Raw genomic sequence first — 57,671 nt, 5'->3', positions numbered from 1 at the left:
CTGGGGATGGTCAATCGCGTCAGGCGGTAGGAGAACGGCCCTGGATAAACAGCTGGACCTTGCGCGACAACTGATCCAGGTGCCGGTCGCGCTGCTTCTCCGCGTCGACCATGGCGCGCTTGCCGTGCTTTTGCAGCAGGTAGGTATGGATCTGACGTACTTCCAGCGAGCTATAGATCGGCGCTACATCCAGCACGCCCATCAGCCCGTCGGTGCCGTAGTCGCGGGTGTTCATCAACACTTGCGTACCCCGCGCCCCGCGCACTCGGAACCCCATGGCCTCGAAGACCGGGACCTTCTCCACCGCACAGGCCAGCTCAGCATGGGGATAGCGCGCCAGCACCTCGCCCAGCATGCCCCGCGCCACACCCTGGCGACGAAAGCCAGCCTGCACCGCCATGAAGGCTATGCCACACGCCTCTGGATCGTCCTTCACCGGCAGGTACAGGCAAAAACCAATAACGGTCTCTGCCTGCATCGCCACGACCAACTCGACGGCAATGCCCTTTGTGCCATTCAACGCCTCAAGGTACAGATGCACCTCAAAGCCGATGGCGTACTGGTAGATGTTGTACAGCAGGTTGCTTGGCGCCAACGCCACGCTGCTGATGTCGGTGAGGTTGTCCACCACCATCTGCAGGATCTGGCTGTTGACCGATTCGGCGCACGGTGTGGTGTAGCGGGTAAGGCTGAACATGCAAATTCCTGGAGTTTCGCGTCAAGGCAGCGGCGATTGTACCCGTTGCGGCCCCCTCATGGCCCGCATACCTCGCGCAGGCAACCGCGCAGCCAGCGATGGCCCAGGTCGGCATCCTGGCGTGGGTGCCAAAGCATTGCCACAGTGAACGTCGGTAACGTGACCGGCAGTTCAAAGCAGTGCAGCCCTCGGGCCGGTACGGTGATGTAGCGCTCAGGCACGCTGGCGATCAGGTCAGTCTCGCGGGCCAGGGCGATGGCAGTGTTGAAGCCGGCGACCACGATACCGACCTGCCGTACAAGACCCAGGGCCTGCAGTGCAGCGTCGATCTGACCACGATCCTGCCCACGCCGTGACACATAGACATGTTGCCCCTGGGCAAAACGCGCGGCGCTGATCTTGCCGCGGCTCAAGGCATGGCCATCGCGCACCACGCCCACCAGGCGGTCACGAAACAGCGCCTGGGTCAGCACCTCAGGGCTGGCATCGGCATCGACCACACCGGTTTCCAGGTCGACACCTCCTTCACGTAACGGCGCGCTGTCTTTATCGCTTTTATTGACGAAACGCAAACGCACACCTGGGGCCTCACGTGCGATGCGCGCCAACAGCGCCGGGCCGAAGCTTTCGACAAACTCCTCACTGGTGCGCAGGGTGAAGGTGCGCACCAACCCACCCAGATCCAGGCTGTGAGCCGGACGCAGCACGGCGTAGGCATCCTGCACCAGTTGGCTGACCTGCTCGCGCAATTGCAACGCCCGTGGCGTCGGCACCAAGCCGCGCCCGGCGCGTACCAGCAACGGATCACCAGTGGCCGCACGCAAACGCGCCAAGGCCCGGCTCATGGCCGAAGGGCTCAGGCGCAGGCGCTTGGCGGCACGGGCGACGCTGCCTTCGGCCAGCAAAATATCCAGGGTGATCAGCAAATTGAAGTCGGTCATGCGGGCTCCGATGAGTATGGGTATTGCCGAAGGCGCTCACCCTCGCGACGCTCTAAATGGGGGAGCGGCTTGCCCTAAAGCCGGTCAGTTAAGCGCAGATCCCCTGTGGGAGGGGGCTTGCTCCCGATGGCGGCCTGACAGCCGAGCAGAATGTTGGATCAGACCGAGTACATATCCGTTATTTGGGCAACGGCCACTATTGGTTGGTTCCGCTTTTACAGCGGGTCACTTTGAAAAGCGCAAAGTAACCAAACGCTCTTGCCCCACCACTCGGCACCTCGCCCAGGCTCGGTGTGCCCGTAATCCGCCAGCGTGGTTTAACGGGGCGCCTAAGATCAAGATCAAAAGCCAGATCAAGAGCGACTCGCTGCGCATCGTGGTTACCGGCGGTCGCTACATCAAAGATGTGTAGATACTAATGGCCATCGGGGGCAAGCCCCCTCCCACAGGTCCGGTGGCGTACCAGTAGTTGTGGAACACCATGCCCCGATGAGGCGTTCTGTGCAGCTATAACCTGCAACCTGGGCACCAGCATCGCCAATGTCGGCCTGCCAAGCCTGGCGCACGCATTCGCGGCATCGTTTCACGCGGTGCAATGGGTGGTGCTTGCCTATCTGTTGGCCATTACTGCAGTGATCGTCAGCGCCGGGCGCCTGGGCGACTACCTGGGGCGTCGACGCCTATTGCTGGCCGGGTTGTTGCTGTTTGCCCTGGCATGCGCAGGCTGTGCCGCCTCGCCCTCCTCGGTGTGCCATTGGCTGGGTCGGCGGCCGCCCTCGCCTATCGCTATTTGCCGGTGGATGCTTGCCGCCCTGACGCGTCACTCCGGGATACATTCTGGTCGCCCTTGCGCGATGTGGGGTTGCGCGCCGGGCTGGCAATGAGCGCCCTGGTGTCGGCGGTGATCATGGCCACGTTTGTGGTGGGCCCGTTCTATCTCTCCCGTGGCTTGGGCCTGGATCCCGCCTGGATGGGCCTGGCGATGGCGGTTGGCCCGGCGGTCGCGGCCATTACCGGCATACCGGCGGGCTACCTCACCGACCGCCTCGGCACTCGGCGCCTGACCCTGGTGGGCATAGGCACGATGCTGTGCGCTGCCCTGTGGTTGTCGCAGGTCTCGGGGCTCATCGCCTACATCGCTGCACTGACGGTGCTTACGGCGGGCTACAGCCTGTTCCAGGCGGCCAACAATACCGCGGTCATGAGCGACATGCCGGCGACACGCCGGGGCACCGTTGCTGGTCTGTTGAATCTGTCGCGCAACCTGGGCCTGATTTTCGGCGCATCGGTCCTGGGCGCGGTCTTCGCCCGCAGCAGCCCGGATGTCACCCAGGCTACGCCACAGACCGTGACCGCCGGCCTGCATGCCACCTTCGCCACAGCAGCGGGGTTGATCCTGCTCGCCGGTGTGATTGCCTGGAATCGCGCGCGCACACGGGCCGGCTCGGAGCAGACAAATATTGACAAGTTAAAATCGTAACGACTATTGTCTGACAACCTGATTACCAAGGTTTCATCATGCTTGAGCTCCAGCGCCCCGATTCGCTCGTCGTACGGGTTGTCAGCGCGATTCGCGCAGAAATCGAATCCGGCCAGTTGGCCCCGGAGTCGCGCCTGCCTACCGAACAGCAACTGGCTGAGCAGCTCAACGTCAGCCGCTCCGTGGTGCGCGAAGCCATTGCCCAGCTCAAGGCCGACGGCGTCCTCACCGCCCGCCGCGGCCTGGGCTCATTTATTTCGCAGACGCCCGCTGGCACGGTGTTCCGTTTCCCGCAGCCGAACGGGCGCCGGCCTGACCTGGCTCAGATGTTCGAAATGCGCCTGTGGATCGAAACCCAGGCCGCCTCGATTGCGGCCCAGCGACGTGACGCTGCCGACCTGCAACGCATGAAAAGCGCCTTGCAGGCCATGCAGGACAACCGTGACGATTTCGAGGCGGCGGCCCTGGCCGATGTGGAATTCCACCGCGCCATCGCCGACGCCAGCAAGAATGACTACTTCGTGGCCTTCCATGACTTCCTCAGGAGCCAGTTGGCCAGTGCCCGCAAGACCGCGTGGGAAAACTCCGCGTCGCGCTTCGCTACCGGCTCGGCCGATGCGACCCAGGAACACCAGCAGCTCTACCAAGCCATTGCCGACGGCGACGCTCAACGCGCAGCCGCCAGCGCCGAGGCGCATTTGCGTGCAGCAGCACGCCGCCTGCAACTGGAATTGCCGACCACGAATTGATCCACTGTGTTTATAGCGTGTCCTGGGACACGCCATTTTTTTAACAAAAACATTAGTCTGACAACCTGATAAGCAGACTGAAATGTGTGACTTGGGAACTCCTGCAATGATTCACGATTTTTGCATCATCGGTGGCGGCATCGTTGGCCTGGCCACCGCCATGGAATTGCTCAAGCGCCAGCCAGGCGCGTCACTGGTGATCCTGGAAAAAGAGCCAGTGCTGGCCAAGCACCAGACCGGTCACAACAGCGGCGTGATCCATGCAGGCATCTACTACGCACCCGGCAGCCTCAAGGCCGACCTGTGCAAGCGCGGTGCCGAAGCCACCAAGCAGTTCTGCCGTGATCACGGGATCAAGTTCGAGGTGTGCGGCAAGCTGCTGGTGGCGTCCAACCCGCTGGAAATGCAACGGATGGAGGCGTTACACGCCCGTGCCCAGCTCAACGGCATGCAGGTCGAGCGCCTGGATGCCGAGCAATTGCGCCAGCGTGAACCGAACATTGTCGGCCTTGGCGGGTTGTTTCTCGACGCCACCGGGATCGTCGACTACCGCCAGGTGTGCGAGACCATGGCCCAGGTGATCCGTCGCGGCGGCGGGCAGATCTGCCTGGAGCGCACAGTGACCGCCATTCACGAAGACACCGATAAAGTCACCGTCAATACCCATGGTGAAACCTGGCAAGCCCGCCACCTGGTGGTGTGCGCCGGCTTGCAATCGGACCGCCTGGCCCGCCTGGCCGGGATCAGCATTGATCATCAGATCATCCCGTTTCGCGGCGAGTACTTCCGCCTGCCGGCATCGAAGAACAACATCGTCAACCACCTGATCTACCCGATTCCCGATCCGGAGCTGCCGTTCCTCGGCGTCCACCTGACCCGCATGATCGACGGCAGCGTCACCGTCGGCCCGAATGCCGTACTCGGGCTGGGGCGCGAGAACTACCGCAAGTTCTCGGTGAACTGGCGCGACGTGGCGCAGTACGCCAGTTTTCCGGGTTTCTGGAAAACCCTTTGGCAAAACCTCGGCTCCGGTACCACCGAGATGAAGAACTCGCTGTTCAAGTCCGGTTACCTGGAGCAGTGCCGCAAATACTGCCCGTCCCTGACCCTCGACGACCTGCTGCCCTACGAGGCCGGTATCCGCGCCCAGGCAGTCATGCGCGATGGCAGCCTGGTGCACGATTTCCTGTTCGCCCAGACCTCGCGAATGCTCCACGTGTGCAACGCGCCCTCGCCGGCCGCCACGTCAGCCATGCCCATCGGCGCGATGATCGCCGACCGCCTGTTTCATCCCGAGTAATACCCGCTCTGCCCGCTCACCCAACAATAACTACAAAGACCCAGAAGGAAGTCCAGCATGACGGCAACCGCCTCCATCCCCGGCACCGAAACGCCTGTGCAAACCCGAAAGCGCCTGCGCAAAGTCGCGGCCGCCACCATTTTTGGCTCGATGCTGGAGTGGTACGACTTTTACCTGTACGCAACCATGGCGGCCATTGTGTTCTCGAAGATCTTCTTCGATAACAGCGACCCCAAGACGGCCACGCTGATGGCCTTTTCCACCTTCGCCATCGGCTTTATCGCCCGCCCGTTCGGCGGCATCCTGTTTGGCTACCTGGGCGACAAGTTCGGACGCAAGCAGGTGCTGGTGCTGACCTTCTGCCTGATGGGCGTGTGCACCACGCTGATCGGACTGATCCCCAGCTACGCCTCCATCGGCATCTGGGCCCCGATCCTGCTGGTGTTCATCCGCATCATCCAGGGCCTGGGCGCCGGTGCCGAGTTGTCAGGCGCCGCAGTGACATCCTACGAACACGCAGCCCAGGGCAAGCGTGGCAGCCAAGGCGCCTGGCCGGCACTGGGCCTGAACCTGGGCCTGCTGCTGTCCTCGCTGACCATTTACCTGCTGACCATCAACGGCAACGAGTTCCTGCTGGCCGGCGGCTGGCGCATTCCGTTTGTCTGCAGCATCGTACTGGTGGGCGTGGGCCTGTGGGTGCGTAACAGCATTCCGGAAACCCCGCAGTTCCAGGAACTGAGTAAAGAGGCCGTCAAGGCCAAGCCGTCCCCGCTCAAGGCGCTGTTCAAGAACGATCTCAAGGGCCTCGCGGTGGTGTTCTTTGTTGCCATTGGCTACAACGCCCTGAGCTACATTTTCAAGACCTTCTCCCTGGCCTACCTGACTCAATTCAAAGGTGTGGATGTGCATGTCACCTCCCTGTCGGTGACCATCGCCAGCCTGGTTGCCATCGTCGCGGTGCCCTGCTTCGGCTGGCTGTGCGACAAGTGGAGCAGCAAGACCGTGCTGATGCTGGGCGGCCTGTGCTCGTTGCTGTTCGCCTACCCGTTCCTGGCGCTGCTCAACAGTGGCGAAAGCCTGATGATCTACCTCGCCATCGGCGTAGGCACCGGCATCCTCGCGCCGATGATGTTCGCTCCCCAGGGCTCGTTCCTGAGCCGGCAGTTCCCGACCCAGACGCGCTCATCGGGCTTCGGCACCGGGCGTGAAATCGGCACGGCCATTGCCGGTGGCCTGGCACCGCTGGGCGCGCTGTCGATGGTGGCGGCCTCGGCCACCCATTCCACCGATGGGGTGGTGATCATCCTTGCGGTTTCTGCGCTGTTGGTGGTGGTGTTTGCCCTGTGCGATCAGGGCGCAAAACACTCGACATTCAAGAACTGAAGAAAAAAAGTTCGGACCAACGGGTGCATGGATGCACCTGGATCGCGCATCATGGGCACTTTCAAGCTCAAGGGTAACGTCCATGCGCGTTCTGTCATTGATGATGGGTCTTACGACGCTGGCCGCCAGTACGGTGTTCTGCGCCAGCGCGATGGCGAATGAAGAAAGTCAGTTGATACAACAGATCAATCAGTACCGCAGCCAGCTGCAACGCTGCGGTGACCAAGGCTCCCAGGAGTTGCCGCCACTGACCAGCGACACACGCCTGGTGCTGCCGGCCTCCAACGTCGGCGACTTGCAGCAGTCCCTGGCGCGGGCCGCGTACCCGATGGTCAACGTGCAGGCCATCAGCCTGTCCGGGCCCAAGGACGCCGACGCCGCCATGAAAGCAGTACGCGAAAGCTTCTGCCGGGTAGTGCTGGACCCGCAATTTGTCGACATCGGCGTGAGCAACAGCGGCCAGGACTGGCGCATCGTATTGGCCCGCCCGTTGGTGACCAGTGGCCTGGGCGACTGGCAGACCGAGGGCAGGCAACTGCTCAACCTGGTCAACGCCGCTCGCGCAGAACCGCGCACTTGCGGCACCCAGGCGTTCACCGCCGCCGCCCCGCTGTCGTGGAGCGATGCACTCGCCAGCGCTGCCAACAGCCACACACGTAACATGGCCAACGGCAATTTCTTCGACCACCTGGACCACGACGGCCGTACCCCTGGCGACCGCGCCGAACTGGCCGGGTATATCGCCAAGAACATCGGCGAGAACATTGCCGCCGGCCTCGATACCCCACGCAAGGTCGTCGACGGTTGGCTCGCCAGCCCTGGTCATTGCGCCAACCTCATGAACCCGCAATTTCGCGATTTGGGTGCCGCCTACGCGATGGATCCCAAGAGCGACGCGGGCATCTACTGGACCGGAGTATTCGCCGCCCAATAAGCCTTGGGGGAGCGCCTGGAAAGCGCTGAATTTATTCATCCATATGCAGATATGTTCAAATTGCTATCACCTGCATGGTCGCGCTGAACTGGTTGCGATCATGCAGGTCTGTTGCTTGCGACCTGACGTTTCAGGCAATAGTTGAGCCGTGGCAAATAAGGTGTTGACCCAATGATGAATTGGCTGCAAGACGGCAGCGACATGGCCGACCGGGTCCGCCAGCATGATTGGGCCAGTACGCCCCTGGGGCCGCTGGAGCAGTGGCCCGACGTATTGAAGACCACCGCCGCGCTGTGCTTGGCCTCCCGGTTTCCCCAGGCCATTGTTTGGGGGCCTGAGTTGATTACGCTCTATAACGATGCGTTCGCGCCGATCCTGGGTAACAAGCCTGAGGCATTGGGCCGCCCGTTCAACGAGGTGTGGCATGAGGTGTGGAGCGATATCAGCCCCATCGCCAGCGCTGCATTCGATGGGCATGCCACCTACATCGAAAACTTCCCACTGTTGATCCAACGCAATGACGCACCGGAACAAGCCTACTTCACCTTCTGCTACAGCCCCATCCGTGACTCCCGGGGCAAGGTGGTCGGCATGCTCGACACGGTGACCGAGACCACCGCCACTGTGTTTCTCGCCCGGCGCCTGGAAGTACTGGATGCCATCGGCAGCACTGTAGCCAACGCCACCGACGCCGAAACAATCATGACCGCTACCACCCGGTTATTGGCGCAACACCTGCAGGTGTCCATTTGCGCTTACGCCGACATGGATGCCGATGAAGACGGCTTCACCATCCGCGGCGACTGGGCGTCGAACGGTTCGCCAAGCATCATCGGCCATTACAGCCTGGCGCAGTTCGGCGAACGCGCCGTGAGCTGCCTGCGGGCCGGCGCGCCGCTGGTGATTTGCAATAACCTGGTCGAACTGCCGGCCGATGAGTCGGCGACCTTCCAGGCCCTGGGCGTAACGGCCACCATCTGCATGCCGCTGGTCAAGGATGGGCGCCTCACCGCGTTGATGGCCATACATGACAAGCAGCCCCGCTACTGGTCTTCCTACGACCTGGCGTTGTTGGGCGAAGTCACGGAGCGCTCCTGGGCGCACATTGAGCGCGTGCGCGCCGATGCCGCCGTACGCGAGGGGCTGGCGGCGTACACCGAACTCAACGCCACCCTGGAGCAGCGGGTGGAAGAACGTACCCTCGCCCTGGCCCAGGCCGAGGCTGCACTGCGCCAATCACAAAAGCTTGAAGCAATCGGCCAGCTTACTGGCGGCGTGGCCCATGATTTCAACAACCTGCTGACCATCATTCGCTCGTCCGTGGACTTCCTGCGCCAGCCGGGGTTGGCGCAGGAACGTCGCCAGCGCTACATGAGCGCCGTTTCCGATACAGTGGAGCGGGCCAGCAAGCTGACCAGTCAACTGCTCGCCTTTGCCCGTCGCCAGCCGTTGAACCCGCAGGTATTCGATGTCGGCCAGCGGGTGCAGAACATCGGTGAAATGCTTGAAAGCGTCACCGGCGCACGTATCCACGTGAAGGTGCAATTGCCTGATCAGCCTTGCTACGCACGCATCGACCCGAGCCAGTTCGAGACTGCATTGATCAACATCGCCCTCAACGCTCGCGATGCCATGGAAGGCCAGGGCACACTGACGTTGAAAGTCACCGGGCAACAGCCCCTGCCGCGCATCCGCGGGGATGCCGGGTCGCACCTGCCCTACGTGACGATTTCCCTGGCAGACACCGGCCCCGGCATTCCCAGTGACACCTTCGAACGCATTTTCGAGCCGTTCTATACCACCAAGGCGGTGGGCAAAGGGACAGGCCTGGGTCTATCCCAGGTGTTTGGCTTTGCCAAGCAATCAGGCGGCAATATCGACGTATCCAGCGCCCCAGACCAAGGCACGGTGTTTACCCTGTACCTGCCACAGGTGGACAGCCAGGACCCACCGCCACCGCCCACGCCCGAGCAATTGGTGCCACTGCCGAACAACATCCAGTGCCATGTGCTGATCGTGGAAGACAACCTGGAAGTGGGACGCTTCGCCAAACAGATCCTCCAGGACCTGGGCTACCAGACCACTTGGGCCACCGACGCTCGCCAGGCACTGGCCCTCGCAGGCCCCGACGTCGGGGCGTTCGATGCGATTTTTTCGGATGTGGTGATGCCCGGGATGACCGGCGTGGCGATGGCCAAGTTACTGCGAGAGCGCCGTGCCGACCTGCCGGTGGTGCTCACCTCGGGCTACAGCGAAGAACTGGCCGACAGCGGCTACGAAGGTTTCGAATTCCTCGCCAAGCCCTACTCTGCCGAACAGGTCGCACGCGCCCTCGCCAGGGCCATGTCCAAGGATTGAACCTACTGCGCGATCACGACCTGATTGCGACCCAGGGATTTGGCGCGGTACAGCGCCTGGTCGGCATCGTTCATCAGGCCGGGCAGATCGTGCTCGTTGCCCTCGGTCGACGCCACCCCGAGGCTCGCGGTCAGGCCCTGCACCGGTTCAGCGCTCAAGCCGGCAATCGCTTCGATCAATTGCTCACCGATAGTCCGCGCAGTCTCCAGGGACGTGTTGGGCAGCAGCACAGCGAACTCTTCACCGCCCAGGCGTCCGGACACGTCGGCCTGACGAAACGAAGCACTGATCACACCGCCGACCTGGCGCAACACCTGGTCACCGGCCTGGTGGCCGTAGGTATCGTTGATGTATTTGAAATGGTCCATGTCCAGCATCAGCGCACACAGCGGCTGCAGGTTCTGTTGACACTGCGTGTATAACAACTGGGCATGCTCGAAGAAAGCACGACGATTCTTCAGGCCGGTGAGTTCATCGGTCTGTGCGGCATGGGTTGAAATGTTGTGGGCCTGTTCCATTTGCCGGGTCAGGCGAAAAGCTTTTTCCAGGGCATCAGACAGCTTGCGCGTGGCACTGACCACAAAAGTCGAGAACACCAGCACCGCAATCGCCACGCCCACCTGCATCGATGAAGGCTGGAACAACAGCCACAGCGTACACGGCAGCAGTACCAGGGCCATGGCCCCCAGCGTCATGTAGCGATACGCCGAGTAACAGGACACCGCGCTGACCGACATGCCCACGGTAAACAGCATGACCAGTACCTGGGAAACGCGGTCGTCGTTGGGCATGACCGCTAACGCACCGCCACCCCAGATGCCAGCCGATAACATCAGTGTGACCCAGTAACGCCGCTCCCAGCGAGCGGGCGTGCGCTCGCTGTCAGGGCACCCAAACCAGCCCATGAACATCTTCAGCCGCAGCAGCGACGCCCCCGCCAGCAACACCAGCCACACCAGCATGACCCGGTGCTCAAAGCGATCCCAGCACAGCCAGCAGAGCATGGCCGCGCCCAGGTAGCTGCCGAACACCGCGGAGAACGACTGGCGAAACAGCTGATGCAAACGATCAGTTCGCACCTGCTCCTCGATCACGTCGTCCTGGTCCTGCGCACGACTGGAGCTGTTCATGCAAACCGCCTGTTTGGACTGCTACGACAAAGGCGCCATTGTGGCACCCTGCCAGTAGCCTGGACAACTGCATCCAGCAACGTAGAGCCCTTATAGCCCTTGCGGACGCAGAATCAGTACGCCCAACGGCGGCAGGTTCAACGACAATGACGCTGGTTGCCCATGGCGTGGCTCATCCTGGGCAAGCACCTCTCCACCGTTGCCAAAGTTTGACCCGGCGTAGGTATCCGCATCACTGTTGATCACCTCGCTCCAGCGCCCGCCGAAAGGCACACCCACCGCATAGCCTTCACGCGGTACCGGGGTGAAGTTGGCGACCACCAGCACCGGCTTACCGTCCTTGCTCCAGCGCAGCCAGGCGTAGACGCTGTTGATCGCGTCATCGCCAATCAACCATTGGAAGCCCTGGGGTGCATCATCCTGCTCGTGCAGCGCCGGCTCCTCGCGATACAGACGGTTCAAGTCACCCACCAGTTTCTGCACGCCGCGGTGCTCGGGGTATTGCAACAAGTACCAATCCAGTTGCTGGTCATGGTTCCACTCGCGCCATTGACCAAACTCACAGCCCATGAACAAGAGCTTCTTGCCCGGGTGCATCCACATGAAACTCAGGTAGGCGCGCAGGTTGGCGAACTTCTGCCAGCGGTCGCCAGGCATCTTGTCGATCAGCGAGTGCTTGCCGTGCACCACCTCGTCGTGGGAGATCGGCAGGATAAAACGCTCGGACCAGGCGTAGACCAGGCCAAAACTCAGTTCGTTGTGGTGATGGGCGCGGTACACCGGGTCTTGCTGAATGTAATGCAGCGAATCATGCATCCACCCCATGTTCCACTTGTAGTTGAACCCCAGGCCACCCTGTTGGGTCGGCTGGCTCACCCCGGGCCAGGCGGTGGACTCCTCGGCAATCACCAAGGCCCCCGGCGCTTCCAGGGCGACCACGTCGTTCAAGTGCCGCAGGAAGTCGATGGCTTCCAGGTTTTCCCGGCCGCCATGGCGATTGGGTACCCACTCTCCAGCCTTGCGCGAGTAGTCGCGGTACAGCATCGACGCCACCGCATCCACTCGCAGACCGTCGACATGGAAATGCTTGAGCCAGTGCAACGCCGACGCCAACATGAAGCCGTGGACCTCGGTGCGGCCCAGGTTGTAGATCAACGTGTCCCAATCCTGGTGGAAACCTTCCAGCGGGTTGGCATACTCGTACAGCGCCGTGCCGTCGAATTGCGCCAGGCCGTGGGTGTCGGTGGGAAAATGCGCCGGCACCCAGTCAAGGATCACGCCGATATCCGCCTGATGGCAGGCATTGACGAACCAGGCGAAGTCTTCCGGCGAGCCAAAACGCGCACTGGGCGCGAACTGCGACAGGGCTTGATAGCCCCAGGAACCGCCAAAGGGATGCTCCATGATCGGCATCAGCTCGATATGAGTGAAGCCCAGTTGCTGCACATAGGGAATCAGGCGCTCGGCCAGTTCACGCCAGCCGTACTGGCGGGCGACTTCGCCGGCCTCGTCCAGTTCGCACTGCCAGGAGCCCACATGCAGCTCATAGATCGACAACGGCGCAGTGGATTTCTGCTTGTCGCCACGGGCCTGCATCCAGTCATGGTCCTGCCAGTCCACTTGCAAGGGCGCGGCGACTTTAGAGGCGGTATCGGGCGGCAATTGGGTGGCCAGGGCCATCGGGTCGGCTTTGAGCGGCAGGATCCCATGAGCTCCGAGGATTTCATATTTGTAGGCGGCACCCGGTTGCAGGCGAGGGATAAAAATCTCCCAGACGCCAGACGGATGGCGCAGGCGCATCGGATGACGGCGACCGTCCCAGATATTGAAGTCGCCCACCACCGAGACCCGCCGTGCATTCGGTGCCCATACCGCAAAGCGCACGCCCGCGACGCCATCGACGCTGGTCACCTGGGCGCCGAGGCAACTGCCAAGGTCGCGATGATTGCCTTCGGCAAACAGGTAGAGGTCCATTTCCCCCAGCAACAATTGGCTGAAGCTGTAGGGGTCTTCAGTGATCTGCTCGCCGCCGGCCCACTGGATTTTCAACAGGTAAGGTTGACGCGTACCGAACTGCCCGACAAACAAACCCGGTACCTGGTTGGCCTCCAGGCTGCCAAGGGTCTCGCTGCCATCGCGGCTGAGCACTTGGACGCTCAACGCCTCCGGCAGAAAGACGCGGATAAACTGCCCCCCCTGCTCGTCGTCATGGGGCCCCAGGATCGAGAATGGATCGGGGTGCTCGGCGCGCACCAGCGCTTCGACGTCCTTGGACGCCGGCAATGCCGTCAGCTTGGGCTGCAGCGGTTCTTTATGTGTAAAACTCATGAGGTCTCCCCACCGCGTACAGGTTTCGATTTAGGTGTTAGCCCGCTGAGCAAACCGTGCAGCCCTTGCAGGGGCACCGGCAACCAGGTCGGGCGATTTTCCGCTTCGTAGGCCACTTCGTACGCAGCCTTCTCCAAGCTGAACAACGTCAGCGCTGCGTCCTGGCCCTTGGCATCCTGCCAATCATGCGCCAGTGTAGCCGTCGCCGCCTGGTAAGCCTGGGTAAATGCCTGGCGGGCTTCATTCAGGTAGCGATCGGTCACGCGTTTACGCGCGTTGTCCGCTTCCGGCGAGTGATCCACTCCTTGCACATTCAGGGCCATGGCCGCCGCGTAATCGAAGGAGCGCAACACACCACTCACATCTTTATAGGGGCTGTGTTTGCCACGCCGTTCATGCAGTGGTCGCGCCGGTTCGCCTTCAAAGTCGATCAGGTAGGCATCGCCCTTGACCACCAATACCTGGCCCAGATGCAAGTCTCCATGCACCCGGATACGCAACCCGCCTAGCGTGGCCTTCGCCAGCGCCTGGACATGCCCGGCGATGGCTTTTTTCTGCGCCAGTAATTCACTGACCAACGCCTGATCAGCGGGGTTCAACTGGCTTTGATGAAGTTTGAGCAGTTGCAGGGCGCGGTCGATCTGGGCGCCGACATCCTTGACCCAGGCCTGGGTATCCTTGGCCGTGGTGAGTTCGGGCTTGAAAGCCTTGTCGGCGGTCGGCGCGCCCAGCACCAGGTGCATTTCCCCCAGGCGCTGGCCAAGCAGCCCGGCGAAATCCGCCAGTTCCCCCAAGGCGTTGTAGTGCTGCTCCTGTTCGGAGATGGCCTCGGCCAGTTCGTCGCGGATCGCCCGCTCCAGGTTGTTCTGGGTCCAGCTCCAGGCATCGCCCTGATTGCTGAGGTAGCCTTGGGCAATCATCAGCAGGTTGTCCTGGCCTTGCCCATCGCGGCGACTCATCGAACCCAGCAATGGCGAAATATTCGGGTAGCCGGCGGCGGTCAGGTAGGCACTCATTTCCAGCTCCGGGTGCACCCCGGCGCTGACTTTGCGGATCAACTTGAGCACCAGGCTCTCGCCCACTACCACCGAGCTGTTGGACTGCTCGGCGGACAAGTAGCGCACCGGCGATTCGCTGCCCAGTTGCAGCCCGGCCAAGTGTTGGGTCGACTCGAAACGCAGATCGCCCTCAACGGAACTGAGCACGGTACCGGCCTGCATGGCCTGGATCACCTCACGGATAAACTGCTCAAGGCTGAACGCATCAGTCACCAACCCTACCTGGCGGGTACGCCGCACGCGAGCCAGGGCCAATTGCTGGGGCAAGGCACTGGTGAACTGGTCTTCGCCCAGAAAGCCCAACGGCAATTGATAACGGTTGACCTGGCCGCCACTGGTTACCTCGATTTCACTGAGCAGCACCGGGTGCTGCGGGTCGCCGAAGCGAACACCGTAAGCGATGTGCACGCTGTCAATGGCCGTGTCTTTGCCGGCAAACCAGCGACGCTTGGGCAGCCAGGCTGGCAATGAGGTTTGCTCAAGACTGGTGCGGCAAGGTTCTTCTAACAATTCTTCCATGCGTTTTTTCAGTACCAAGGTGGTGAAGTCAGGCATGCTTTGCGCCGGTTCCACATGCCAGCTGGGCATTTGGTTCTCTGCCGCCAACACAAACCAGTAGAAGCCATAGGGCGCCAGGGTCAACAGGAAATTCAGCTGGCCGATGGGTGGGAACGCATTACCGCCAAGCATTTCCACCGGCACCATGCCGGCAAACGCAGACAGGTCCAGCTCCGCAGCCTGGGCGCTGCGCGACACGTTGGCCACGCACAGGATGATCTCGCTGCGGCCATCTTCGCCGGTGTACTCACGGGTATAGGCAAGAATGCGGCGATTGGTTGGCGAAAGCATTTTCAGGCTGCCACGGCCAAACGCCTTGGACTGCTTGCGCACGGCGAGCATGCGTCGGGTCCAGTTGAGCAGCGAGTGCGGGTCCTGGGCCTGGGTTTCGACGTTGACCGACTGATAACCGTATTGCGCGTCCATGATCGGCGGCAACACCAGGCTGGCCGGGTCGGCGCGGGAAAAACCACCGTTGCGGTCGATGGACCATTGCATCGGTGTACGCACGCCGTCGCGGTCGCCCAAGTAGATGTTGTCACCCATGCCAATTTCATCGCCGTAATACAAGGTTGGCGTGCCCGGCATCGACAGCAACAGGCTATTGAGCAACTCCACACGGCGGCGATCGCGCTCCATCAGCGGCGCCAGGCGCCGGCGGATGCCCAGGTTGATACGCGCGCGGCGGTCGGCGGCGTAGTAGTTCCACAGGTAGTCGCGCTCCCTGTCGGTGACCATTTCCAGGGTCAGTTCATCGTGGTTGCGCAGGAAGATCGCCCATTGGCAATTGGCGGGAATCTCCGGGGTCTGACGCAAAATATCAGTGATGGGGAAGCGATCTTCCTGGGCCAATGCCATGTACATGCGCGGCATCAGCGGAAAGTGGAAGGCCATGTGGCATTCATCGCCGTCATCGCCCTTGCGGTCGCCAAAGTACAGCTGGGTGTCTTCCGGCCATTGGTTGGCCTCGGCCAGCAGCATGCGGTCAGGGTAATGGGCGTCGATTTCGGCACGGATCTGCTTGAGAACATCGTGGGTTTCCGCGAGGTTTTCGTTATTGGTGCCGTCGCGTTCGATCAGGTAGGGGATCGCATCCAGGCGCAAGCCGTCGATGCCCAGGTCGAGCCAATAGCGCATCACCGACAGCACCGCTTTCATCACTTGCGGGTTATCGAAGTTGAGGTCGGGCTGGTGCGAATAAAAGCGATGCCAGAAGTACTGGCCCGCCACTGGGTCCCAGGTCCAGTTGGACTTTTCGGTGTCGAGGAAAATAATGCGCGTGCCGTCGTACTTCTGGTCATCGTCCGACCACACGTAGAAATCCCGTGCCGCCGAGCCCGGCTTGGCCTTGCGCGCACGCTGGAACCAGGGGTGCTGGTCGGAGGTGTGGTTGATCACCAGCTCGGTGATCACCCGCAGCCCACGCTTGTGGGCTTCGGCAATGAAGCGCTTGGCGTCGGCCATGGTCCCGTAGTCGCTGTGTACGCCACGGTACTCGGCAATATCGTAGCCGTCATCACGGCGTGGCGAAGGGTAGAACGGCAACAGCCAGATGGTGTTCACACCGAGGTCGGCAATGTAGTCGAGCTTGGCAATCAGCCCGGGAAAGTCACCGATGCCGTCGTTGTTGGAGTCGAAATAGGATTTGACGTGAACCTGATAGATCACCGCATCTTTGTACCAGAGCGGGTCTTTGATAAAGGTGGCTGCCTTGGGTTTCTTCGCCATTGGAAACTCCTGAAATTCTGCAGACGCAAATGCAATCAATGTGGGAGGGGGCTTGCCCCCTCCCACACTCTGATCTCCACTTGCCTAGGAAACAGTGATACGCCAGATCCCAAATGGCATCTGCGGTTCTAGCCGTGTCCATTGGGTCTTGCCGTACCAGGTCCAGCGATGCCCGTTCATAAGGTCCTCACCCTGGGTCTGGGCGTCGTCGGGCAGGCCCATCTCCCATAGCGGCAACTCGAAATGAGCTTCCTGGGCATTGAAGGGGTCGAGGTTGACCGCCACCAGGATAAAGTTGCTGCCGTCTTCGCTGCGCTTGCCGAAATACAGGATGTTGTCGTTCCAGGCGTTGTAGAGCTTCAGCCCCAGATGGGTCTGCAACGCCGGGTTCTGCCGACGGATACGGTTGAGCTGGGCGATCTCGGCAATGATGTTGCCGGGCGCGGTAAAGTCCCGAGGGCGGATTTCGTACTTCTCCGAATCCAGGTACTCCTCTTTACCCGGCACTGGCGCGGCTTCACACAGCTCAAAGCCTGAATACATACCCCACAGGCCCGAGCCCATGGTCGCCAGGGCGGCACGGATCAAGAAGCCGGGGCGCCCGGACTGGTGCAAGAAGCCTGGGTTGATATCCGGTGTATTGACGAAGAAATTCGGCCGGTAGCATTCGCGCCACGGCGATTGGTTCAGTTGCGTCAGGTATTCGCTCAACTCGGCCTTGGTGTTGCGCCAGGTAAAGTAGGTATAGCTCTGGGAGTAACCGACCTTGCCCAGGCGCGCCATCATGGCCGGGGTGGTGAAAGCCTCCGCCAGGAAGATCACCTCAGGATATTTGGCCCTGACGTCGCTGATCAGCCACTGCCAGAATGGCAGCGGCTTGGTGTGGGGGTTGTCGACGCGAAAGGTCTTGACGCCCTCTTCCACCCAGCCCACCACAATGTCGCGCAGCTCGGTCCACAGGCCGGGGATCGCATCCGCCGCATAGAAATCGACGTTAACGATGTCCTGATATTTTTTTGGCGGGTTTTCCGCATACTTGATCGTGCCGTCCGGGCGCCAGTTGAACCAGCCTGGGTGCTGCTTGAGCCACGGATGGTCCTGGGAACACTGGATGGCGAAGTCCAGGGCGATTTCCAGACCGTGGTCGGCGGCGGCCTTGACCAGCCGGCGGAAATCATCGCGGCTACCCAACTGCGGGTGGATCGCCTCGTGACCGCCCTCTTCACTGCCGATGGCATAGGGGCTGCCGGGATCATCGGGGCCGGCCGTCAGAGAATTGTTCTTGCCCTTGCGATGACTGCGGCCGATGGGATGGATCGGTGGGAAGTACAGCACGTCAAAGCCCATGTCATGAATCATCGACAAGCGCGAGTGCACATCGTTGAAGGTGCCGTGGCGCGCCGGATCGTCGGTGATCGAGCGGGGAAAAAGTTCGTACCAACTGGCAAACTGCGCCGCTTCGCGTTCCACATCAATCGGGTACACCGGGCTGACGCTCAGGTAGGCGCGGTGATCGGCCTGGGTCATCAAGTGTGCACTGTTTTCATGCAGAAACAGCGCCACCTGCTCGGTTTCCAACAGGCCCGACAGTTCGTGGTGCAACAGCATCAAGCGGTCGCGCAGTTCGTTGTCACTGCGTTCGGCGGCCTGCAGCACCAGGCTGCGGCCTTCCTGCAGCTCGAGGCTGACCGGCACCCCGGCCTCATGTTTCTTGCGCAGTTCGTAACAAAAGCTGGCGAAGGTATCGATCCAGGCTTCAATGCAGTATTGATGCGGGCCCTGCTGGGCGACGCTGAACGCCCCTTCCCAGCCATTGTTGCCCACATCGTTCATGACCACGCTGTGCCAGCTTTCATCCTCCCGCGCTCGCCAGCGGATCAGCACCGCCAGTTTGTCGTGGCCATCGGCGAACACTTTGCTGGAGACATTGATCCGCTGGCCAACCACCGCCTTGACGGCGAACTCGCCATTGTCGATCACCGGCATGGTGCTTTCGATAGCGATCCTGGGTAACAAAAGCGCCTGGGACAGCGGCAATACGGAATCTTCTGGAGCCAGTGTTTCAGCAGTCATCGAGCATCTTCCCCTTACGCCCCGTGGACGCCCTTTGCTTGATCCGAATTCAGAAACGGCAACGCTCTCCCTGAGCAGGGCCGTATAAGGTCCGAGCATGGGCGCTGTTCAAAAGTTCAGGTGGATATACCGCCACTGGGCGGGAATCATTTCCCGCAGGCAAGGGTCCACCGATAGAGCAAAGCACAAACGAGGCCATACCCATGAATATCCCGATACCCCCTGAACCCGAAGATCCAAATATCGACGAGCCCCCGCTGCCGCCCACAGAACCCCGACCCGTTCCTGAACAAGAACCCCCTGAAAACGAGCCACCGCCCGTCCAGGAACCCCCCGCAACGATGCCGCCCGTTATCGTCTGATTGACAGGCCGGCAAGCGCTTGCTTGCGAACCAAACATCGCGAGCAAGCGCCGCTGATTTTTCCCACTCGTATTACAGACGGCGCCGAACTCCCCCCTCCCAAGGTCAAGATAGATTCACTACTCGTGCGCTGACCCGCCTTGTTGCTGGCCGCAGACTATTCCGTCCGTAACGCGAGTACCTTCTATGTCCATTTCGCTACTGCCACCAACGTCCACTATCCAGGGCATACAACAACCGTCCGCCAACGATTATCGACAGAAACTGAACGATTTATTAAGGGCCGGCCCCAGCGGAATCATGCGCAGGAAAGAGCCTGACAGGCATCCATCGGACCTCCCCAGGGCACCGCAAGCTTTTACCCCGCCCAACCCTAGCCCCTCGACAAGCCTAAAACCGCAGGCGCCCGGTACCGATGCGCCCGAGGAGCAAGCCTCAACTGCGCCCAGCACTGCACCTAATACAGACGTGGAGCCGCAGGCGCCCGGTGCAGACGCCCCCCGGCTCGCCCAACTTCGTGCGCTCGCCAGCCGGGAGAGTATTACCCAGATGCTGCGCGAGCCAAACTCGCAGGAGACCGCCCAGAAGTTGGCCGAGATCCGTAGCCTGTTAAGCAAGGAAAATGTCAAGTCGATGCTGCAAGGCCCCGATGCAGACGAAGCGCGCAAGCTGATTACCGAAGTGAAGGAGCGTCTAGGTCAGTCAAGCCTGCAGAAGATCCATGACCAATCCTCGCACATCGAGCGACCGGGCTTGAGCCCTCAAGAGATCCGCGACCGCACTGCCAGTTCTGACCCCGAGGAGAGTTTCAGCCAATCCATGCAAGTCTTTGATGAGCTACGCGTTGAGGAATCCTATGCCAAACAGCGAGTGCGCCAGAGTACGCCACTCGCCTCGGCCCTCTTCGAGATCGGCAAGGAAGTGGACCTAGGCGAGCCGACCCCGCAACCGGACAATTCATCGGCTGAGGCAGACAGCCTCAAACCCGACAACAACAACAGCAACAGCAACAGCAACAGCAACAGCAACGACTCCAGGATTGACATTGGTCAGACCTTCACCTTCCACAGTACCCGCGACTCGAACTTCGATGCGCCTAAGGAGGTGATGGATTTTGACCACAACAGAGACAAGCTCGATGTAACGGCCATTCGAAACCAACTCGGCAACAAGCCGTTGAAATTGGTAGAAAATTTCTCAGGCGCCAGTGGCGAAGTGCAGGTTCACTACAACCCGGCCAATAACACGAGCGTGGTAATGATTTCCGGCAACCCGGGAGAGCCGCCCTTCGTGGTAAAAGTCTTCGGCGAGGTCAGGTACAGCAACCTCACCACCTGACCCTGTCACTCATTCTTGTCCAGCAGCTTGACGACCCGTGGCATCACACTGAATACCATCAGTGCCAGCAGCGTACTGAGTACCGCCGTCGATTCCCGCCCCATCCCCGCCGCCACCCCAATGGCGGCGGTCATCCATAACCCGGCCGCCGTGGTCAGGCCCTTCACGTGCTGGCCCTCCTCGTCTTCCTTGCCCTTGAGGATGGTACCGGCGCCAAGGAAGCCAATCCCAGCAATCACCCCCTGCACCACGCGGCTCATGGCGTCCGCCTGGCTGCCGGACACTTGCGGCACCAGCACAAACAACGCGGCGCCCAAGGCCACCAGCATATGGGTGCGCACCCCTGCCGCCTTGCCCTTTTGTTCACGTTCAAACCCCAGGATGCCGCCTAAAAGCGCGGCGATCAGCAGGCGCACAGTGATTTGCGTCAACTGCCGAGCGTCGCCGATGTCGGCAAATTCAGCCTGCAGGGTTTGCCACACTTGATGCCACCAGGCGTCCATGGATCTGTCCTTTCTTATTGTGAATGAAAGATAGACAGTGCAGACCGCCAGTCAGTTGCCTGGAACCCGGCAGCGTTACCGTCGCCTAACGGGACATAGCCCATGAACAGGAGATCGCCATGTCTGTACGCATCGAAAATCATTTGTGCTACTTCACGCTCGACGAGACCGGCCAGGAACAGAGCCTGCCGGCTACTCGGGTAAATATTCTTACCGACAATGAAAAAGCCATGTCTTATGTGGAATTGGCCGGCCAGCAGATCTACATCACCGAAGCCGAGGCCGACGCCCTCACCGTAGAAGGCGCCAAGGATGGTCGTAACCACGTAAAGGCCGATAAACCGGGTTCGGTGATTTGATTGATCTGTATCAATAGACATCTAAGCACCCCTGCACCCCAGTGAGCCTGGGGTGCAGCAGATCGGCAAAGACGGTTGAATCAAACCCATCTGATCCGCTTTTTATCACCATGCCTGAGCCTGTTATGCGAACAGACTGTCGCCCATAGTTCCCCGGCCTGATGGAGGCTGATGAGCGAACGACCATGAGCGAACGAATCCCAACCGTGGAAACCTTTGAGCCCAACCACCCAAAGAAGGTGAAGGCCAAATCCAGCGACAACCTGATCCATACCCGCAGCTTCACCGGCGTATTCCGCACCTTGCGCGTCGGCGGCGCCGGCCTGCTGTTCCTGGCCTTCTTCGGCACCGTATGGCTGAACTGGGGTGGCCGCCAAGCCGTGCTATGGGACCTGGCCGAGAGTAAGTTCCACATCTTCGGCGCTACTTTCTGGCCTCAGGATTTCATCCTGCTCTCGGCGCTGCTGATCATCTGCGCCTTTGGCCTGTTTGCCATCACGGTGTTTGCCGGCCGCGTATGGTGCGGCTACACCTGCCCGCAAAGCTCGTTCACTTGGCTGTTCATGTGGTGTGAAAAGGTCACCGAGGGCGAGCGCAACCAACGCATCAAGTTGCAAGCCGCACCGTGGAGCTTGAATAAACTGGCGCGGCGCTCGGCCAAACATACGTTGTGGCTGAGTATCAGCGTGCTGACGGGGCTGACGTTTGTTGGCTACTTCACACCGATCCGCCCGCTCGCCACCGAATTGCTGACCTGGCAGATGGGCGGCGTAAGCCTGTTCTGGGTGCTGTTTTTTACCGGTGCCACTTACATCAATGCCGGCTGGCTGCGAGAAGCGGTGTGCATGCACATGTGCCCCTATGCACGGTTCCAGAGTGTGATGTTTGATAAAGACACCCTGACCATTTCCTACGACGCCGCCCGTGGCGAACGCCGTGGCCCGCGTAAACGCGAGGTGCAGCCCGCGGACGTCGGCCTCGGCGATTGCATCGATTGCCAACTGTGCGTGCAGGTATGCCCCACCGGCATCGATATTCGCGACGGCCTGCAAATGGAATGCATCGGCTGCGCGGCATGCATCGACGCCTGCGACTCGATCATGGACAAAATGGGCTATGCCCGCGGCTTGGTGAGCTACACCAGCGAACACCAATTGCAAGGTGGCAAGACTCACCTGCTGCGGCCCCGCCTGATCGGCTACAGTGCCGTGCTGTTGGTGATGATCGCAGCGTTGGTGGTGGCCTTGGTCGAACGGCCGATGGTATCGCTGGACGTGACCAAGGACCGTGGTATGTTCCGCGAAAACAGCCAGGGCTTGATCGAAAACATCTACAGCCTCAAGGTCATCAACAAGACCCAGCAGCGCCAGGACTACCGCCTGGAACTGGTCGACGCCGACAGCTTCCAGTTGCAGGGCAAGACCCAGGTCAGCCTGGCACCCGGGGAAATCGTCGATGTACCGGTGTCGGTGGCATTGCTGGCGGACAAACCGGTGAGCAGTTCGCAGACTATCCGCTTCAAAGTCACGGATGTGGATGAACCCTGGATCTACAGCGCTGCAGACAGTCGTTTTGTTGCACCGTTGAATCGCTGAAATCTATCTGGATAGATAGAGATGCAAATGTGGGAGCAGGCTTGCTCGCAAAAGCGCCGGGTCAGGTTATATCTGCGTCACTGACACACCGCTTTCGCGAGCAAGCCCGCTCCCACATTTACCCAGCGTACACACAGAAAAACCTGTTTAAGGCCCCCATGAAACGCTACGAAAAATTCGCCGACGACATCGCAGAACTGATCCGCTCCGGCGTCCTCGGCCCTGGCCAGCGCGTACCATCGGTGCGCTACGCCAGCCAGACCTACGGCGTCAGCCCGTCCACAGTGTTCCAGGCTTACTACCTGCTGGAGCGCCGCGGCCTGATTCGCGCACGGCCGCGTTCCGGCTACTTCGTCAACACCCATGCGCCCAGCCCGTTTTCCGAACCGGTGGTGAGTGAGCAGGTGCATGAATCCACCAACGTAGACGTGAGCGAACTGGTGTTTTCGGTCCTTGACTCCATCAAGGACCCCAACACCGTGCCCTTCGGCTCGGCGTTCCCCAGCCCGATGTTGTTCCCACTGCCCCGCCTGGCTCGATCCCTTGCCAGTGCCAGCCGCGAAATGGACCCGCGCCTGGTCGTCACCGACATGTCGCCGGGCAACCCGCAACTGCGCCGACAGATCGCCCTGCGCTACATGGTCGGCGGCCTGATGCTGCCCATGGAGGAGCTGCTGATCACCAATGGCGCCCTTGAAGCACTGAACCTGTGCCTGCAGGCCGTGACCGAACCCGGCGACCTGGTCGCCATCGAAGCCCCGGCGTTCTATGCCTGCCTGCAAGTGCTGGAGCGCCTGAAGCTCAAGGCCGTGGAAATACCGGTGCACCCACGCGACGGCATTGACCTCGACGCCCTTGCCCAATGCCTTGAGCGCTATCCGATCAAGGCCTGCTGGACCATGACCAGCTTCCAGAACCCCATGGGCGCGACCCTGCCGGAGGCGAAAAAACAGGCGCTGGTGGAACTGCTGCGCAGCCATCAGGTGCCGTTGATCGAAGATGATGTCTATGCAGAGCTGTATTACGGGCAGCAAGCGCCCAAGCCGGCCAAGGCTTTTGATACAGAAGGGTTGGTGATGCACTGCGGTTCCTTTGCCAAGAGCCTGGCACCGGGTTACCGCGTCGGTTGGGTCGCGGCCGGGCGCTTCGCGCAGAAGGTCGAGCGCCTGAAACTGATGACCTCATTGTGCCCATCGATGCCGGCCCAGGCGGCAATTGCCGACTACCTGCAGCACGGCGGTTATGACCGGCACCTGCGCAAACTGCGCTATGCCCTGGAGGAACAGCAAAGCGCCATGCTGGCAGCCATCGCCCGCTACTTCCCGACCCAGACACGGGTCAGCCAGCCGGCCGGCGGGTATTTCCTGTGGTTGGAACTGCCGGAACAGACCGACTCGCTGAAATTGTTCCAGATGGCCTTGGCCCAAGGCATCAGCATTGCTCCGGGGCCGATTTTTTCGGCGACCCGACGGTTCAGCAATTGCATTCGCCTGAACTATGGCAGCCCGTGGACCGAGGCGTCGGAAAAGGCCATGGAAACGCTGGGGCGGATTGTGCGGTCGTTTTAACCCTGGGATACACAGCCTTAGGAACCCTGCGCCCCAAGAAGACACTCAGGTATGTGTATCTTCACTTCGAGACCGCCATGCGCATCAACATGCTTCCCGCATCGACCGCCTACCAGCTTGGCGAAGGTCGCCCAGAAAACAACTGGCTTGCGGTGCCTGCAGCGCCCGAAGAGCCGCCTTTCGCGGATCGTCGCTCCGCCAGGCAAATCATCAATGCCAATCCAGGGTTGAAACACCTGCTCAGGCGCAGGGACAGCTATCCGGTGACCGACTTGCTCAAGCGACAACTGGGCGACTGGACATCCGCCACCCCTGATGCCAAAGCCAGGGCGCGCGCGGCCTATAACCTGGCGCGAGTGATCAATGTCCTCGACAACGTAAATGATCGTCGCGTCGGTAACAGTGAACGGCATGACGGCAAGATCAACGGCTTTTACAACGCGGGCTATTCCACCCGTAAAAATTCCGAGGCGCGCCTACTCGTAGCATTCGCGCAAGACGGCTATGACGTACTGCAAAGCCTGGGGCGCTAGCCAGGAAATTTAACGTCCTCCACCCAGATCCAGGAAGGTTCCGGTGGCGTATGAAGCCTTGTCCGACAGCAGCCAGATAATCGCCTCCGCCACCTCATCCGGGCGCCCACCACGGGCCATGGGAATGCCGGACTCCAGCTTGCTGACCCGGTCCGGATCACCGCTGAGGGCGTGAAAATCGGTAAAGATGTAGCCGGGACGTACCGCGTTGACACGAATGCCTTCACCCGCGACCTCTTTCGACAGGCCAAGCGTGAAAGTGTCCAGGGCCCCCTTGGACGCAGCATAGTCGACATACTCACCCGGCGATCCCAGGCGCGCCGCCACCGACGATACGTTGACAATGCTACCACCCTGCCCGCCATGCCGAGGCGACATGCGCAGCACCGCATGCTTGGCGCACAGGATCGGGCCCAGCACATTGGTCTTCATGATTTTCAGGAGACGAAATTCGGACATTTCATCGACCCGCGACTTATGCCCAACGGTACCAGCATTGTTGACCAGCGCCGTGACCCGGCCCAGTTCGGCATCCACGCGATTGAACAACGCGATCACCTCATCTTCGCTGCTGACATCGGCGCGCACCGCAATGGCCTGGGCGCCCAGGCCGCGCACTTGCTCAAGCATTGCATGAGCGGCCTTCTCGTCAGACTGATAGTTAATGCAGATGCGATACCCCTCGCGAGCGGCCAGCAATGCCGTCTCGGCGCCAATCCCACGGCTGCCTCCGGTGATGATAACGACTTTATCCATGGCTGCGGTCTCCAGATTCAACCTGATGTCTAGGGTTGGATCCAAGAATACCCGTCACTCATAGCTTTTGTCAGGCGCTACCGTTTGTTCGGCGCTCCGGATATCTGCCATGAAACTATCGGCGGGCAATGGGTGCCCCAACAAGTAGCCTTGCAACGAATCACACCCCAAAAGCGTGAGAAAATCCTGCTGCACATTGGTTTCCACACCTTCGGCCACAATTCGCAAGCCCAGGGCCTGGCCGAGTGCCACGATGGCCGAGACGATCGCCGCGTCATCGCTGTCGTGTTCCAGGTCGCGCACAAAGCCGCGGTCGATCTTCAACTCGTTAGCCGGCAGGCGCTTGAGGTACATCAGGCTGGAGTAGCCGGTGCCAAAGTCATCGATGGACAGATCCACGCCCATGTCCGAGAGCTGCTGCAACACGGTCATGCTCGCGTCGGCATCGCTCATGGCGGTGGTCTCGGTAATTTCCAGGGTCAGGCTGTTGGCGGGCAATTGGTGACGCTCCAGGGCGGCCGCTACGCTGTTGACCAACCCGGCGTGACAGAACTGCAACGCCGAGAGATTTACGGCAATGCGCCAACTCTCATAACCCTGTGCATACCACAGGCTCATCTGGCGGCAGGCTTCGTTGAGTACCCACTCGCCGATGGGAATGATCAGCCCGGTTTTCTCTGCCAGTGCGATAAAAGTCGCCGGCAGCAACAGGCCCTGCTGCGGGTGTTCCCAGCGCAGCAAGGCCTCGGCGCCCACCGCAATACCGCTGACAGCATCAAACTTGGGCTGGTAGTACAAGCGAAACTGCCCATGTTCGAGGGCATTGCGCAGGTCCTGCAACAGTTGCAATTGCTTGCGCGCATTGGTGTTCATCGATACATCGAAGAAGCTGTAGCCGTTCTTGCCCATGCCCTTGGCGTGGTACATCGCCGCATCAGCGTTCATCAACAACTCCTGAGGGCTGCTGCCGTTGCCCGGGAACAGGGCGATGCCAATGCTGGCCGAGATGTTCAACTCATGCTCGGCGACCTTGAAGGTGCGGTTGATCAGGCCGACCTGGCGCTCGGCCAAGCCCATGGCATCGTCCGGCTGGGTCAATTGCACCAGCAACACAAATTCGTCGCCACCGATACGGGCCAGGGTGTCCTGGCTGCGCAAGTCCTCGCGCAAGCGCAGGCCGACCTCGCGCAGCAACTGATCGCCCATGTGATGACCAAAGGCATCATTGACCGGCTTGAAGCCATCCAGGTCGATAAACATCAAGGCAAAGCAGCCGCCCCGCTCATTCACCGCCTGGATACCTTGCTGGATGCGATCCGCCAGCAGCGTGCGATTGGGCAGGCCGGTGAGCATGTCATGCAGCGCCAGGTGGGTCAGCTCCCGGTTGGCCAGGGTCAGGGAATCGGCGAGCACGGCAGTGCGCGCTTCCAGGCGTGCGTCGAGCAGCGAGGTCAATAGCGCAATGACCAGCACCGCCAAAGAGGTCACTAAAACTAGGTTATCCAGGCCCCTGCCGCTCAGGCCCGTCAGTGCGGCACCGCAAAAGCTGTCGTCGGCAAAACGCGCCGCGGCCATCCCGGTGTAGTGCATGCCGACGATAGCCACGCCCATCACCACCGCCGCCCCACCCCGTGCCAGGCGCACATAAGGCGTGTTGCGCCGCAGGTTGAAGGCGATCCACAGTGCCGCACCGGAAGCCACCACTGCAATCAATAATGAGGCGCCAAACAAAGTGGGATCGTAGTCAATGCCCGGCGTCATGCGCATCGCAGCCATGCCGGTGTAATGCATGCTGGCGATACCGGCGCCCATGATCAACGCACCGAATGCCAACTGCCAGGCCGGCAGGCGTGGCTGACTGACCAGCCACAAGGCGAAGCCACTGGATAACATCGCGATCAACAGCGACAGCGCAGTGATGCCCAGGTCAAACCCGAGGGCAAACGGCAGGCGCAGGGCCAACATGCCGATAAAGTGCATGGACCAGACACCGACGCCCATCGCCAATGCACCGCCGCTGATCCATAGATAAACGGCGCGCCCCTTGGCGGTAGCGATACGCCCGGCCAGGTCCAACGCGGTATAGGACGCCAGTACAGCGACGCACAGGGAAATCACGACAAGGGAGGTTGAATAGCTACCGATCAGCATGGGACTTCTCGCGGGCTACCGGGGTGTAAAAGCCCGTGCCGGGTGGCAAAGCGCGCGATTGTAGCGAGAATGAATCTGGGGCAGGTGATTAATTATCAGAAGGCCATTAGTGATTTTTTGGCGTCAATCGGATGGCCTCATGAGGCAGTTTCTGGATCCACGGAGATCAAAATGTGGGAGAGGCGGTGCTACGATTCGACTCGCCCCCGAGGGCCATGGGTATCTACACAGCTGTGTAGCAGCCGACGGTAACCACGATGCGAAGCGAGCCGCTCTTGATTTTGCTTTTGATCTTAGGCGCCCCGTCAAACCACGCTGGCCGGAATTCGACAGGGTAAACCGGCAGGGATGCCGGTTTAGCCGCCCCGCGCCATGGATGGCGCGTGGCGGCGGCCCCCCAAATCCATGTCGGATTACGGGCACACCGAGCCTGGGCGAGGTGCCGAGTGGTGGGGCAAGAGCGTTTTGGTTACTTTTGGGCTCTTTTCAAAAGTGACCCGCTGTAAAAGCGGAACCAATAGTGGCCGTTACCGCAGGAATGGATATGTACACGGTCTGATCCAACATCCTGGTCGGCTGTCAGGCCGCCATCGGGAGCAAGCCCCCTCCCACATTTGGACCGAGACCATCAGTCAAATACTGGTCGGCTGTCAGGCCGCCATCGGGGGCAGGCCCCCTTCCACATTTGGGCCGGGTCACTCCTTTTCGGCCAGGGAGGTCTGGCCGTCCCAGCCGCCCCCGAGTGCGGCAATCAGCTGCACACTTGCCACCAAGCGCGACTGCAGCAAGTTCAACACCGTACGCTCGTTACTCAGGGCCGTCGCTTGCACGGTAACCACGTCCAGATAGGCAATCAACCCCGCCTTGTACTGGTTCTCGGTCAGGCGCAACGACTCTCGCGCTGACTCCAGCGCTTCATTGCTGACCACCGCCTCGTCCGCCAGTACCTTGAGTTGCACCATGTAGTTTTCCACCTCACGGAAACCATCCAGCACCGTCTGGCGGTACTTGGCCACGGTCTCGTCATAGCTGGCCACGGTGCGGTCGACTTCCGCCGAGCGCTGGCCGCCATCAAAGAGGGTCATCGCCAATTTGGGCCCAACCGACCAGAAGCGGTTCGGCAGGCTGATCCAATCCTCATAGGTGCTGCTGGAATAGCCGCCCTGCAGGCTCAGGCTGAGGTCCGGGTAGTACGCCGCCTTGGCTACGCCGATATTGGCGTTGGCGGCGATCACCGAACGTTCCGCCGAAGCGATGTCGGGGCGGCGTTCGAGCAACTGGGATGGCAGGCTCACCGGTATCTGTGGCAGTGCCGGGATTTCCTTGCTCACGGCCAGGTTGAAGTTGGCCGGGGCTTCCCCGATCAATACGGCGATGGCGTTTTCCAGTTGGGCGCGCTGCCAGATCAGGTCGATCAGACTGGCCTGGGTAGTCTTGAGCTGGGTTTGCGCCTGGGCAATGGCGTCCTTGCCGGCTACACCGGCGCGGTATTGGTTTTCGGTCATCTTCAATGAGCGCTGGTAGGTGTCCAGCGTGGCTTGCAGCAGGCGTGTCTGTTCGTCCATGACCCGCAGTTGCAGGTAGCTTTGCACCAGTTCCGATTGTTGGCTCAAGCGCATCGCGGCCAGATCGGCTGAGCTGGCCTCGGCGCTGGCTTCATTGGCCTCCAGACCACGGCGCAACTTGCCCCAGATATCGGCCTCCCAACTCACGCCCAACTGCGCATTGAGGGTGTCGCGAATACCGCTGCTGGAGCTGCTGAGGCTCGCGCTGCTGCTGCCGGTGCCCTGGCTGGCGCGGGTTTTACCGACGCTCAGGTCGACGCTGGGGTAGAACGCCCCGCGTGAACTGCGCACCAGTGCCTGGGCCTGGCGAAAACGTGCTTCGGCCTGGGCGACGGTCTGGTTGGAGGTGTTGAGGCGCACCACCAGGTCATTCAGTTGGCGGTCGCCGTACAGCTCCCACCAGGCGCCACGGGCCAGGGAGTCACTGGGGTTGGCCTGGCGCCAGCCCTGGGCCTCCTTGAATTGCACCGGCTCGATGACCTCCGGGCGCTGGTAGTCAGGGCCGATGGCGCAAGCGCTGAGCAACATGGCCAGGCCCACTGTAGGAGCGAGCTTGCTCGCGAAGGCCGTTAACGATAACGCGTTCCTTCTGGATGAACGCGGCGTATGGGCGTTCTTCGCGAGCAAGCTCGCTCCTACAGGGATCGCAGGGGCGTTGATTGAATCGGTCATAGCGCAGTGTCCAGGGCAGCATCGGTACGCACGCCGCGCCACGCGTTGAAACGATGGCGTGCGCGGTCGAGATAGAGGTAGACCACCGGGGTGGTGTAGAGGGTCAGGATCTGGCTGAAAACCAGGCCGCCAATGATGGTCAGGCCCAGGGGGCGACGCATTTCCGCACCATCGCCGGTGCCGAGCAACAACGGCAAGGCGCCGAGGATCGCGGCGAGCGTTGTCATCAGGATCGGTCGCAGACGCAGCAGGCAGGCGCTGCGGATTGATTCCAGCGGGCCCATACCGTCGTTGCGTTCCAGTTGCAGCGCCAGGTCGATCATCAGGATCGCGTTCTTCTTCACCACTCCGATCAGCAGGAACAAGCCCAGCAATGAGATCAGGCTGAACTCGCCCCCCGTCAGGTAGATGGCCAGCATGGCGCCCACCCCGGCCGAAGGCAGCGTCGACAGGATCGTCAGCGGGTGGATATAGCTTTCATACAAGATGCCCAGCACCAGGTACACCGCGACCAATGCGCCCAGGATCATGAACGGCTGACCCTTCTGTGTGGCCGCAAAGGCATCGGCGGTGCCGGCCATCTTGGCGATCACATCTTCGGGCAAGCCGACCTTGGCAATCGCCCGCTCGATAGCGGCCGTGCCCTGCTCTACCGTGACGCCGGGAGCCATGTCGAAGGCGATATTCTCCGAAGCGAATTGGCCTTCATGGCTGACGCGATCGTCTGCCAGGCTGTTTTCATAATGGGCGATGGTCGACAACGGCACCCGCGCACCATCGGCAGTGATCACCTGTACCTGATTGAGGGTGATCGGGTCCTGCGCATATTTGGGGTTGACCTCCATCACCACCTGGTACTGGTTGAGGCTGTCGTAGATGGTGGAAATCTGCCGCTGGCTGTAGGCGTTGTTCAGCACGGCGGTGACCATGTTCATGTCGATACCCAGACGCTTGGCCTGGTCACGGTCGACAATCAGCGTGACCTGGGCCGCGCCTCGCCCCTCGCGGGCGTCGATGGCGGTCAGCTCCGGCAGCTCACGCATGGCCGCAACCACTTTCGGGTACCACAGGCGCAACGCGGCCAAATCACCACTTTGCAGGATGTAGGAGTACTGCGCGCTGGTCTGGTCGCGGCTGCCACCAAACTGCAGGTCCTGGTCGGCCATCAGGAACAGACGCCCGCCCGGCACCAGCGGCACATCCTTGCGCAAGCGCTCGATTACGGCCTGGGCGGAGATCTTGCGCTCGCTGATCGGCTTGAGGCGCACCAGCATCACCGCATTGTTGGTGCCGTTGTTGCCGCCGATAAAGCCGGCCACGCTGAGCACTGCCGGGTCCTTGAGCACCGCCTGGCGGAAGATCTCCATCTTCGGCTGCATCACGCTGAACGACAGGCCATCGTCGCCACGCACAAAGCCGATCAACTGGCCGGTGTCCTGCTGCGGCATAAAGGTCTTTGGCACCACCACATACAGCGCCACGTTCAAACCGATGGTCAGCAACAGGCTCAGCAAGGTCAGGCGCCGATGGCGCAGCACCCAGTCCAGGCTGGTGGCGTAGCCGGCGACCATACGGTCGTTGACCTTCTGGCTCCAGCGTTGCAAACCGGTTTGTTTGTGCTTGTCATGGGGCTTGAGCCAGCGGGCGCAGAGCATCGGCGTCAGGGTCAACGAGACGATCAGCGAGACAATGATCGCCGCCGACAAGGTGATGGAAAACTCGCGAAACAGGTTGGTGACAATCCCGCCCATGAACAGGATGGACAGGAACACCGCCACCAGCGACACGTTCATCGACAGCAAGGTAAAGCCGACTTCCTGGGCTCCCAGGTACGCGGCCTTCATCGGCGGCACACCTTCATCGATATGCCGGGAAATGTTCTCCAGCACCACAATGGCATCGTCCACCACCAGCCCGGTGGCCAGGATCAGCGCCATCAGCGAAAAGTTGTTCAGCGAAAAACCGTACAGGTACATCACCGCAAAGGTGCCCACCAGCGACACTGGCACCGCCAGGGTCGGGATCAGCGAAGCGCGGAAGTTGCCCAGGAACAGGTAGACCACCAGGATCACCAGGCCCACGGCAATCAGCAAGGTCATCTCGGCTTCGTGCAGGGTGGCGGCGATCACCGGCGAGCGGTCCATGGCCAGGCTGAGCTTGACGCTGGACGGCAGCACCGCCTGCAACGCTGGCAACTGGGCCTTGATCTGCCTGACCGTCTCGATGATGTTGGCGCCGGACTGGCGGTTGATCACCAGCAGCACCGCCGAGTCATTGTTGAAGAAACCGCTGTTGTAGCGGTCCTCCACGCCATCGGTGATCTTCGCTATGTCGCGCAGGCGCAGGGCCGCGCCATCCTGATAGCGAATCAACAGCGGCTCGTAATCCTTGGCTTTTTCCAACTGGTCGTTGGCCTGGATCTGCCAGTTACGCTCAGCGTCTTCCAGGGAACCCTTGGGGCGGCGCTGGTTGGCGTTGGCGATGGTGTTGCGCACATCGTCCAGGGCGACGCCGTACTGGTCGAGGGCCTTGGGCTCCAGCTCGATGCGCACCGCCGGCAGCGAACTGCCGCCGATCTGCACTTCGCCTACGCCGGGCACTTGGGACAGGCTCTGGGACAGGATGGTCGAGGCCAGGTCGTACAACTGGCCCTTTTGCAACACATCGGAAGTCAGCGACAACACCATGATCGGTGCCTGGGACGGGTTGATCTTCTTGTAGGTTGGCATGCTGCGCATACCGCTGGGCAGCAGGTTGCGCGAAGCGTTGATGGCCGCCTGCACTTCCCGCGCCGCGCCGTTGATATCACGGTCGGAATCGAACGCCAGGATCACCCGCGTGGAACCCTGGCTCGACGAACTGCTCATGGTGGTGATGCCGGCAATCGAACCGAATGAACGCTCCAGCGGCGTCGCTACGCTGGACGCCATCACCTCGGGGCTGGCGCCGGGCAAACTGGCCGACACCACGATCACCGGGAAGTCGATCTGCGGCAGCGGCGATACCGGCAACAGGTTGAAGCTGACGCCACCGAGCAACATGATCGCCAGGCTCAGCAGCATGGTGGCTACCGGCCGGCGAATGAAAGGTCCGGACAGGTTCATGACTCAACCGGCTCCAGGCGTTGCGGCTCTTTGCGCCAGCGCCGGCCAAGACGATCAAAGTACAGGTAGATCACCGGCGTGGTGAACAGGGTCAACACCTGACTCACCAGCAAGCCGCCGACCATCACCAGGCCCAGCGGTTGGCGCAGCTCTGCACCGGAACCGGTGGCGAGCATCAACGGCACTGCGCCGAACAAGGCGGCCAGGGTGGTCATCAGGATCGGTCGAAAGCGCAGCAGCGCCGCCTGGTAGATCGCGGTCTGCGGGTCAAGGCCCTGGTTACGCTCGGCGTCGAGGGCGAAGTCGATCATCATGATCGCGTTCTTTTTCACGATACCGATCAGCAGGATAATGCCGATGATCGCGATCATGCCCAGGTCATTGCCACTGAGCAGCAGTGCGAGCAAGGCCCCTACCGCTGCCGACGGCAAGGTCGAAAGGATGGTGATCGGGTGGATATAGCTCTCGTAGAGCACGCCGAGCACGATGTACATGGTGACCACCGCCGCCAGGATCAGCAGCAAGGTGCTCGACAACGACGCCTCGAACGCCTGGGCCGCGCCCTGGAACTGGGTCTGCACACCCACCGGCATGCCGATGTCCTTCTGGGTCTGGTTGATCAGTTCCACGCCCTTGCCCAGGGCGACACCGGGGGCCAGGTTGAACGACATCATCACCGCCGGGAACTGGCCGATATGGGCGATCGCCAATTGCGCCTGGCGCTGCTCCACATGGGCCAGGCTCGACAACCGCACCTGGCCGCCGTCGGTGGTCTTCACATGGATCTGGTTGAGGGCAGCCGGGCCGAGGGTCTCGCCGGACTGGGCCTGCAACACCACGCGGTACTGGCTGGCCTGGGTGTAGATGGTGGAAATCTGCCGCTGGCCGAAGGCGTCATACAGCGCGTCGGTGATGGTCGCAACGTTGACGCCCAGGCGCGAGGCCGCGTCGCGGTCGATCACCAGGTACACCTGCAGGCCCTTGTCCTGCAGGTCGCTGGCAACGTCGGTGAGTTCCGGCAACTGGCTGAGGGCTTGCACCAGCTTGCCGCTCCACAGCGCCAGCAACTCGGCATCCGGGGACGACATGCTGAATTGGTACTGGGTACGGCTGACACGGTCTTCAATGGTCAGGTCCTGCACCGGCTGCATGAACAGGCGGATGCCCACCAGCTTGTCGATTTCAGGTTGCAGTCGCGTAATCACCTGCGCTGCGCTCAAATCGCGCTGGCCGTGGGCCTTGAGGTTGATCAACAAGCGGCCGCTGTTGAGGGTGGCGTTATCGCCATCCACGCCAATATAGGAAGACAGGCTTTCCACCGCCGGATCGGCGAGGATGATCTTCGCCAGCTCCTGCTGGCGCTGGCTCATCGCCGCAAACGAAATCGATTGCGGCGCTTCGGAAATCCCTTGGATCACCCCGGTGTCCTGCACCGGGAAAAAGCCCTTGGGCACCACCAGGTACAGCACCACCGTGAGGCCCAGGGTAGCGATGGCCACCAGCAGGGTCAGCGGCTGGTGCTTGAGCACCCACTGCAACTTACGCCCGTAGGCTTCGATCAGCCAATCGATCCAGGCGCCGCTGGCCTTGTAGAAGCGCCCCTGTTCCTCTTCCTTGGGTTCACGCTTGAGCAGGCGTGCACACATCATTGGCGTCAGGGTCAGGGACACCACCAGGGAAATCAGGATCGCCACCGCCAGGGTGATGGCGAATTCACGGAACAGCCGCCCGACCACGTCGGCCATGAACAGCAGCGGGATCAATACCGCAATCAGCGAGAGGGTAAGGGACACCAGGGTAAAACCGATCTGCTTGGCGCCCTTGAGTGCCGCCGCCATCGGCGTCTCGCCCTCCTCGATATAGCGGGAGATGTTTTCCAGCATGACGATGGCGTCATCCACCACAAAGCCAGTGGCAATGGTCAGGGCCATCAGCGTCAGGTTATTGATGGAGAACCCCGCCAGGTACATCACGCCAAAGGTGCCGACCAGGGACAGCGGCACGGCGATAGACGGAATGATCGTGGCGCTGACCCGACGCAGGAACAGGAAGGTCACCATCACCACCAGGGCAATGGCGATCAGCAGCTCATGCTGCACATCCTTGACCGACGCGCGGATGGTCTGGGTACGGTCAGTGAGCACGGTCACATCGAGCCCGGCCGGCAGGTTGTCGGTGATGCTCGGCAGCAGCGCCTTGATGCGGTCGACCACCTCGATCACGTTGGCGCCGGGTTGGCGCTGGATATTCAACAGCACCGCCTGGTTCTGATTGGCCCAGGCCGCGAGGCGTTCGTTTTCGGCGCCGTCGACGATCTGCGCCACATCCTTGAGGCGCAGCGGTGCGCCATTGTTGTAGGCCAGGATCAGTTCGGCATATTGCTCGGGCGAGACCAACTGGTCGTTGGCATCGAGCATCGACACCCGGGTGGGGCCGTCAAAGTTGCCCTTGGGCTGGTTGACGTTGGAAGCGGCGATCAGGCTGCGCACATCCGACAGGTTCAAGCCATTGGCCGCCAGGGCCTCGGGGTTGACCTTGATGCGTACGGCCTGGCGCTGGCCGCCGGCGATGCTGACCATGCCGACGCCGCTGATCTGCGCGATTTTCTGCGCCATACGCGTGTCGACCAGGTCATTGAGCTTGGGCAGCAGCATGGTCTTGGAAGTAATCGCCAGGGTCAGCACCGGGGTATCGGCCGGGTTGACCTTGTTGTACACCGGCGGCGCCGGCAAATCCTTGGGCAGCAGGTTGGTGGCGGCGTTGATTGCGGCCTGCACCTGTTGCTCGGCGACATCCATATTGATGTCGAGATTGAAACGCAGGGTCAGCACCGAGGCGCCGCCGGAGCTGGTGGACGCCATCTGGGTCAGCCCGGGCATCTGCCCGAACTGGCGCTCCAGCGGTGCGGTGACCGCACTGGTCATCACATCGGGGCTGGCCCCGGGGTACAGGGTCATCACCCGAATCGTCGGGTAGTCCACCTGGGGCAAGGCCGACACTGGCAGCAAGCGGTATGAAATGATACCGGCCAGCACAATGGCCAGCATGCTCAGCGTGGTGGCGACCGGGCGGAGGATGAACAGGCGTGACAGGTTCATGAACCGACCTTTTGCGCCTTGCCGGCGTCAGCGCCGGTCTCCCCTTTTGCCGCAGGCTTGCCTTGCAGGTGTTCGGTCGGCGTGGTCGGCACTTCGCTGCTGTCATTGACCACTTCGATTTCGCTGCCGTCCTTGAGACGGTCGGTGCCTTCCAGCACCACGCGGTCGCCGGCGACCAGGCCCTCCTTGATCACGGTGTTGTCGCCGTCGGTATCACCGAGCACCAAAGGCTGGACCTTGACCTTATTGTCGCCGTCGAGCTTGTAGACAAAGGTGCCGGTATTGCCGAACTGGATCGCCGCAGACGGTGCCAGCACCACGTTATGCAGGGTGTCGGCGAGCAAGTGCACATTCACGAACTGGTTGGGGAACAGCGCCTGGTCCTTGTTATCGAAGCGCGCCTTGAATTTCAGAGTGCCGGTGGTGACATCGATCTGGTTGTCCAGGCTTTGCAGCACGCCGACGGCCTGCTTTTTCGTGTCGCCACGGTCCCAGGCTTCCACCGGCAGCTTGTTGCCAGCGTGGTAACGAGCGAGCACGGTTTCCAGGGTATTTTCCGGCAGGGTGAAGGCCACGCTGATCGGCTGGGTCTGGGTGATCACCGCCAGGGCCGTGGTGTCGTTGGCGGCGACCAGGTTGCCGACGTCAAGCTGGCGCAAGCCGACGCGGCCGCTGATCGGCGCGCGGATCTTGGTGAATTCGAGGTTGAGCTTGGCGTCGTCTACCGCGCCCTGGTTGGTCTTGACTGTGCCCTGGTATTGCAAGACCAGCGCTTCGGCGGTGTCCAGCGTCTGCTTGGCGATACTGTCCTGGGCATACAGGCCGCGATAACGCTCGACGTCGACCTGGGCGTTTTTCAGCTGGGCCTGGTTCTGCAGCAGCGTGCCCTGGGCCTGGAGCAAGGCGTTCTGGTAGCTGCGCGGGTCGATTTCTGCCAGCAGGTCGCCGGCCTTGACCATCTGCCCTTCTTCAAAGGCGATCTTCATCAGCTCACCGCCCACCCGGCTGCGCACATTAATGGTGTTGAGCGCAGTGACCGTACCCAGGGCCTTGTAGTAAACCGGGAACTCCCCCAGCACCGCCGGCGCCACACGCACCGGAACCGGGCCGGTGGAACCGCCGAAGCCCGGGCGCGCCATACCGGTTTTACCGGTGTGACCGGCCGGCGCGTCTTTATGGGCTGCGCCACCGGGCCAGAATTTCCAGCACAAGCCGGCGATAACCAGCAGCACGAGCAGGCCAAACAACCAGCGGCGGGATTTGCGGGGGGAGGATTGCATGGAGTGGTCAACCATTGGGGGTGAGAGCTTCTTCTTCGGGAGGCTGAAAGATAAGCACTGGGGTGCGTTTAGAAAAGCACCTTTACCGGCTATTTACCTTGGGCTTACAACTTTTAACGTCTGAGCTTAGTCCGCTGGCTATTTCGCTAAACCGCTGACGCTCAAATAAAAACGGCCTGGACTAGGCCAGGCCGCAATCATGCATCATACGTGTTACTGCCAAACGACAGTTACGCGCAGAAACAGTTACTTCAACACAGCCAGGGCTGCATCGTAGTTTGGCTCTTCAGCAATTTCCTTGACCAACTCGCTGTGCAGCACGTTGTCGTTTTCGTCCAGCACTACGACAGCACGAGCGGTCAGGCCCTGCAGCGGGCCGTCGGCGATGGAAACACCATAGTCAACGGCGAAGTCGGCGTTGCGGAAGTCCGACAGGTTATTCACGTTTTCCAGGCCTTCGGAACCACAGAAGCGTGCCTGGGCGAATGGCAGGTCGGAGGAGATGCACAGCACCACGGTGTTAGCCACATCGTTGGCCTGGGCGTTGAACTTGCGCACGGAAGTGGCGCAGGTTGGGGTGTCAACGCTTGGGAAGATGTTCAGCACTTTGCGCTTGCCGGCAAAGGTAGCCAGGGTGGCGTTGGACAGGTCGCCGGCGGTCAGGGTGAAGTCTGCGGCTTTGGCGCCGACTTTCGGCAGTTCGCCTTCAACCTGGACCGGGTTGCCTTTAAGGGTGACTTGAGCCATGAACGGAATCCTTATGCTGGGTTTTGGTTAAACGAATTCGAGAGGCCGAAGTTAACCACAAAGTGCCGACGCTACCTACCGCCAGACACAAATTGTCATGCCACCGGTTGTGGTTTAATTGCGCGCTTTTCACCTGCCCTTCAAGGAAACCGTCGTCGATGAATCAGCCTGCCACCAAAGTCTTGGTCATTGGTTATGTCTGGCCAGAGCCGCGCTCCTCGGCCGCAGGCGGGCACATGATGCAAATTCTCGAGAGCTTTCTTACACAAGGTTGGGACATTACCTTCAGCAGCCCGGCGACCATCGGCGAACACAAGGCCAACTTGCCCGCCCTCGGTATTGCTGAGTGCGCCATTGAGCTCAATAACAGCAGCTTCGACGACTTTATCCGCGAACTGGCCCCGGATATCGTGCTGTTCGACCGCTTCATGATGGAGGAGCAATTCGGCTGGCGCGTGGAGCAATGCTGCCCCGACGCCCTGCGCGTGCTGGAAACCTCCGACCTGCAAAGCCTGCGCGACGCACGCCATCAGCGGTTCAAGGAGCATGTGAAAGCCCATCCCGACGGCGACGACTTCACCGCCCTGTTCGCTCCGGCGCTGAAGGAAGAATTCCAGCGCATGGCCGACACCGACCTGGCCAAGCGCGAAATCGCCGCGATTTACCGCTGCGACATCAGCCTGATGATCTCCGACGTGGAAATCCGCCTGCTCACCGAACACTTCAAGGTGCCCGCCGCCCTGCTGCACTGGTGCCCGCTGATGCTGCAGCCGCCCACCCGCGCTTTTGCGCCCTTTGAAGACCGTGCGCACTTTCTCAGCATCGGTAACTTCCGCCACGCGCCAAACTGGGATGCGGTGCTATGGATGAAGAACAGCCTGTGGCCGCTGATCCGCCAGCAACTGCCGGGCGTCCAGTTACATATCTACGGGGCCTACACGCCGCCCAAGGCCACTGCCCTGCACAACCCGGCCCAGGGCTTTCATGTGATGAACTGGGCCGAAGATGCACTGCAAGTGATGACGGCGGCGCGTATCTGCCTGGCGCCCCTGCGCTTTGGTGCGGGGATCAAGGGCAAGCTGGTCGACGCGATGCTGTGCGGCACGCCCAATGTCACCACCCCCATCGGTGCCGAGGCCATGGGCGATGATCAACCCTGGCCCGGTGCGATCGAGCACAACGCCCCGGCCCTGGCTGCCGCTGCCGTGGCTCTTTATCAAGACCGCGAACGCTGGACCCAGGCCCAGGAACGTGGGCGTCAGCTCCTGGCTCGTCGCTATGACCAGGCCTTCCATGGGTCAGCCTTGGTCGAATGCCTGGAGCAATGTCGCCGCAATCTTGCCGCCCATCGCCGGGACAACTTTACCGGCAGCATGCTGCGCCATCACGCGCATAAAAGTACCCAGTACATGTCCCAGTGGATCGAAGCGAAAAATCGCAACATCTAGACAATCGACGCAAAGAGCATGAAAAGCGTGATTCAGACTTGTCGCCGCTGCGCGGCAAGTCGAATCGGACATCCCTGAGCCCTAACGCTCCCAAACGTACCTCACCTCCTCCAGGGACACCCCGCCACGCACGAGCGTGCGACGGCTGCCAAGCTCTTCCCTTCCCCCGAGCCCTTGATAGAAACGCACCGCTCTTTGGTTTTCAGCTAAAACCCATAAGGTAATCACCTTATAACCCTGATCAACCAAACGCTTTAAACCTGACGCCCATAACTGGGCGCCTATACCGTTGCCCCAGTATTCTGCCAACACGTAGATGGCCATGACCTCTCCCGCTTCTGCGCAAGCCTCGTCTTCATCCCGGCAAGGCCCCACTGAAATCCAACCAGTAACCTTTCCATCCACCTCTGAAACTAAAACGTCAGACTCTTTGCTTTCAATCGCATGAGTCCAATGCGCTTCCCTCTTGGGCAAAGTCGCAGTAAGGGAGGCCAAAAAATCAGCGGGCATCAGATCAAGATAAGCTTGTTGCCAGCTACTGACGTGAACGCTGGCGATGCTATGTGCATCGCTGGGACGTGCATCGCGAATCATGAATAAGCCCTCGCTCGTGTCTGTTTCAGATAAAAATCTTCTGTAATCCTACTCGTACAGGATGCAGCGGCGCACGCTCAGACGCTTGAAGCTGGCAGGGCCGTGCACAACGGGGCATTATTCGGATCGCAACCACAATAAAGCGACGGCAGCATGACCCGAGCAACGCGTATCACCGACCCTTCCTACGAGCTGATGGACGATCACAACGGCCTGTCCATCATCTATCGCCAGCACGGTTTCCCCTGCCCGCTGGTGCGCTGGCATTTTCACAAGGAATACGAACTGCACCTGATCGTCGCCAGCTCGGGCAAGGTGTTTATCGGCGACTACATCGGCAACTTCTACCCCGAAAGCCTGTTCCTCACCGGCCCCAACCTACCGCATAACTGGATCAGCCAGGTGGAGGAAGGCGAAGTAGTGCCCAAGCGCGACATGTTGGTGAACTTCACCGATGAGCTGTTCGAGCAAGGCAGCCATACGTTTGCCGAGCTCAAGAGCCTGGCGCCCTTGCTGGAGCGTGCGCAATACGGCATAGAATTCCGCAGCAAAAAAACCATCGCCCAGGCCATGGCCCTGATGCAGCGCATTGAGGAGGCCCAAGGCATGGCGCGCCTGGGGCATTTTTTCATTTTGCTGGAAGTGCTGAGCGCCTGTGACGACTACCAACTGCTCTCCGGGGTGACCACGCCACAGCAAGCCGATGAACACAGCATCGACCGCACCAACCGGGCGGTGGACTACATCTTTGCCCACTACGCGAGGGAGTTGCCCTTGGAAGAAGTCGCGGAATACCTGGGCATGAAGCCGACGTATTTTTCCCGGGTATTCAAACAGGCCACCGGGCGTACTTTTATTGAGTTCGTCAATCGCCTGCGAATCAGCAAGTCCTGCGAACTGCTGGCCGATGGCGACAAGGCCGTGACGGATGTGTGCTTTGAGTCGGGATTCAACAATATTTCCAACTTCAATCGGCGCTTTCAGCAGCTTAAAGGCATGACACCTTCCCACTACCGGCGGTTGGCGGTGCAGCGCCTGACTGAGCAAAACATGAACTGAATGTTATCAAAACGATGCCTGGCGCCTACGTATCTAAACTGCGCCAATTGTCGCCACTGTCAACTTTCACAGCTAGACGCGTCCTTCTCGTAGTTGTTTGATCTCCTTGGCCCCGCCGATAAAAACCGTGCGTGCCCCTACGCCAGGAGAGCCCTGTATGACTGACCATCCGCTTGATCAGGAACCCTCTACCGCTGTCGACCCACAGCGAGAGGAAGACCTGGACCCTCCTTATTCCGCATATCCTGCTATACCTCTTGGGCATGTGCCCGATGAAGGTGTGGTTTATGGTTTGGGCATCCGGCATGTGCGTCCCTATGCGGTCTATTCATACGACAAGTGGGCCATTCAGAGACCTGGTGACTACTTCGCCATTCACCTTGGCGACCCGGTTAATGCGGCCGCTGACGATCTCGTTGAGGGTACCTCCCTGGTTCGCCAGAGCCTGGCGATTCCCGAGGAGCGTATGCCTGAGGGTAAGGTGGGGATGTATGGTCGAGTACTGCGGGCAAGCAGCGGGACCGAAAGCACCTCACCTGAGCAGATTATTTTGATCAAGACAAGGCATAAAGGGGACGCATTTGTTTCGGCTTAAATAAATGCGTGCCCCTTTTTCAGTATTCAAAGCTTTTCCACGTTAAAGATGAATTTTTCTGTTGTACTAAGGGTGCCCTCGGTTGATTAACGAAAAAACCAACGTTTTAATCTGCATTGTGGATGTGTATTGAAAGGACACTTTCAGATTTGGGAAGTTAATCTGATCCAGCGAATAAGTATCAAAGCCACCCAATACGGTATCCAAAGGCAGCTTCGTCAGGCCTTGTGATTCCATGGGCATACCGAAAGCTGCTCGCACCTCTGACTTGGATGCTAGTAACGCAAAAGGCTTGGGAAGCTCACCCTTGTACGCTGTTGTACCTTCAACAGTAGAGCGCAGGGTGATAAAGAGTCGCTCGTACCTCCTCGTCTCCGCCCAGAAACTTAACTCCAGGCCGTCAGCTGGTTTTTTCAGCGATAACCAATCACGCCCGCTGTAGAGCTCAGTGAGTGGCAGGCCTGGAATAATTCTGTGGGAAATTAAATCCTCATAGAGCCATCCTAGATGTTTGATCCAACTTTCAATTGTCACGGCGTCCATCAATACCACCCCTGGGCTTGGTTGATGTCATGTAATTGTTGACGGGCGACCTCGATATCGAACTCAGCGAACCCCTCTTCGAGCAGCCCTCTCTTAATCGCATCCACGTTACTGTTCACCGCTGCTCGAAGGTCTTCAGCATCTTTACTCTGCCTGTATTTGGTATTTCGGCCGCCATAAGTCTCACTGTGATTCTGATGCACTCTGACTGGTATAGCGATGCTGGCGCCACGACGAAGAAAGCTCTGAACCTCCTCATCCGTCAAATCCGCCATACGATGCCTTAACGCCAATTCCAGCGCCTTTTGCGCAGGAATATGGTCAATATCCAGCCCATCCTTACGGCTACGACTCATCAAATCAGCTGCCTGCCCAACCTCCAATGGCCTGACCGCCGGCTTGGCAAACACCAAATACAACGGCGGCACACCCGAATCAGCCGGAAACGAAATGATCGTATCCTGCCAGGTGATATTCTCTGCATCCCGTCCTGGATAGTGACTGATTGCCGAATCTTGCCCCACCGCAACCGGATGAACAAACACGTTATCCAAGCGTTCCGGTGTACCGGGATACGGGCTCGGCACGCTGACAACCGGGCCGTGGTTCGGCGTCCATGTGATGCTGATGCCATCCAGCACCGCCACCATCGCGCTGTGGTCCTCATTCCACCGGGCTTGCGCAACGGGTACGCGGTCGGCGCCACTGCCAGGTTGGGTATGTAGGCCGTAAACACTCAGTTCACCGGACTCATCCTGGCGAAACTGGAAACGCACTCGCGTGCTGGCCAAACGCATCCCCTCCAACTGCTCCGAGGTGTACAGCGTTGAGTCACCGATATCCCGTGGCCAGAATGCAGCAGCACGAGGTTGAGGGCGGAACTGGCGCCGGCCAAGCCTCGTACAGCCCAAGCACCGAGGTCGCTGCCAAGTATGCCTGCTACCCTGCCGACGGCGCCCGTCGTACCGGTTGAGGCCATGACGGCCGTGGAGCCGAAGTTTCTGGCGTTTTCCGGGCCGGTTCCCGCGGCTGTAGAACCGACCGGTACCGAAACGCATGATTTGGCGAAAACGCAGGTATCAGCGGCACGATTCGGCGCAGCGGGCGCGGCTACGTTGGAAGGTGGCGCGGCGGACGCGGTCGGCCCCATTCCAACGGTGGTGAATCGTTGAGGCTGGGGACCGAACTCCTGGCATTTGAAGCGCTGATTGGCAATCAACTCCGGCGGCGGATCGCATTTGCAGATGCACAGATCACCCTCCAGCGCCGCTTGCTTGCCGTTCCACTCTTCGTGCAAATGAGGGCCGGTAAGCGCGATGAAGCCTTCAGTGCCGCAAGTCGGGCAAGCGACCCGGTCACCCTCCCTTGAGATTAATTCGCCGTTGAAACTGGTGCGCTCACAACCACTGGTCACTTTGCCACCCGCTGTGGTGGTTGAACCCGTGGTGATGTTGTAGCGCCTCACATCTGACTCTCCACGCGATATCCAGGCTTTAGAAGGCCAGGAATACCATCGCCGTCCGCGTACTCCACCACCTGAGCCAGGTTTTGCAGGCTGCCCGTCACGGTGTCGCCGTTGTCGGTAGCGCTGCCGACAATGGCGATGGGCAGACCTTTGTAGGTGGCTGCGAAACCTGCTCCCGAGACAATTTCGCTCTCTTTGCCATCGGGGTAGCGCACTCGGTCGCCGACGCACGCGATGCGCAAGTCATGGATCTCGAGGCTGGTGCTTGCAGTAATGATTTCTCCACCCATACGCGTTCTTGAGCCGAGTGTCGCGTAGTCGTAGATGGCTTTGATTGGGCGAGTTGAATGTTGGATTTCAGTATCGGTGTCTTTCATGCTTCGTCCTTTTTTAGCGTGCAGGGGTGCTCAAACGCGGTCTTGGCGTTGAGTTATGCAGAGAGATGGCGCCGAAATGGCGCAAGAAAGATGGTGCTGACTAGTACAAAGCCAAACAACTGACCGTTCGGCTAGGTATTGGGAAACGCAGAAACGTCTGACAAGGATTTGAGGTTGTCCCTAGGACACTCAATCTCTAGTCTCCGTACACCGCTGCACACGCAGCGGTTGGGCGTCGCGGCCCGGTGTAATCAGGCGCAAAGTGCCATTTCTGCTTTCAGTTGACGCCTTTTTATCGTCTACTGTGCGGCCTTATGGTGGCTGTGCGCGGGATACCTTCGGGTATGCCGGTTTCCTGATTCCGGTCCGCGAACCTGCGTACAGCTACCACCCAATCGCGTCGCGGCGATCAGTGGTAGCTCCATTTAAATCAGGAGTTTCATCATGATCAAACCCACCCCAAATCCCCCAATCGATCCAGCACCCAGCGTGCTATTCACCGTGAAAGACGGTATCTCCACTCAAGACCTTCTGGTCAACCTCAGCGAATCCCTCGCCTCTGCCCACGCCCTCACCTGCGATTTCGCCTTTGAGCTCGACGGCTCGCGACGCGAAGGCGCGCTGGGTATTGCCCAGTTGATCGAGGTGTCTCGATTGTTGGCTGAGCGGGTACTGGCTGATATCGAGCGTTAAATACGGCATCGATCGTCCCCACGCGTCACGGGGACGAACATCGAGTGCAAAAAAGTATCAGTGAGCGTGCGCCCAAGGATTTGTCACAACACCATTTCAAGGCTGTAATCGACGCACACTCTTCCTGGCTACCTGTAGGAAGACACAACAACAATAACTGTCCTTCCGTCGCCCCTGGGCGCGGAAATGGAGTGCGCGATGAAGTTCACAGCAAAAGTACTGCTTGCCTCGACCTGCATGACAGCATGCATGACCCTCAGCGCCGTCAGCTTTGGCGCGCAAACCCTGACCATTGCCACCGTCAATAACAGCGACATGATCCGCATGCAAAAGCTGTCGAAAACCTTCGAGGCCGAGCATCCGGAGATCAAGTTGAACTGGGTGGTACTCGAAGAAAACGTGCTGCGCCAACGCCTGACCACCGACATTGCTACCCAGGGCGGGCAGTTCGATGTGTTGACCATCGGCATGTACGAAGCCGCACTGTGGGGTGCCAAGGGTTGGCTGGAGCCGATGAAGGACCTGCCGGCCTCCTACGACCTCGACGATGTGTTCCCTTCGGTGCGTGACGGTTTGTCGGTCAAGGGCTCGCTGTACGCCCTGCCGTTCTATGCCGAAAGCTCGATCACCTATTACCGCACCGACCTGTTCAAGGACGCCGGGCTGAGCATGCCTGAGCACCCGACCTGGACCCAGATCGGCGAATACGCGGCCAAACTTACCGACAAATCCAAAGAGCAATACGGCCTGTGCCTGCGCGGCAAAGCTGGTTGGGGTGAGAACATGGCGCTGATCACCACCCTGGCCAACGGCTACGGGGCGCGCTGGTTCGATGAGAAATGGCAGCCGCAATTCAACGGCCCGGAGTGGAAGGATGCGCTGAACTTCTACGTCGACAACATGAAGAAATCCGGCCCACCGGGCGCCTCCAGCAACGGCTTCAACGAAAACCTGGCGCTGTTCAACAGCGGCAAGTGCGCGATCTGGGTGGATGCCAGCGTGGCCGGCTCGTTTGTTACCGACAAGAGCCAGAGCAAGGTCTCCGAGCATGTGGGCTTCACGTTCGCGCCCCACGAGAAGACCGACAAGGGCACGTCGTGGTTGTATTCCTGGAGCCTGGCGATCCCGACCAGTTCCAAGGCCAAGGACGCCGCCAAGGTATTCACCAGTTGGGCCACGTCCAAGGAATACGGCCAGCTTGTGGCCAAGACCGATGGCATTGCCAATGTGCCGCCAGGTACGCGCAAATCCACCTACAGCGACGAGTACATGCAGGCCGCGCCGTTTGCCAAGGTGACCCTGGAATCGCTGAAAGTGGCCGACCCGACCAAGCCGACCGAGAAGCCCGTGCCGTATATCGGCATCCAGCTGGTGACCATTCCTGAGTTCCAGGCGATTGGTACCCAGGTCGGCAAGTTCTTCTCGGGTGCGTTGACCGGTCAGCAGACGGTAGATGCCGCATTGACCGCCGCGCAGACCACCACCGAGCGTGAAATGAAGCGGGCTGGTTACCCCAAGTAATCCCGGCCTTCACCACAGTCAAATGTGGGAGGGGGCTTGCTCCCGATAGCAATCTACCAGTTGATGATTGTGTGACTGATACACCGCTATCGGGAGCAAGCCCCCTCCCACACTGACCGCGCTCCGATTCGTATCTGACTGGTCTTGATTCTAATGAATACACCCGCCAAAAACCGCCTGGCCAACCCCGGCTGGTTCCTTGTCAGCCCCTCGGTGGCCTTGTTGCTGCTGTGGATGATCGTGCCCCTGGGCATGACCCTGTACTTTTCGCTGATCCGCTACAACCTGCTCTACCCCGGTGAAAACCAGTTCGTGGGGCTGGAGAACTTCACCTACTTCATCACCGATTCGGGCTTCCTGCCCGGCGCCACCAATACGCTGTTGCTGGTGGGCAGCGTATTGCTGATCAGCGTGGTCTTTGGTGTGCTGATCAGTGCCCTGCTGGAGGCCAGTGAATTCCTCGGGCGCGGCATCGTGCGTGTGCTGCTGATTTCGCCGTTCTTCATCATGCCCACCGTCGGGGCGCTGATCTGGAAGAACCTGATTTTCCACCCTGTGTCGGGGATTCTCGCCGCGGTATGGAAGTTCTTCGGGGCCGAGCCGGTGGACTGGCTGGCGCATTACCCGCTGCTGTCGATCATCATCATTGTCTCGTGGCAATGGCTGCCCTTCGCGATCCTGCTGCTGATGACCGCCATGCAGTCCCTGGACCAGGAACAGAAGGAAGCCGCCCGCCTGGACGGTGCCGGCGCCATTGCGATTTTCTGGCACCTGACCCTGCCGCACCTGGCCCGCCCGATTGCCGTGGTGGTGATGATCGAAACGATCTTCCTGCTCTCGGTGTTCGCGGAGATCTTCACCACCACCAACGGTGGCCCGGGTTACGCCTCGACCAACCTCGCCTACCTGATCTACAACCAGGCGCTGGTGCAGTTCGATGTGGGCATGGCCTCGGCCGGCGGCCTGATTGCCGTGGTCATCGCCAATATCGCGGCGATCATCCTGGTGCGGATGATCGGCAAAAACCTGACTGACAAGCCTTGAGGGCCGCGCCATGACACTTCAACAATCCCGCCGCCTGCAAAGCCTGCTGCTCGGTACGTTGGCCTGGGCCATCGCGATCCTGATTTTCTTCCCGATCTTCTGGATGGTGCTGACCAGCTTCAAGACTGAAATCGACGCGTTCGCCACCCCGCCGCAGTTCATCTTCACGCCGACGCTGGAGAACTACCTGCACATCAACGAACGCAGCAACTACTTCGCCTACGCCTGGAACTCGGTGGTGATTTCCTTCAGCGCCACTGCCCTGTGCCTGCTGATCTCGGTACCGGCCGCCTACTCCATGGCGTTCTACGAAACCCAGCGCACCAAGGGCACGCTGCTGTGGATGCTGTCGACCAAGATGCTGCCACCGGTGGGCGTGCTGATGCCGATCTACCTGCTGGCCAAGAGCTTCGGCCTGCTGGATACGCGCATTGCGCTGATCATCATCTACACCCTGATCAACCTGCCGATTGTGGTGTGGATGGTGTACACCTACTTCAAGGACATCCCCAAGGACATCCTCGAAGCCGCACGCCTGGACGGCGCCACCCTGTGGCAGGAAATGGTCCGCGTGCTGCTGCCGATTGCCAAGGGTGGCCTGGCCTCCACGGTGCTGCTGTCGTTGATCCTGTGCTGGAACGAGGCGTTCTGGTCGCTGAACCTGACCTCGTCGAGCGCCGCGCCGCTGACCGCACTGATCGCCTCCTACTCAAGCCCCGAAGGTTTGTTCTGGGCCAAGTTGTCCGCTGTCTCGACCCTGGCCTGCGCGCCGATCCTGATCTTTGGCTGGATCAGCCAGAAACAGCTGGTGCGCGGTTTGTCCTTCGGCGCCGTCAAATAACGGCTTCTTATAAAAATTGCGAAAAGGAGGCCCATCATGGCCAACCTGAAAATCAAGAATCTGCAAAAAGGCTTCGAAGGCTTTTCCATCATCAAGGGCATTGACCTTGAAGTGAACGACAAGGAATTCGTGGTGTTCGTCGGCCCGTCGGGCTGCGGTAAATCCACCCTGCTGCGGCTGATCGCGGGCCTTGAGGAAGTCAGCGACGGCACCATCGAACTCGATGGCCGCGACATCACCGAAGTGACCCCGGCCAAACGTGACCTGGCCATGGTATTCCAGACCTACGCGCTGTACCCGCACATGAGCGTGCGCAAGAACATGTCGTTCGCCCTGGATCTGGCCGGCGTCGACAAGAAGCTGGTGGACAGCAAAGTCAGCGAAGCGGCGCGCATCCTCGAGCTCGGTCCGCTGCTGGAGCGCAAGCCCAAGCAACTGTCCGGCGGCCAGCGCCAGCGCGTGGCGATCGGCCGGGCGATTGTGCGTAACCCGAAGATCTTCCTGTTCGACGAGCCGCTGTCCAACCTCGACGCCGCGCTGCGCGTGCAGATGCGCCTGGAACTGGCGCGTCTGCATAAAGAACTGCAAGCCACCATGATCTACGTGACCCACGACCAGGTTGAAGCCATGACCCTGGCCGACAAGGTGGTGGTGCTCAACAGTGGCCGTATCGAACAGGTCGGCTCGCCGCTGGAGCTGTATCACCAGCCGGCCAACCTGTTCGTGGCCGGGTTTCTCGGCACGCCGAAGATGGGTTTCCTCAAGGGCAAGGTCACCCGCATCGAGACCCAGGGCTGCGAAGTTCAACTGGACGCCGGTACCCTGATCAGCCTGCCGTTGAGCTGCACCACCTTGAGCGTCGGCAGTGAGGTGACCCTGGGGATCCGTCCGGAGCACCTGGAAATCGCTGCGCCGGGGCAAACCACCCTGACCGTCACCGCCGATGTCGGCGAGCGCCTGGGCAGTGACACCTTCTGCCACGTCATCACTGCCAATGGCGAGCCGCTGACCATGCGCATCCGCGGCGACATGGCCAGCCAATACGGCGAAACCCTGCAGCTGCACCTGGACCCGGCGCACTGCCATCTGTTCGACACAAACGGTGTAGCCGTGGCCCGCCCACTGCGCGCTGCCGCCTGATCCCGAGTATTTCCCGATGAAACTGAATAAAGCCAACCTCACGCAGCTGGCGCCGGAAGTGAAAACCCCGGCCTACGCGATTGCCGACACCCGCCAGGGTATTGCCCACATCGGCGTCGGCGGCTTTCACCGTGCGCACCAGGCGTATTACACCGACGCCCTGATGAATACCGGCGAGGGCCTGGACTGGAGCATTTGCGGCGTCGGCCTGCGTGCCGAAGACCGCAAGGCCCGCGATGACCTGGCCGGCCAGGACTACCTGTTCACCCTGTATGAGCTGGGTGACACCGACGACACCGAAGTACGTGTGATCGGCGCCATCAGCGACATGCTGCTCGCCGAAGACGGTGCCCAGGCGCTGATCGATAAACTGGCCGATCCGGCGATCCGCATCGTCTCGCTGACCATCACCGAGGGCGGCTACTGCATCGACGACAGCAACGGCGAGTTCATGGCCCACCTGCCACAGATCCAGCATGACCTGGCGCACCCCACGGCGCCGAAAACCGTGTTCGGTTTCATCTGCGCCGCCCTGACCCAGCGCCGCGCCGCCGGCACCCCCGCGTTCACCGTGATGTCCTGCGATAACCTGCCCCACAACGGCGCCGTCACCCGCAAGGCACTGCTGGCCTTCGCCGCCCTGCATAATGCCGAGCTGCATGACTGGATCAAGGCCAACGTCAGCTTCCCGAATGCCATGGTCGACCGCATCACACCCATGACCAGTACCGCTCACCGCCTGCAATTGCATGACGAACACGGCATCGACGATGCCTGGCCGGTGGTGTGCGAGCCGTTTGTGCAGTGGGTGCTGGAAGACAAGTTTGTCAGCGGCCGCCCGGCCTGGGAAAAGGTCGGCGTGCAGTTCACCGATGACGTCACGCCTTACGAAGAGATGAAGATCGGCTTGCTCAACGGCAGCCACCTGGCGCTCACCTACCTGGGGTTTCTCAAGGGCTATCGGTTTGTCCACGAGACCATGAACGACCCGCTGTTCGTGGCGTATATGCGTGCGTATATGGACCTGGACGTCACCCCGAACCTGGCGCCGGTGCCAGGCATCGACCTGACCGCCTACAAGCAGACCTTGGTGGAGCGCTTTTCCAACCAGGCGATTGCCGACCAGTTGGAGCGCGTGTGTTCCGATGGTTCATCGAAGTTTCCCAAGTTCACCGTGCCGACCATCAATCGCCTGATTGCCGATGGCCGCGAGACCGAACGCGCCGCACTGGTGGTCGCGGCCTGGGCCTTGTATTTGAAGGGCGTAGATGAGAATGGCGTGAGCTACAAGATACCCGACCCACGGGCCGAATTCTGCCAGGGGCTGGTGACGGATGACGCACTGATCAGTCAGCGCTTGTTGGGCGTGGAGGAGATTTTTGGTACGGCTATTCCCAAGTCGGCGGCGTTTGTGGCAGCGTTTGAGCGATGCTATGCAAGCTTGCGCGACAAAGGCGTCACCGAAACCCTGCAACAACTCCTGAACAAACCGGATTAAAACTGTGGGAGGGGGCTTGCTCCCGATGAGGGTGTATCAGTAAATGCATCTGTAACTGACTCACCGCCATCGGGAGCAAGCCCCCTCCCACACTTGACCGGGTTACCAATCCAAAAATAATACTGCTGAGCAAATCCTCATGACCCAGCAAAACCTGTTTCTCGGCATCGACTGCGGCACCCAAGGCACCAAGGCCATCGTCCTCGACGCCTCCAGCGGCAAGGTACTGGGCCTGGGCGCCGCCGCGCATACGCTGATCAGCGGCGCCAATGGCCGCCGTGAGCAGCACACCCAGGAATGGCTTGACGCCTTTACCGAAGCCACCCACCGCGCCCTGCAACAGTCCGGCGTGGATGGCCAGGACATCCTCGGCATCGGCGTTTCCGGCCAGCAACATGGCCTGGTGCTGCTGGATGAGCAAGGTGCAGTGCTGCGCCCGGCCAAGCTGTGGTGCGACACCGAAACCACTCCCGAGAATGACCGCCTGCTGCACCACCTGGGCGGCGAAAGCGGCTCCCTGGAGCGCTTGGGCGTGGCGATCGCACCGGGCTACACCGTTTCCAAACTGCTCTGGACCCGCGAGCAGCATCCGGATGTCTTCGCACGCATCGCCCATATCCTGTTGCCCCACGATTACCTCAACTACTGGCTCACCGGCCGTGCCTGCGCCGAGTACGGCGACGCTTCCGGCACCGGCTATTTCGATGTGCGCAGCCGCACATGGGATGTGGCGCTGCTCCAGCACATCGACCCCAGCGGTCGCCTTGAAGCCGCCTTGCCACAGTTGATCGAAGCCAACCAAGCAGTGGGCACGATCCTGCCGGCCATCGCCGAACGCCTGGGCATCAACCCCAAGGCCGTGGTGTCCAGCGGCGGCGGCGACAATATGATGGGCGCCATCGGCACCGGCAATATCGCCCCCGGCGTGATCACCATGAGCCTGGGCTCCTCGGGCACCGTCTATGCCTTTGCCGACCAGCCCAACGTCAGCCCGCAGGCCTCGGTGGCGACCTTTTGTTCGTCGAGTGGCGGCTGGCTGCCGTTGATCTGCACCATGAACCTGACCAACGCCACCGGCGTGATTCGCGAGCTGTTCGAACTGGACCTGAATGCCTTTAACGCCCTGGTCGAACAGGCGCCTATCGGTGCCGATGGCGTGAGCATGCTGCCGTTCCTCAATGGCGAACGCGTGCCCGCCCTGCCCCACGCCACCGGCAGCCTGCATGGCCTGACCATGACCAACCTGACCCGCGCCAATCTGTGCCGCGCCGTGGTTGAAGGCACCACGTTCGGCCTGCGTTACGGTCTGGACCTGCTGCGCCACACCGGCCTGCAAAGCCAGAGCATCCGCCTGATCGGCGGCGGCTCGAAAAGCCCGGTGTGGCGGCAGATGGTCGCCGATATCATGCACACCGAAGTGGTCTGTACCGAACAAAGCGAGGCTGCTGCCCTGGGCGCGGCGATCCAGGCGGCCTGGTGCCAGAGTGGCGAATCCCTGGCCAGCCTGTGCGAAAAATGCGTGAGCATCGACCCGGCCAGCCGCACCTTGCCGATTTCGGCTAATGTCAGTGCCTATCAACAGGCGTATGAGCGTTATCAACAGCACGTGGCATCCCTTTAAGAGCGAACGACTATGTACCTGGTTTGTGGTGAAGCGCTGTTTGATTTTTTCAGCGAGGAAGATGCCCGTGGGCAGCCGGCCAAGCTCAATTACAAGGCCATTGCCGGTGGCTCGCCGTTCAACGTGGCGGTGGGCCTGCGCCGCCTGGGCATTGAGTCAGGGTTCTTTGCCGGCGTGTCCACCGATTACCTCGGTCGCCGCTTGCTGCAGGTGCTCAAGGACGAAGGCGTCAGCGAACGCTTCCTGGTGGAATTCGACGCGCCGACCACCCTGGCGATGGTCGCCGTGGGTGCCAATGGTTCGCCGCAGTACAGCTTCCGTGGCGAAGGCTGCGCCGACCGCCAACTGCAAACGGCGCATCTGCCAACCTTGGGTGATGAGGTGCGTGGGCTGCATATCGGGTCGTTTTGCCTGGTGGTGCAGCCGGTTGGCGACACCCTGCTGAACCTGGTCAAGCGCGAGAGCGGCAAGCGCCTGATCAGCCTCGACCCGAATGTGCGCCTTAACCCGCAGCCGGATATCCAGCTGTGGCGCGAGCGCGTGGCGCAACTGGTGCAGCATGCTGACCTGATCAAGGTCAGCGACGAAGATTTGCACCTGCTCTACCCCGGCCAGTCACCGGAAAGCGTAGTACAAGGCTGGCTGCAGCATCGTTGCCAATTGGTGTTTCTCACCCGTGGCGGCGACGGCGCTTCGGTATTCAGTCGCCAGCACGGCAACTGGTCTCAGCCGGCGGTCAAGGTGGTGATGGCCGATACGGTGGGAGCCGGCGATACCTTCCAGGCGGCACTGATTGCCTGGCTGACCGAGCAGCAGCTGGATTCACTGGAGGGTCTGCAGCAGCTGACGCGCACACAAATTGACAGCATGCTCGGCTTTGCGATTCGCGCGGCTGCGTTGACCTGTACCAAGACCGGACCCGACCTGCCGTACCGTCATCAGCTGGGCTGACGCGCATAGCAATGGGCCTGGCGAATGCCAGGCCCTGGGTCAACTTAAATTCAAGCCTTAACTAAAAATAACCGCGCGCTCCTGCTCGACGCAGGGCGGGGGTGTGGGTCTGGGTGTGTTTGAGGTCTTCACGCAAACCGGCGATCAGGTTGCAAATGGCTCGACTGCTGTCGAGTTTGTCAGCGTTTATACCTTTGACTTCCAAGTCCACCCGGTCACGGTCACGGTCGTCATACACCTTGATCGTTAACGAAGCATCCTCGGCTTTGGTGCATTCGCACCGTTTAGGCAGAAAACTTCCTTCAATAATGCTGCGAAGTTCAAGTTCCGAAAGCATGGCCAACCTCTCCTTTTTTGAGACTGCCAATCAGTTTCTTATGGGCTTGGCAGGCGCTGGCCTGCCCCGTCTTGCCAACCCTGGCAGACGCCTGTACTCACCAAGCCTACTCGGCAAATCCCGGCGTTGTTGTAACTTTTCCTCATAAGCAACCTACCGTTTAATATGAAGCAGATTGCGGCCTTGAAATAATCGTCGAACCACTTCGATTAAACGTTTAACCCTGCACATCAGGGTAAACAGCAAAGTGAGCCGAAGCTCTTTTCGGCAACATGTAGCAACTATAAGGCGGGTAATCTGGCCCGTGGGGTTTACTTGAAGTATACGAAACGTATACGCTTTGTATATCAACCCCGAACAGTGAAACCTCATGGGCATCGTCAAGATCACCGACCAACTGCACGAACAGCTTCGCCTGGCCAGCGCCGCCATGGACCGCTCCATCAACGCCCAGGCCGAGTTCTGGATCAAGATCGGCCTGCTCGCCGAACTCAACCCACACCTGCCTTACAACGAGCTGATAAACAAGCTGTTGCTGGACAAGCCCGACCTGATCCGGGGGCGCAACTGATGATCAAGACCGCCGCGCAATTGGCCGTGATGCGTGAATCCGGGCGCCTGTTGGCCCAGGTGTTCGACATGCTCGACGGCTTTGTCGCCGCCGGCCGCTCAACCCTGGAACTGGACAGCGCCGTCGAAGCCTTCATCCGCCACGAACTCAAGGCCCGCCCCGCCAGCCTGGGCCAGTATGACTACCCCTTCTGCATCAACACCTCGATCAACGAAGTGGTGTGCCACGGCATGCCCAGCGCCAAGCAGTTCCTCAAGGACGGCGACATCATCAACATCGACATCACCCTGGAAAAAGGCGGTTTTATTGCCGACTCCAGCAAGATGTACATGATCGGTAACGTGGCGCCCAAGGCCAAACGCTTGGTGGAAATGACCTTCGAGGCCATGTGGGCCGGTATCCGCCAGGTCAAGCCTGGCGCGCGCCTGGGTGATATCGGTCATGCGATCCAGAGCCACGCCCAGGCCAACGGCTACAGCGTGGTGCGCGAATACTGCGGCCATGGCATCGGCCGGCAGATGCATGAAGAGCCGCAGATCCTGCACTTTGGCCGCCCCGGCACCGGCCTGGAGTTGCGCGAGGGCATGGTGTTTACCATCGAACCGATGCTTAACCAGGGCAGCGCCAAGGTGCGCAGCCTGAAGGACGGCTGGACGGTGGTGACCAAGGACAACAGCCTGTCGGCGCAGTGGGAGCATACCGTGGCGGTAACGGCGGATGGGTTTGAAGTGCTGACCCTGCAAACGCCGGTTTTCACCACACCTGGCCCTGGCGTTTAAGCTCAAGGCGCCGCACGAACTCCTCCAGTACGAGGCCATACAGGTCGTCCTGCAGGTAGGCGTCTTCGATGCCCGCATCCAGGTTGGGATTGTCGTTGACCTCGATTACCACCACTTTGTCGCCGGACTGCTTTAGGTCAACGCCATAGAGGCCGTCGCCGATCAGGTTGGCGGTCTTCACGGCCAGCTCCACCACGGCCTTGGGCGCTTCGTGGACCGCCAGGGTGCGGCACTCGCCGTTGATGGCCTGGCCGATGGCCTTGTGGTTGTAGATCTGCCAATGGCCCTTGGACATGAAGTACTGGCAGGCAAAGATCGGTTTACGGTTGAGCACGCCGATGCGCCAGTCGTATTCGGTGTAGAAGAACTCCTGGGCCAGCAACAGCACCGAATGCTCGAACAGCTCGGCGGTGGCCTTGAGCAACGCCGCCTGGCTTTCGACCTTGATCACCCCGCGGGAGAAACAGCCATCGGGGATCTTCAGTACCAGCGGAAAGCCCAGGCGCTCGCCGACGCGTTCAAAGTCCTGCGGTCGTTCCTTGTAGAGAATCTCGGTCGCTGGCATGCCCAGTTGGTGACTGTTCAACAGGTCGGTGAGGTAGACCTTGTTGGTGCAGCGCAGGATCGATGCGGGGTCATCCATGACCACCAGGCCTTCGCTTTCGGCTTTCTTGGCGAAGCGATAGGTATGGTTGTCGACGCTGGTGGTCTCACGGATCAGCAAGGCGTCGTATTCGGCCAGGCGTGCGTAATCCTTGCGTTCGATCAACTCCACATCGATGCCCAGGCCCTTGCCGACCCGTATGAAGTTTTCCAGGGCACGGGGGTTGGACGGAGGCAGTTGCTCCTGGGGATCGTGAAGAATTGCCAGGTCATAACGGGCCAATCGGCGCGAGCGTGGCTGACGCCAGACTTTGCGGCTGAAGTTGTCGAGGGCGTGGGCGAATTGGTCTTCCTGATCGTCGCGTAACTTGTGCAATACGCCGGACTTCACCCCTTCGATATGCCAGCCATTATGTTGACGGAACTCAACCAGCAAGATCGGGCAGGGAAAGGTTTCAAATAACTGGCGCGCCAACTCTTGCAAGGGTTCTATCGTCGTTCGACCAAAATACAGGGTCAGGGTAAAGCCTTCGGTATTGCTGTAGAGATGATGACTCAAGGCTTTTTCGAGGGTTTTATCCAGGTCATCCAGGGCCAGGCCATACAGGGCCTTCCTGGTCAGCTCACTGATGGTGCGCACCGATGGAATCACCTTGTGCCCACGTGCCTCGGCCAGCAACGAGCAATAGTAGCCGTGCCCCAGGTACTTGTAGCTGCGGCACAGATTGATCACCTGCACACGCTTGCCCGTCTCGTTTTTCCGGGTCTGCTCCAGGTATTGCTGGGCAGTGACAATGTCTTCGCTGGGGAAGTAAGAGGCCCAATCTTCCTTGCGTTCGACAATAATTACGACTTGGCTTGAACTTAGGAGTGGCGCGGATAAATAACCGTTGGAGGTTATTGTCGCCGCGACTGTTTGCTCGGATACTTGACGCCAATGACTGTGTACCGCCGACATAATAGTTGATCCGCTTTAGAGAACTCGACCTTTTCTATTAAGCACGATCTTTTAGGGAAGTCCCGTTTCGTTACGCAACTTTTACGGTGGTCTTATGGCGCTTTTCTTTCGCGTTGCAACCCTCGACGATGTACCTGCATTAGTGGCGCTGGAACAGCAGTGTTTTCGTAGTGACCGGCTGTCACCGCGCAGTCTGCGCTGGATGATCAGCCGGGCCAATGGTCAGTTGTGGCTTGTGCAGCAGCACGGGCAATTGCTCGGCTATGGGCTGGTGCTGTTTCGTCGCGGCACCCGCCTGGCACGCTTGTATTCCATCGCTATTGCCGAGCACGCTCGAGGCATGGGCCTGGGCCATCAGTTGCTGGGGCACATCGAAGCCTGCGCCCTGGCCAACAATTGCGCGTCCCTGCGACTGCAAGTGCGCACCGACAACCCCGGCGCACTCGCCCTGTACGAGCGCAACGGCTATCAGCGCTTTGCCTGGGTCGATGACTACTACGAAGACCACACCGCTGCCCTGTGCCTGGAAAAACCGCTCACGCCTGCATCGGCCGTGGCTTCCAACTCGCGCACCAGCGGCAATACACGTTTGCCGAAGTACTCCACCTCTTCCTGAAAGTGCAGGAAGCCCGCGAGCACCAGGTCCACACCCACGGCCTTGAGCGCGACGATACGTTCGGCGATC

At 60.5% G+C, this 57,671-nt stretch carries 46 protein-coding genes and 2 pseudogenes (2 of these 48 running past the window's edge); 26 read left to right on the top strand and 22 right to left on the bottom strand.

The genetic code is table 11. The features are described from left to right. On the top strand, window positions 1-30 hold the end of the coding sequence (locus ASD70_RS05410; protein WP_046067972.1) for a TetR/AcrR family transcriptional regulator. 573 nt of this gene lie to the left of the window's left edge; only the last 30 of its 603 coding nucleotides appear in the window; the start codon falls outside the window, past its left edge; its stop codon occupies window positions 28-30. On the opposite strand, the gene ASD70_RS05405 is transcribed toward ASD70_RS05410, so the two are convergent. Both ASD70_RS05405 and ASD70_RS05400 read right to left on the bottom strand, forming a co-directional pair. After that, window positions 20-697 carry a GNAT family N-acetyltransferase gene (locus tag ASD70_RS05405; protein ID WP_056845859.1) on the bottom strand — a complete coding sequence of 226 codons (678 nt, stop codon included), beginning with the start codon at window positions 695-697 and terminating at the stop codon, window positions 20-22. The genes ASD70_RS05410 and ASD70_RS05405 overlap by 11 nt on opposite strands. A 56-nt stretch (window positions 698-753) precedes the next feature. Continuing rightward, window positions 754-1,638: a LysR family transcriptional regulator gene (locus tag ASD70_RS05400; protein ID WP_056845858.1), complete on the bottom strand. Its 885-nt coding sequence runs from the start codon at window positions 1,636-1,638 to the stop codon at window positions 754-756. 509 nt (window positions 1,639-2,147) lie between these two features. Here ASD70_RS05400 and ASD70_RS29790 point away from each other — a divergent pair. The 6 genes and pseudogenes from ASD70_RS29790 (at window position 2,148) to ASD70_RS05370 (ending at window position 9,842) form a co-directional block, all read left to right on the top strand. Further along, window positions 2,148-3,118 (top strand): annotated as a pseudogene (locus tag ASD70_RS29790) (MFS transporter). A 38-nt stretch (window positions 3,119-3,156) separates the two neighbouring features. After that, window positions 3,157-3,867 carry a FadR/GntR family transcriptional regulator gene (locus ASD70_RS05390; RefSeq protein ID WP_056845857.1) on the top strand — a complete coding sequence of 237 codons (711 nt, stop codon included), beginning with the start codon at window positions 3,157-3,159 and terminating at the stop codon, window positions 3,865-3,867. A 106-nt stretch (window positions 3,868-3,973) separates the two neighbouring features. Beyond that, window positions 3,974-5,167, top strand: coding sequence for an L-2-hydroxyglutarate oxidase (gene lhgO / locus ASD70_RS05385; RefSeq protein ID WP_056845856.1), 1,194 nt, complete (start codon window positions 3,974-3,976; stop codon window positions 5,165-5,167). Between the two features lie 57 nt (window positions 5,168-5,224). Beyond that, entirely contained in the window at window positions 5,225-6,550 is a 1,326-nt protein-coding gene (locus ASD70_RS05380; protein ID WP_046067967.1) for an MFS transporter, read from the top strand. Window positions 6,551-6,632: 82 nt separating this feature from the next. Next, the gene (locus ASD70_RS05375) at window positions 6,633-7,484 is read left to right on the top strand and encodes a CAP domain-containing protein (RefSeq protein ID WP_046067966.1); all 852 of its coding nucleotides are present in this window, start codon (window positions 6,633-6,635) and stop codon (window positions 7,482-7,484) included. Between the two features lie 171 nt (window positions 7,485-7,655). After that, complete coding sequence (locus ASD70_RS05370) at window positions 7,656-9,842, top strand: GAF domain-containing hybrid sensor histidine kinase/response regulator (protein WP_056845855.1); 2,187 nt, start codon at window positions 7,656-7,658, stop codon at window positions 9,840-9,842. 2 nt (window positions 9,843-9,844) lie between these two features. Here the strand turns inward: ASD70_RS05370 and ASD70_RS05365 are convergent, their stop codons facing one another. The 4 genes from ASD70_RS05365 to ASD70_RS05350 all read right to left on the bottom strand — a co-directional run bounded on the left by ASD70_RS05365 (window position 9,845) and on the right by ASD70_RS05350 (window position 18,717). Next, window positions 9,845-10,972, bottom strand: a complete 1,128-nt coding sequence (locus ASD70_RS05365) for a GGDEF domain-containing protein (protein ID WP_046067964.1) — start codon at window positions 10,970-10,972, stop codon at window positions 9,845-9,847. Window positions 10,973-11,062: 90 nt separating this feature from the next. Beyond that, window positions 11,063-13,300: a 1,4-alpha-glucan branching protein GlgB gene (gene glgB, locus ASD70_RS05360; RefSeq protein ID WP_046067963.1), complete on the bottom strand. Its 2,238-nt coding sequence runs from the start codon at window positions 13,298-13,300 to the stop codon at window positions 11,063-11,065. Then, entirely contained in the window at window positions 13,297-16,644 is a 3,348-nt protein-coding gene (gene treS / locus ASD70_RS05355) for a maltose alpha-D-glucosyltransferase (protein WP_056845854.1), read from the bottom strand. The genes glgB and treS overlap by 4 nt, the downstream gene beginning before the upstream one ends. Window positions 16,645-16,728: 84 nt before the next feature. Continuing rightward, entirely contained in the window at window positions 16,729-18,717 is a 1,989-nt protein-coding gene (locus tag ASD70_RS05350; RefSeq protein ID WP_056845853.1) for an alpha-1,4-glucan--maltose-1-phosphate maltosyltransferase, read from the bottom strand. A gap of 548 nt (window positions 18,718-19,265) precedes the next feature. Between ASD70_RS05350 and ASD70_RS05345 the strand changes: the two genes are divergently transcribed. Next, on the top strand, window positions 19,266-20,417 hold the full coding sequence (locus tag ASD70_RS05345) for a M10 family metallopeptidase C-terminal domain-containing protein (RefSeq protein ID WP_082561406.1): 1,152 nt from the start codon (window positions 19,266-19,268) through the stop codon (window positions 20,415-20,417). Window positions 20,418-20,422: 5 nt separating this feature from the next. Here ASD70_RS05345 and ASD70_RS05340 read toward each other — a convergent pair whose 3' ends face one another. Further along, window positions 20,423-20,920, bottom strand: a complete 498-nt coding sequence (locus ASD70_RS05340) for an MgtC/SapB family protein (RefSeq protein ID WP_046067960.1) — start codon at window positions 20,918-20,920, stop codon at window positions 20,423-20,425. A 119-nt stretch (window positions 20,921-21,039) separates the two neighbouring features. On the opposite strand from ASD70_RS05340, the gene ASD70_RS05335 reads away from it, so the two are divergent. The 4 genes from ASD70_RS05335 to ASD70_RS05320 all read left to right on the top strand — a co-directional run bounded on the left by ASD70_RS05335 (window position 21,040) and on the right by ASD70_RS05320 (window position 24,975). After that, window positions 21,040-21,279: a DUF3203 family protein gene (locus ASD70_RS05335; RefSeq protein WP_056845851.1), complete on the top strand. Its 240-nt coding sequence runs from the start codon at window positions 21,040-21,042 to the stop codon at window positions 21,277-21,279. 185 nt (window positions 21,280-21,464) lie between these two features. After that, window positions 21,465-22,874 carry a cytochrome c oxidase accessory protein CcoG gene (ccoG, locus tag ASD70_RS05330; RefSeq protein ID WP_056845850.1) on the top strand — a complete coding sequence of 470 codons (1,410 nt, stop codon included), beginning with the start codon at window positions 21,465-21,467 and terminating at the stop codon, window positions 22,872-22,874. 158 nt (window positions 22,875-23,032) lie between these two features. Then, on the top strand, window positions 23,033-24,442 hold the full coding sequence (gene mapR, locus ASD70_RS05325) for a GntR family transcriptional regulator MpaR (protein WP_046067957.1): 1,410 nt from the start codon (window positions 23,033-23,035) through the stop codon (window positions 24,440-24,442). 77 nt (window positions 24,443-24,519) lie between these two features. Next, complete coding sequence (locus tag ASD70_RS05320) at window positions 24,520-24,975, top strand: hypothetical protein (protein ID WP_056845849.1); 456 nt, start codon at window positions 24,520-24,522, stop codon at window positions 24,973-24,975. A gap of 9 nt (window positions 24,976-24,984) precedes the next feature. Here the strand turns inward: ASD70_RS05320 and ASD70_RS05315 are convergent, their stop codons facing one another. From ASD70_RS05315 to tpx, 7 genes are all read right to left on the bottom strand, one after another. Beyond that, complete coding sequence (locus ASD70_RS05315; protein ID WP_046067955.1) at window positions 24,985-25,731, bottom strand: SDR family oxidoreductase; 747 nt, start codon at window positions 25,729-25,731, stop codon at window positions 24,985-24,987. Window positions 25,732-25,785: 54 nt separating this feature from the next. Next, window positions 25,786-27,882: a putative bifunctional diguanylate cyclase/phosphodiesterase gene (locus ASD70_RS05310; protein ID WP_056845848.1), complete on the bottom strand. Its 2,097-nt coding sequence runs from the start codon at window positions 27,880-27,882 to the stop codon at window positions 25,786-25,788. Between the two features lie 695 nt (window positions 27,883-28,577). Continuing rightward, window positions 28,578-30,119 carry an efflux transporter outer membrane subunit gene (locus ASD70_RS05305; protein ID WP_080944604.1) on the bottom strand — a complete coding sequence of 514 codons (1,542 nt, stop codon included), beginning with the start codon at window positions 30,117-30,119 and terminating at the stop codon, window positions 28,578-28,580. Next, a complete protein-coding gene (locus ASD70_RS05300) occupies window positions 30,116-33,223 on the bottom strand; it encodes an efflux RND transporter permease subunit (RefSeq protein ID WP_056845847.1) in 3,108 nt (1,035 codons plus the stop codon). The genes ASD70_RS05305 and ASD70_RS05300 overlap by 4 nt, the downstream gene beginning before the upstream one ends. Continuing rightward, complete coding sequence (locus ASD70_RS05295) at window positions 33,220-36,321, bottom strand: MdtB/MuxB family multidrug efflux RND transporter permease subunit (RefSeq protein ID WP_056845846.1); 3,102 nt, start codon at window positions 36,319-36,321, stop codon at window positions 33,220-33,222. Before ASD70_RS05295 ends, ASD70_RS05300 begins: the two co-directional genes overlap by 4 nt. Further along, on the bottom strand, window positions 36,318-37,616 hold the full coding sequence (locus ASD70_RS05290; protein ID WP_046067951.1) for an MdtA/MuxA family multidrug efflux RND transporter periplasmic adaptor subunit: 1,299 nt from the start codon (window positions 37,614-37,616) through the stop codon (window positions 36,318-36,320). The genes ASD70_RS05295 and ASD70_RS05290 overlap by 4 nt, the downstream gene beginning before the upstream one ends. Before the next feature lie 231 nt (window positions 37,617-37,847). After that, window positions 37,848-38,348 (bottom strand): thiol peroxidase, encoded by a 501-nt coding sequence (tpx, locus tag ASD70_RS05285; RefSeq protein WP_056845845.1) that lies wholly within the window; start codon window positions 38,346-38,348, stop codon window positions 37,848-37,850. A 158-nt stretch (window positions 38,349-38,506) separates the two neighbouring features. On the opposite strand from tpx, the gene ASD70_RS05280 reads away from it, so the two are divergent. Next, complete coding sequence (locus ASD70_RS05280) at window positions 38,507-39,796, top strand: glycosyltransferase (RefSeq protein WP_056845844.1); 1,290 nt, start codon at window positions 38,507-38,509, stop codon at window positions 39,794-39,796. Window positions 39,797-39,877: 81 nt separating this feature from the next. Here ASD70_RS05280 and ASD70_RS05275 read toward each other — a convergent pair whose 3' ends face one another. Next, window positions 39,878-40,390, bottom strand: a complete 513-nt coding sequence (locus ASD70_RS05275; protein ID WP_056845843.1) for a GNAT family N-acetyltransferase — start codon at window positions 40,388-40,390, stop codon at window positions 39,878-39,880. Between the two features lie 153 nt (window positions 40,391-40,543). Here ASD70_RS05275 and ASD70_RS05270 point away from each other — a divergent pair, with 153 nt between their 5' ends. Both ASD70_RS05270 and ASD70_RS05265 read left to right on the top strand, forming a co-directional pair. After that, window positions 40,544-41,449, top strand: coding sequence for an AraC family transcriptional regulator (locus ASD70_RS05270; RefSeq protein ID WP_056845842.1), 906 nt, complete (start codon window positions 40,544-40,546; stop codon window positions 41,447-41,449). Between the two features lie 157 nt (window positions 41,450-41,606). Beyond that, window positions 41,607-42,044, top strand: a complete 438-nt coding sequence (locus ASD70_RS05265) for a hypothetical protein (RefSeq protein ID WP_056845841.1) — start codon at window positions 41,607-41,609, stop codon at window positions 42,042-42,044. A 66-nt stretch (window positions 42,045-42,110) separates the two neighbouring features. Here ASD70_RS05265 and ASD70_RS05260 read toward each other — a convergent pair whose 3' ends face one another. Genes ASD70_RS05260 through ASD70_RS05250 form a run of 4 tightly spaced genes read right to left on the bottom strand, consistent with a single transcriptional unit; the run spans window position 42,111 to window position 44,429 of the window. Continuing rightward, complete coding sequence (locus tag ASD70_RS05260) at window positions 42,111-42,587, bottom strand: DUF6392 family protein (RefSeq protein ID WP_056845840.1); 477 nt, start codon at window positions 42,585-42,587, stop codon at window positions 42,111-42,113. Beyond that, window positions 42,587-43,384 (bottom strand): S-type pyocin domain-containing protein, encoded by a 798-nt coding sequence (locus ASD70_RS29275; RefSeq protein WP_236708686.1) that lies wholly within the window; start codon window positions 43,382-43,384, stop codon window positions 42,587-42,589. The genes ASD70_RS05260 and ASD70_RS29275 overlap by 1 nt, the downstream gene beginning before the upstream one ends. Then, window positions 43,324-44,001, bottom strand: coding sequence for a PAAR domain-containing protein (locus ASD70_RS29270; protein ID WP_236708689.1), 678 nt, complete (start codon window positions 43,999-44,001; stop codon window positions 43,324-43,326). The genes ASD70_RS29275 and ASD70_RS29270 overlap by 61 nt, the downstream gene beginning before the upstream one ends. A gap of 47 nt (window positions 44,002-44,048) precedes the next feature. Next, window positions 44,049-44,429, bottom strand: coding sequence for a PAAR domain-containing protein (locus tag ASD70_RS05250; RefSeq protein WP_056845839.1), 381 nt, complete (start codon window positions 44,427-44,429; stop codon window positions 44,049-44,051). Between the two features lie 444 nt (window positions 44,430-44,873). Between ASD70_RS05250 and ASD70_RS05245 the strand changes: the two genes are divergently transcribed. The 8 genes from ASD70_RS05245 to ASD70_RS05210 all read left to right on the top strand — a co-directional run bounded on the left by ASD70_RS05245 (window position 44,874) and on the right by ASD70_RS05210 (window position 53,738). Next, the gene (locus ASD70_RS05245; protein ID WP_046067944.1) at window positions 44,874-45,122 is read left to right on the top strand and encodes a DUF6124 family protein; all 249 of its coding nucleotides are present in this window, start codon (window positions 44,874-44,876) and stop codon (window positions 45,120-45,122) included. A 198-nt stretch (window positions 45,123-45,320) separates the two neighbouring features. Next, window positions 45,321-46,643, top strand: coding sequence for an ABC transporter substrate-binding protein (locus tag ASD70_RS05240; protein ID WP_046067943.1), 1,323 nt, complete (start codon window positions 45,321-45,323; stop codon window positions 46,641-46,643). Between the two features lie 153 nt (window positions 46,644-46,796). Beyond that, on the top strand, window positions 46,797-47,687 hold the full coding sequence (locus tag ASD70_RS05235; RefSeq protein WP_043051067.1) for a carbohydrate ABC transporter permease: 891 nt from the start codon (window positions 46,797-46,799) through the stop codon (window positions 47,685-47,687). Between the two features lie 10 nt (window positions 47,688-47,697). Next, entirely contained in the window at window positions 47,698-48,528 is an 831-nt protein-coding gene (locus ASD70_RS05230; protein WP_005788583.1) for a carbohydrate ABC transporter permease, read from the top strand. Window positions 48,529-48,564: 36 nt separating this feature from the next. Continuing rightward, window positions 48,565-49,668: an ABC transporter ATP-binding protein gene (locus ASD70_RS05225; RefSeq protein ID WP_056845838.1), complete on the top strand. Its 1,104-nt coding sequence runs from the start codon at window positions 48,565-48,567 to the stop codon at window positions 49,666-49,668. 16 nt (window positions 49,669-49,684) lie between these two features. After that, window positions 49,685-51,166: a mannitol dehydrogenase family protein gene (locus ASD70_RS05220; protein ID WP_056845837.1), complete on the top strand. Its 1,482-nt coding sequence runs from the start codon at window positions 49,685-49,687 to the stop codon at window positions 51,164-51,166. A gap of 139 nt (window positions 51,167-51,305) precedes the next feature. Beyond that, window positions 51,306-52,787 carry a xylulokinase gene (xylB, locus tag ASD70_RS05215; protein ID WP_056845836.1) on the top strand — a complete coding sequence of 494 codons (1,482 nt, stop codon included), beginning with the start codon at window positions 51,306-51,308 and terminating at the stop codon, window positions 52,785-52,787. 12 nt (window positions 52,788-52,799) lie between these two features. Further along, window positions 52,800-53,738: a carbohydrate kinase family protein gene (locus ASD70_RS05210; RefSeq protein ID WP_056845835.1), complete on the top strand. Its 939-nt coding sequence runs from the start codon at window positions 52,800-52,802 to the stop codon at window positions 53,736-53,738. Window positions 53,739-53,799: 61 nt separating this feature from the next. Here the strand turns inward: ASD70_RS05210 and ASD70_RS05205 are convergent, their stop codons facing one another. After that, entirely contained in the window at window positions 53,800-54,075 is a 276-nt protein-coding gene (locus ASD70_RS05205; RefSeq protein WP_046067938.1) for a DUF1652 domain-containing protein, read from the bottom strand. A gap of 370 nt (window positions 54,076-54,445) precedes the next feature. Between ASD70_RS05205 and ASD70_RS05200 the strand changes: the two genes are divergently transcribed. Both ASD70_RS05200 and map read left to right on the top strand, forming a co-directional pair. Beyond that, the gene (locus tag ASD70_RS05200) at window positions 54,446-54,646 is read left to right on the top strand and encodes a ParD-like family protein (protein ID WP_043051061.1); all 201 of its coding nucleotides are present in this window, start codon (window positions 54,446-54,448) and stop codon (window positions 54,644-54,646) included. Further along, window positions 54,646-55,425: a type I methionyl aminopeptidase gene (gene map / locus ASD70_RS05195; RefSeq protein WP_046067937.1), complete on the top strand. Its 780-nt coding sequence runs from the start codon at window positions 54,646-54,648 to the stop codon at window positions 55,423-55,425. Before ASD70_RS05200 ends, map begins: the two co-directional genes overlap by 1 nt. On the opposite strand, the gene ASD70_RS05190 is transcribed toward map, so the two are convergent. Beyond that, on the bottom strand, window positions 55,400-56,986 hold the full coding sequence (locus ASD70_RS05190) for a RimK family protein (protein WP_056845834.1): 1,587 nt from the start codon (window positions 56,984-56,986) through the stop codon (window positions 55,400-55,402). The two genes, map and ASD70_RS05190, sit on opposite strands and share 26 nt — an antisense overlap. Window positions 56,987-57,080: 94 nt before the next feature. Between ASD70_RS05190 and ASD70_RS29265 the strand changes: the two are divergent. Next, window positions 57,081-57,518 (top strand): annotated as a pseudogene (locus tag ASD70_RS29265) (GNAT family N-acetyltransferase); the annotation flags it as partial. Here the strand turns inward: ASD70_RS29265 and sfnG are convergent. Beyond that, on the bottom strand, window positions 57,482-57,671 hold the 3' end of the coding sequence (gene sfnG, locus ASD70_RS05180; RefSeq protein ID WP_056845832.1) for a dimethylsulfone monooxygenase SfnG. It continues 929 nt past the right edge of the window; the window shows 190 of its 1,119 coding nt (coding positions 930-1,119); its start codon lies beyond the right edge, outside the window — the gene reads right to left on this strand; the stop codon is at window positions 57,482-57,484. The pseudogene ASD70_RS29265 and the gene sfnG sit on opposite strands and share 37 nt — an antisense overlap.

It is taken from the genome of Pseudomonas sp. Root569 (assembly GCF_001427465.1).
Lineage (GTDB): Bacteria > Pseudomonadota > Gammaproteobacteria > Pseudomonadales > Pseudomonadaceae > Aquipseudomonas > Aquipseudomonas synxantha.
The sequence above is the reverse complement of the archived record's forward strand: the minus strand, read 5'-3'. Positions and strand labels throughout refer to the sequence as shown.

Excerpts from the sequence above, each read along its gene's own strand:
- map (WP_046067937.1), top strand. The coding sequence starts at position 54,646 with ATGATCAAGACCGCCGCGCAATTGGCCGTGATGCGTGAATCCGGGCGC.
- ASD70_RS05345 (WP_082561406.1), top strand. The coding sequence starts at position 19,266 with ATGTCCATTTCGCTACTGCCACCAACGTCCACTATCCAGGGCATACAA.
- ASD70_RS05220 (WP_056845837.1), top strand. The coding sequence starts at position 49,685 with ATGAAACTGAATAAAGCCAACCTCACGCAGCTGGCGCCGGAAGTGAAA.
- ASD70_RS05200 (WP_043051061.1), top strand. The coding sequence starts at position 54,446 with ATGGGCATCGTCAAGATCACCGACCAACTGCACGAACAGCTTCGCCTG.
- ASD70_RS05350 (WP_056845853.1), bottom strand. The coding sequence starts at position 18,717 with ATGACTGCTGAAACACTGGCTCCAGAAGATTCCGTATTGCCGCTGTCC.
- ASD70_RS05290 (WP_046067951.1), bottom strand. The coding sequence starts at position 37,616 with ATGGTTGACCACTCCATGCAATCCTCCCCCCGCAAATCCCGCCGCTGG.
- ASD70_RS05390 (WP_056845857.1), top strand. The coding sequence starts at position 3,157 with ATGCTTGAGCTCCAGCGCCCCGATTCGCTCGTCGTACGGGTTGTCAGC.
- glgB (WP_046067963.1), bottom strand. The coding sequence starts at position 13,300 with ATGAGTTTTACACATAAAGAACCGCTGCAGCCCAAGCTGACGGCATTG.
- ASD70_RS05250 (WP_056845839.1), bottom strand. The coding sequence starts at position 44,429 with ATGAAAGACACCGATACTGAAATCCAACATTCAACTCGCCCAATCAAA.
- ASD70_RS05335 (WP_056845851.1), top strand. The coding sequence starts at position 21,040 with ATGTCTGTACGCATCGAAAATCATTTGTGCTACTTCACGCTCGACGAG.
- ASD70_RS05375 (WP_046067966.1), top strand. The coding sequence starts at position 6,633 with ATGCGCGTTCTGTCATTGATGATGGGTCTTACGACGCTGGCCGCCAGT.
- mapR (WP_046067957.1), top strand. The coding sequence starts at position 23,033 with ATGAAACGCTACGAAAAATTCGCCGACGACATCGCAGAACTGATCCGC.
- ASD70_RS05245 (WP_046067944.1), top strand. The coding sequence starts at position 44,874 with ATGATCAAACCCACCCCAAATCCCCCAATCGATCCAGCACCCAGCGTG.
- ccoG (WP_056845850.1), top strand. The coding sequence starts at position 21,465 with ATGAGCGAACGAATCCCAACCGTGGAAACCTTTGAGCCCAACCACCCA.
- ASD70_RS05205 (WP_046067938.1), bottom strand. The coding sequence starts at position 54,075 with ATGCTTTCGGAACTTGAACTTCGCAGCATTATTGAAGGAAGTTTTCTG.
- xylB (WP_056845836.1), top strand. The coding sequence starts at position 51,306 with ATGACCCAGCAAAACCTGTTTCTCGGCATCGACTGCGGCACCCAAGGC.
- ASD70_RS05315 (WP_046067955.1), bottom strand. The coding sequence starts at position 25,731 with ATGGATAAAGTCGTTATCATCACCGGAGGCAGCCGTGGGATTGGCGCC.
- ASD70_RS05280 (WP_056845844.1), top strand. The coding sequence starts at position 38,507 with ATGAATCAGCCTGCCACCAAAGTCTTGGTCATTGGTTATGTCTGGCCA.
- ASD70_RS05270 (WP_056845842.1), top strand. The coding sequence starts at position 40,544 with ATGACCCGAGCAACGCGTATCACCGACCCTTCCTACGAGCTGATGGAC.
- ASD70_RS05235 (WP_043051067.1), top strand. The coding sequence starts at position 46,797 with ATGAATACACCCGCCAAAAACCGCCTGGCCAACCCCGGCTGGTTCCTT.
- ASD70_RS05240 (WP_046067943.1), top strand. The coding sequence starts at position 45,321 with ATGAAGTTCACAGCAAAAGTACTGCTTGCCTCGACCTGCATGACAGCA.
- ASD70_RS05260 (WP_056845840.1), bottom strand. The coding sequence starts at position 42,587 with ATGGACGCCGTGACAATTGAAAGTTGGATCAAACATCTAGGATGGCTC.
- ASD70_RS05405 (WP_056845859.1), bottom strand. The coding sequence starts at position 697 with ATGTTCAGCCTTACCCGCTACACCACACCGTGCGCCGAATCGGTCAAC.
- ASD70_RS05400 (WP_056845858.1), bottom strand. The coding sequence starts at position 1,638 with ATGACCGACTTCAATTTGCTGATCACCCTGGATATTTTGCTGGCCGAA.
- ASD70_RS05380 (WP_046067967.1), top strand. The coding sequence starts at position 5,225 with ATGACGGCAACCGCCTCCATCCCCGGCACCGAAACGCCTGTGCAAACC.
- ASD70_RS05300 (WP_056845847.1), bottom strand. The coding sequence starts at position 33,223 with ATGAACCTGTCCGGACCTTTCATTCGCCGGCCGGTAGCCACCATGCTG.
- treS (WP_056845854.1), bottom strand. The coding sequence starts at position 16,644 with ATGGCGAAGAAACCCAAGGCAGCCACCTTTATCAAAGACCCGCTCTGG.
- ASD70_RS05305 (WP_080944604.1), bottom strand. The coding sequence starts at position 30,119 with ATGACCGATTCAATCAACGCCCCTGCGATCCCTGTAGGAGCGAGCTTG.
- ASD70_RS05310 (WP_056845848.1), bottom strand. The coding sequence starts at position 27,882 with ATGCTGATCGGTAGCTATTCAACCTCCCTTGTCGTGATTTCCCTGTGC.
- ASD70_RS05190 (WP_056845834.1), bottom strand. The coding sequence starts at position 56,986 with ATGTCGGCGGTACACAGTCATTGGCGTCAAGTATCCGAGCAAACAGTC.
- ASD70_RS05225 (WP_056845838.1), top strand. The coding sequence starts at position 48,565 with ATGGCCAACCTGAAAATCAAGAATCTGCAAAAAGGCTTCGAAGGCTTT.
- ASD70_RS05370 (WP_056845855.1), top strand. The coding sequence starts at position 7,656 with ATGATGAATTGGCTGCAAGACGGCAGCGACATGGCCGACCGGGTCCGC.
- tpx (WP_056845845.1), bottom strand. The coding sequence starts at position 38,348 with ATGGCTCAAGTCACCCTTAAAGGCAACCCGGTCCAGGTTGAAGGCGAA.
- ASD70_RS29275 (WP_236708686.1), bottom strand. The coding sequence starts at position 43,384 with ATGCGTTTGGCCAGCACGCGAGTGCGTTTCCAGTTTCGCCAGGATGAG.
- lhgO (WP_056845856.1), top strand. The coding sequence starts at position 3,974 with ATGATTCACGATTTTTGCATCATCGGTGGCGGCATCGTTGGCCTGGCC.
- ASD70_RS05365 (WP_046067964.1), bottom strand. The coding sequence starts at position 10,972 with ATGAACAGCTCCAGTCGTGCGCAGGACCAGGACGACGTGATCGAGGAG.
- ASD70_RS05265 (WP_056845841.1), top strand. The coding sequence starts at position 41,607 with ATGACTGACCATCCGCTTGATCAGGAACCCTCTACCGCTGTCGACCCA.
- ASD70_RS05275 (WP_056845843.1), bottom strand. The coding sequence starts at position 40,390 with ATGATTCGCGATGCACGTCCCAGCGATGCACATAGCATCGCCAGCGTT.
- ASD70_RS05320 (WP_056845849.1), top strand. The coding sequence starts at position 24,520 with ATGCGCATCAACATGCTTCCCGCATCGACCGCCTACCAGCTTGGCGAA.
- ASD70_RS05295 (WP_056845846.1), bottom strand. The coding sequence starts at position 36,321 with ATGAACCTGTCACGCCTGTTCATCCTCCGCCCGGTCGCCACCACGCTG.
- ASD70_RS05340 (WP_046067960.1), bottom strand. The coding sequence starts at position 20,920 with ATGGACGCCTGGTGGCATCAAGTGTGGCAAACCCTGCAGGCTGAATTT.
- ASD70_RS05210 (WP_056845835.1), top strand. The coding sequence starts at position 52,800 with ATGTACCTGGTTTGTGGTGAAGCGCTGTTTGATTTTTTCAGCGAGGAA.
- ASD70_RS05230 (WP_005788583.1), top strand. The coding sequence starts at position 47,698 with ATGACACTTCAACAATCCCGCCGCCTGCAAAGCCTGCTGCTCGGTACG.